The sequence below is a fragment of the Bacillus sp. FJAT-42376 genome, assembly GCF_003816055.1.
Classification (GTDB): Bacteria; Bacillota; Bacilli; order Bacillales; family Bacillaceae; genus Metabacillus_B.
On record NZ_CP033906.1, the window covers coordinates 3552539 to 3609676 of the forward strand.

A 57138-nucleotide genomic window follows, 5' to 3' on the forward strand; every position below is an offset into this window, starting at 1 on the left:
AAAAGGAGGGATCCTGATGTATGGCTGGATTATGGGAATCTGCATCGCAATCGTGTTTGCGGTTTTAGCTTTATCGCTTGTTACGACAAAAAAAGCGTACAAGTTTGAGCATACGATCGATCCAGAGGAAGAAAATAAATCCGCGCCTCCAATGGATGAATCAAACTCTGCTGAAAAGTAGGGTTTTTTATTTTGAATGTTTTTAAGAGGTTTTAATTAAAGAGAATCGGGGAATCTTACCTATACAAACACACCAGGATCGAAAAGGAGAATGCACCATGCTTTGGACGATTATTTGGATTTTGCTGATTGTATGGCTAATTGGATTGGTATTTAAAATAGCCGGGGCAGCGATTAACCTCATACTGATTGTGGTAGTTGCACTGATAGTTGTTAAATTCGTTAAACGGAAACGGTTATAGATGCCCCTGAAATGGACACTTATTCAACTGGCGCAGCTTCGGGGCTGCAAGGGTGTATGAGAGGCAGGGCTTACACTGTATAGGTGTTCCATAAAACATAAACGAACGTTTATCTGACAGAACCGAATGACTCGGTTCTTTTATTTATGAGGAGATGTCTAAAAAGTTCTCAAATAAAGCGAAAACCCCCAGGTAAGGCACCGGGGGTTTTCTTTGTAATCGTATATTTAACGCGGAAGGCGACTGAGTAGTCAGCTGTCAGCTATTTGTCGAGCTCAATGTTTCTGTGAGAATTGGAACGATTTGTTTCTTGCGGGAAACAACGCCTTTAAGCAGCGCTCTGCTGTCTTCAATTTTCACTTGATAAGCGCGCTCAACCGCTTCAACATCACGGCCTGAAGCCAGTGCAATTGAATCACTCTCAAGAATGTCTGTCACAACGAATAAGAATAAATCCAGGCCTTTTTCAGCAACTGCTTTTTCAATTGCCGCTTCGATTTCTCTTTGGCGCACTAAAATATCTTCGGGATCTACCGCATTCACCTGTGCAATTTCAACACGGTGTGTTCCCATTTGAAATTCTTTCGCATCAAGGGAAATTAATTCTTCGACTGTTTTACTGCTAAGATCCGCTCCGGCTTTTAGCATTTCCAAGCCATAGCTCTCCAAATCAACTTCAGCAATTTCTGCAAGTTCCTTCGCTGCTGCAATATCCTGATCTTTGCATGTTGGGGATTTAAAAAGCAAAGAATCAGAGATAATGGCGGAAAGCATTAGGCCGGCAGTATTCTTCTCAATCTTCACTCCGTTTTCTTTGTACATTTTATTCAAAATGGTTGTTGTGCAGCCTACTGGCTCAGCTCGATAATACAATGGATCGCTAGTTTCGAAATTGGCAATCCTGTGATGATCAATTACTTCAAGGACAGTAACCTCTGTAATATCATCCGCACTCTGCTGACGCTCATTGTGGTCGACTAGAATGACTTGGCTGACTTCCGAAGAAACCTTCTCCACTAAACGGGGAGCCTGCGTGCTGAATGTATCAAGCGCGTATTGAGTTTCTCCGTTAATTGCTCCTAAACGAACAGGCTCCGCATTCATGCCAAGCTTATTTTTAAGCTCTGCATAAGCAATGCTTGAACAAATTGTATCTGTATCTGGATTTTTATGACCGAAAACCAATACTTTTTCCATCGTATCCTGCTCCTTGCTATAGATAGAATAATTTGCAGTGTTAGCGTGTTAACCCTGCTTCCGCCCTCTATTCTATCACATTTGTTCAGATTTTTCGGCAACGTATTTTTAGGATTAAGCTCTGTTTAACTTGGCTGTTGTTTTCCATTGCAGGCGCTCGCTTTGCGCGGGGCCGGCGGTTAGCCTCTTCACCGCCTTGCGCCTTCGGGGTCTCACCTGTCCCGCTGCTCCCGCAGGAAGCCCGCACCCTCCACTTCAATCAACAGCTGTTAAAAATCAACACCATGCTTTAGCAAAATCTAGGATTTAGGACGGGTGTCAATTTAAAAAAATCATGAAAAACACAGGTATCCGTCTATGTAAAAGCAGAAGGAGAGCTTACAGGATACAAAAGAACTGGAGCTGACCTGACTCCCGGTTTTCAGTAAAATCAATCCATTTGTAGCGGTCAAGTTTTTGATCTAACTGAGCAGTTATTTCATCCTCAATGCCATTCATTAATATCCACGTCTCTTCCAGCGATAAATGAAATTTCTCAGCAGCTTGCTGATAGGGCGAGCAGATCGTGAGCAGGGACATAAACTGCTCCTTCGAATGGCATTGACGGGCCAGCTCATCTTCAGCACGGACAATAAACCTATATAGCTCCTTTTTCTGATCCGGAAGAGTGGAGACAATATCCCGGACCAGCACTTCCATCAATTTTTCATTCAACTGCCCATGCCTCCTTTTCTTACCAGCTTGATTTTTTTACACCCGGTAACTGTCCTTTGTATGCCAGCTCGCGAAATGCGATACGGGACATATCAAATTGACGAATATAGCCCCTCGGTCTTCCTGTCAGCCCGCACCGGTTGTGAAGTCTAGTTGGTGAAGAATCTCTTGGGAGTTTCCTTAAAGCCTCCCAGTCCCCTTTTTCTTTTAATTCGCGCCTGCGCTCAGCATATTTAATCACTGCTGCTTCACGCTGTTTTTCTTTTACAATCTTTGATTTTTTAGCCATGTATCGTCCTTCCTTTCCTACTATAATTGACGGGAGCTGGAGTGAAGATTCGGACAGCATCCCGGGAACTCCTTTTTTAAATTAATAAACCGTAACGGTTACGATTTATTAATTAAACCATACTCTTTCATTCGATTCAAGAACAAAAAAAACTCCGCAGCACGGAGTTTAATGATGATGCCCTGATTCAGCATCCTTCTCTTTCTTTTCAGGCTCAAGCTCTTTAGCCTGTCCAACTGTAAGCCTGACTTTAGGCATCACATGCATATCATGAGCGGTTACATGTGTTTGAAGATAATAGATTCCGTCCTCTTTAAAGCTTTTGGAAACGGTATAGATGCCCTTTCCGCTATGTTCAGCTTTTATCATCTCGCTCTGTTCCTTCGACCCCGATTTCCAGATTTCAAATTCAACAGAGTGAGCATCCTGAACGGCTTCTTTTCCCTGCGTAATTTTCACTTTATATTCCTGAGAGACATTTTTCCGGATCTGTGCTGGCAGGATGATTTTGGCTTCTACCATTTCCGGTACATCAGAAGCCTTCGTTTCTGATGTTTGACAGGCTGTTGTCATGACAAAAAAACAGGCAAACATGATGAAGCACATCCATCTGACAAATCTCATAAGCATCCCATCCCATGCACTTATTTCCTTCTATTATAAGAAATAGTGTAAGCGGTTTCTATATATAATAGAAATATTTTCAAAAGCCTGCATACAAGATCTGTTCTGTAAGTCCGTTTTAAATCCCTCTCCACTTTTTTCAGTTCATTGTTTATAGTGATTTCGCACAGCTTTTCCTGCCCGCGGTGCCAGGCATATTTCGCTGGCATAAATCAAACCTTCCACATAGAAAACCCCCGGCATGCGGACCGGGGGTTTTCGAAACCGTTATTTTCTATGAAGAATATTATCCAAATACTTTTTCAAGTTCTTTTTTATCCTGGTCCAGCCAGAATTTCATTAACCGCTTCGCTCCATCCAAATCATGAAGTTTAGCCTGGCCGCATTGCTTCTCGTTGGCAGCCGGAATTTCCTCAACCTCTATGGCAGCCTTAAGAGTATCATCCAGCAGGTCAATAATTTCCGTAACTGTCGGCTCACCGCTTACAACCAGGTAATACCCTGTTTGACAGCCCATAGGAGAAATATCAATGATATCAAAGTGATCGTATTTTTCAACGTGATCACGGATGTTAAATGCTAGCAGATGCTCAAGAGTATGGATGGTATCCGGTTTCATTGCCTGTTTATTCGGCTGGTAGAAACGAATGTCAAATTTATTAACAACACCATCCGAACCGACTTTGTGGACACCGCAATGTCTGACATATGGTGCTTTTACTGCATTATGATCCAGTTCAAAACTTTCAACTGATGGCATACTTTTCACTCCTCATTGGTTTTCCATAATTCCATTGTAACAATTCCGATAAGATCCATCAACTTAATTGGTTATGAACTCAATTACTGCTCTTTGCTTTTTTATTCCCTTTAGCTTAAATTTATAACATACCCAGAGGAGGACCCAGATGAAAACTTTATTTTTAAAACTCATTCGATTCTACCAAAAATTCATTTCTCCCATGACTCCGCCCTCCTGCCGCTTTTATCCTACCTGTTCAAACTACGGGCTGGAAGCTATTCAGAAGCACGGAGCCATTAAAGGCAGCTGGCTTACGGTTCTGCGGATTTTACGCTGCAATCCGATGCATCCCGGGGGATTCGATCCAGTCCCGGAGAAAAAAACCAAAAATCCTTCTACTCATACCCATTAATAACAGAATCCAGTTTGCCTGTTCCCGGATCAATGACCAAACCGTGAATTTTTACATCTGCCGGAAGAAGCGGGTGATTTTTTATCACATTAACGCTATGTATCACACTGTCCTCAACGACATCAAAACCCTGAAGCCATTTATCCAAATCCATACCCGAGTATCTGAGAAGATCGATTTTCTCTTGTGAAATGCCTCTTTCTTTTGTCTTTTCCAAAAAGGAGGCAGCGTTTAACTTACTCATACCGCAGTCATGATGTCCAACTACACAAATCTCCTCGGCACCAAGTTCATAAACCGCAACCAGCAGGCTTCTCATGATACTTCCGAATGGATGAGCAACAATGGCACCCGCACTTTTCACTATTTTTACGTCTCCGTTCCTGAAGTTCATCGCTTGCGGCAGAAGTTCGACAAGTCTTGTATCCATACAGGTCAAGACAACTAATTTTTTATCGGGAAATTTGCTCGTTTGAAATTTCTCGTACTGTTTTGTTTCAACAAAAGATTCATTATGTTCCAAAATTTGGTCAAGCAGTTTCATTGCTCATTCCTCCATTCTTCTTTTTCACCATCAAATATAGCATACACTTTATCGACTGTGCCTATTTCAGGCATGTTAAATTCAACCTTTTAAACGGACACGCTTCATCCTCCGGTTTTCAAATCGTAATCTTTACGATATAATATCAAAGGGTATAATCCAGTTGTTTGTTTGAGAGGAGAACATGATGAAAAAAATCGCATACAGCCTTTGTATTTTCCTGATCGGAGCCTCCATTTTAGCAGGCTGTTCATCCGGAAATGATACGAAAGAGGCAAAGAATGCTAAGATAAAAGTTTATACGACCATCTTTCCGCTGGAAGATTTCACAAAAAAAATCGGCGGTGACCTAGTGGAGGTCGAAAGCGTATATCCCCCGAATGCAGATGCCCATTCATTCGAACCTTCCACAAAAACAATGGTTAAAATTGCGGAAGGCGACGCATTTATCTATACAGGAGCAGGGATTGAAGGGTTTGCGGATAAAGCTGCCGAAACATTAAAAGATGAAGATACAGCGATGGTAAAAGCAGCAAAAGGAATAAAACTTGCAAAAGGGGAAGCCCATATGCATGAAGAGTCTTCGCATACCGAAGGTGAACACAGCCATGATCATGGGGAAGAAGACCCTCACGTATGGCTCGATCCAATCCGCTCGATTCAGATGGCTGAAAATATTAAAAATGCATTAATTAAAGAGCGTCCCGAAGGAAAAGAAACATTTGAGAAGAATTTTTCTAAGCTGAAATCAGATCTGGAAAAACTTGACTCGGAGTATCGGGATACACTTTCCAAAACACCAAAAAAGGAAATCCTTGTTTCTCATGCTGCATACGGTTACTGGAGTGAGCGATACGGAATTGAGCAAATCAGTGTAATGGGATTATCTGCATCTGAAGAACCGTCTCAGAAGCAGATCAGCTCCATTATTAAAGACGCGAAAGCCCATCATATTAAACACGTCATTTTCGAAAAAAACGTAAGCAGTAAACTGTCCAAAATTGTAGAAGAGGAAATAGGCGCCACTCCTCTTACTGTAAGCAATCTTGAATCCATTACAGAAGAAGATTCGAAAAACAATGAGGATTACTTTAGCCTGATGAGAAAAAATTTACGCACACTAAAAACAGCCCTTTCAGAATAAAGGCTAAAACGCGAAGCTCCTGCGGGCTTCGCGTTTTTCTATTGCCTAATATGCCTTTTCTCATCCTTTACGCTCTCCCTGCGACCGTCTGGAGTCATAGAAATCCCCCTCCCATGTCGAGAAAAAACGGTAAGCTTATAGGAATGATAGGTCTATTACCCTTTGAAAAACAGAAGAGAAGATTGACATTTTTTCAATCCTGTCTTTATTACTATATTAGAAAATCGAATCACTTTTGCTTTAAAGCATATAAATGAGAAGGTTTTTCAATAGAAAATCTCCATTCGAACGAGAATTTCCCATAAAATTTTCATATTTCCCTCCATCTTTTTATATTATTTGTTACATTTTCTCACGATTGAATCATAATTCCTATATTTCACAACGACTTATGAGTCCTAGTATTCATTTTGAATTTTTAGAAAACTTTTCATATTTTTTTTCGTCTATTGGTGCTACTATTCTATTTGTAATACACAATTTCATATTTGGAGAGGGGAATTCATTTGAACAAAAAGTTTGCTGCAATAGTTATGGGAACGGCATTAACATTGGGCGCTGCCCTGCCTTCAGCATCTGCCTTAACCGGTTCAAAAGAGGCCAATTTCGAAGCAAAAGCACAGCTTGTTCAGCAGCAGTGGCTGAAAGACAAAGGCAATCCATCGTTCCAGACAGGCATCAAGTCCAAAATGAAAGTTCAAAAAGAAGCGGAAGCGCGAAATTTCCTCAAACAGGATCGCACCGTTAAAATTGATCCTTCCACTGAACTGACTCTCTTAAGTGAAGAAACAGATGAGCTTGGTTTTACACACTACAAATACATTCAATCTTTAAACGGGGTCCCTGTAGATGGTGCTGTCTATTACGTTCACACGGATAAGAACGGAACCGTAACTGCTACAAATGGTGCCTTGCATGAAGATGCAAAAGCACAGGTCAAAAGCACAAAAGCCAAAATCTCCAAATCAAAAGCTGCAGACCTTGCCTGGAAGTCTATAAATCTATCGAAAAAAGATACAGAAGGTGACGAGCAGGCTGTTCCCCAAGGACCCGTTAAGAAAAGCAATGTGAAAAACACGAACGAAAAAGGAGAGCTCCTTCTTTATAAGAAAGACGGAACTTTCTACCTCGCATACAAAGTTCAGCTGCAATTCATTAAACCATACGGTGCCAACTGGCAAATCTACGTTGACGCAAATACGGGAGACATCATCGATTCATACAATGCAGTAGCAGATGCAACCGGCTCCGGGACAGGGGTGCTTGGAGACACGAAATCCCTGAATACTTACTTTTCAAGCAACACGTATTATCTGTACGATGTGAGCAAGCCGAACATGACAGGTGTGATTGAAACATTCACGGCTAAGAATGGCTCCAGCCTTCCGGGTTCTTATTCCGTCGACAGCGATAACATCTTCAATGCTTCTAATCAGCGTGCAGATGTAGATGCTCACTACTACGCAGGAAAAGTATATGACTACTATTACAACACGCACGGACGCAACAGTTTCGATAACAGCGGAAGCACAATCCGTTCTACTGTCCACTATAGCAGCCGCTATAATAATGCATTCTGGAACGGTTCTCAAATGGTATACGGAGACGGTGACGGCACAACTTTTATTGCTCTTTCCGGAGCACTGGATGTAGTAGCGCATGAACTTACACATGCTGTTACTGAAAGAACAGCCAACCTTCAATATCAAAATCAGTCCGGCGCATTAAATGAATCCATGTCCGATGTGTTTGGATACTTCCTTGATCCAAGTGACTATCTAATGGGTGAAGATGTTTATACTCCAGGGCGCTCCGGAGATGCATTAAGAAGTCTTTCCAATCCGGAAGCATACGGCCAGCCAAGCAACTTTGCAAACTATGTGTACACTTCTTCTGATAATGGCGGGGTTCATACGAACAGCGGAATTCCGAATAAAGCATTCTACTACACAAATCAAAGTATTGGAAAAGCGGCAGCAGAGAAAATCTACTATCGTGCATTAACTAGATACCTCACTCCGACAAGCAGCTTCAGCAATGCCCGTGCGGCCCTTCTTCAATCCGCAGCTGATTTATACGGCAGCGGAAGCAGCACTTACAATGCCGTTGCGAATGCTTGGACACAAGTAGGCGTGAACTAAGCCCTAACTTTAAAAAGCCCGCTTCCCTTTACAGGAAGCGGGCTTTTTCCATGCCTGCATTTACACTTCTTTTTGCATATTATATTTTTGCATAAACCGCTCCGCACGGCCGCCTTTATCAGCAAATTTTTGTCTGCCGGTGTAAAACGGGTGGGAATCGGAAGTCGTCTCCATTTTAATTAATGGGTACGTATTGCCATCTTCCCATTTAATCGTTTCATTGGACCCTTTCGTTGATCCGCTCATAAACTTGAATCCGCTATTAACGTCCATATAGACGACTTTTTGATAATTCGGATGAATTTGTGGTTTCATGTTTTATAACCCCTCTCATCTTAAAACGTAATGTTTACGATTTAATAATAACAAAGCATCTAAACTTTGTCAAAGATACGGTTTCTTTTCTATCCATTTAGCTATGGTAAAGCCTCATGTATGTGATTGAATTCAAAGGCGCTATACTTAGAGCGGCGGGAGGAGGCTTACCGTCCGCCCAAGCAAGGAAAACCACCTGCTAACTTCAATCAACAGCCAAGTTTAACAAAGCTATCCATTTTAAAAAAGACGCTTTCTCTTTTAGAAGAAATGCGCCAAAAACAAGGATTTGCTCATCTTTTAACCGTTAAACCAAGCAAGGCTGCAAAACCAATCGCCTGTTCTGGCGAAACTGCACAGCCATCTAAGCTCCCTGCCCCAATATTCAATTGATCAAACGTACACGTGCTGATATCAATGCCTTTTAGAACGGTCCGTGTAAAATCAGCACCATTCAAATCACAGGAATCAAGCTCCACCTTGTTCAATGTGCAATCAAACCAATTTGTGTTCCGCAGTGATGAATGATTAAAAACGACCTGCTTTAAACGGGCATCCGTAAAGTCCGCCATACTAAACATGCACTCTTCAAAAACCGTATGACTTACATAAGCCTCTGAGAAATTCATGCCCATCAGCTTGCATTCTTTAAATACAACCCTGTTTAAATTCCCCTCAGCAAAGCTTGTATTCGATAGATCACAGTTTTCAAAAACCGCATCGGTCAAATCAATCCGCTCAAAGAGAGAGTTCGTAATCTTCACGTTTCTAAAGACCACTTTGGACAGGAGCAAACGGTTGATATTCCCGCTGTCCATTTCCTCGTTTTCCAGTTTGCTGCCGGATAAAAAAGGATCTTCCGTGTCATCTATATCCTGGAATATAGCCTCTTTTAATACCTGCGGAATCTTAGGCCGATCTATTTTAAATATTGCTGTCATCATTCTCTGCCATCTTTCCCTTCATTTTCAAGCCTCTGAGCAGCTACCATACCACAAAGAAAAGCCTGTATATAAGTCTTTATTTTCCGATGAAAGTCTGTACAGCCCTCCATTTTAAAGAGGGATTCAGCATTTTCGGGTTAATGCTCCGTTTAACTTGTCCAGCTGGAGCTGGATGGTAGCCTGCAAATGAACCGCTAAAAAGACATCCTTAACATGGGCTAATCAAAAAAGACGAATAAGGGTTGGTAAAAAGCGGATAATAAGGAAAGGAAATTAGACTGGAAAGGCGGATTTAAATGACTGATTTAGTGTTTGCGCGCTCCCTTTTTGGTACAACAATGGGGTTTCATATTATTTTCGCCACACTTGGTGTGGGAATTCCATTAATGATTTTCTTTGCGGAAATCATGTTTCAGCGCACAAAAGACATTGATTATTCCATCATGGCAAAGCGATGGACGAAAGGCCAGGCTGTCCTTCTTGGCGTCGCCATCCCAACGGGTACGATAGCAGGAACCCAGCTGACTCTATTATGGCCGGGATTTATGGAAGTCATCGGAAAAGTAATGTCGCTGCCATTTCAGATTGAAATTTATGCATTTTTTATTGAAGCGCTGTTTATGTCCATTTATGTTTATGCTTATGACAAAATTGGGCCAAAAACAAGGCTTTTAAGTGTGTTTTTCATTTTCCTCGGTGCTACGGCATCTGCCGTTCTGATTACCAACATCCACGCATTTGAGGGCACACCGGCAGGCTTCCGTATCCAGAATGGAGAGATCACGGATGTTGATCCGTGGGCTGCGTTCTTTAATCCTAGCTTTTTAGTCTCTGCGGCCCATGTAGCTTTCTCGGCATTTATGACTGGTGCGTTTATGATCACAACCATTGCTGCCTTTAAAATGCTGAAAAACCGAAAAAATGACCGCCTTTTCTCCTTTCACCGGAAAGCGTTCATCATGAGTCTGATTATTGGTTTATTTTCCTCCTTCTTGACAGCTATTAACGGACACGAATCGGCACAAATGCTGCATGAGTATCAGCCTGAAAAACTTGCAGCAGCAGAAGGATTATTTGAAACCCAGGACCACGCACCACTTGCCATCGGAGGATTTACGAGTAAGGAAGAAAAAGAAATCAAGTACGCGATTGAAATTCCATGGGCATTGAGCTTCCTTGCCGGTAACAGCTTTGATACAGAGGTCAAAGGACTGAACGACTTCCCAGAGGACTATTGGCCGCCTTTATTTGTCCACACTCTGTTTAACGCTATGGTTTTAATCGGAAGTGCACTGATTGGACTTGCATTATTCGGTCTTGTGTGGAAAAAGTTTATAAAAAGACCGTTTCCAAAATGGTTTTTATGGATCAGTGTTCTCTCAGGTCCGCTTTCCATCCTGTCTACTGAATTTGGCTGGATCTTTGCCTGTACGGGCAGACAGCCATGGGTGATTTACCGATTGCTGAAAACTTCGGAAGTTGTGACCAAATCCGGAAATATCGGCACGCTGTTTTTATGTTTCACCATTGTCTATGCCATTCTGGGAACCGCTGTCCTCCTTGTCCTGATTTTTTACTTTAAACGGAATACCGTTGAAAAAGATCTGGCTGCGGTACAGGGGGATTCATCCAAAGGGAACGGCGTGGATGTTTAGTAAGGCGCCCGTGTTACAACAGCTTTTTTAATCGGCTGTGATTTCCTCTTGCATGGCGCCTTCCAATTAGAAGGTGTGAATGAATCAGCAGCCTGCTTCAACATAGCCATTTTAAAAAGGAGGCAGCATACAAATGGGCGTATCCGCTGATGCTTTATTAGCTATATCTGTTTTATGGGGGTTTGTTTTTATATACGCTGTAATGGGAACGATGGATTTTGGGGCAGGTTTCTGGTCGATGATTTACTTTAATCAAAAAAGAACAAAGGCGACAAATATCGCGAACCGGTATTTAAGTCCGACGTGGGAAGTGACCAATGTATTTATTGTAGCCATTGTGGTCGCCGTCTTCAGCTTTTTTCCGGGTGCTGCTTTTATTCTGGGGACCGTATTATTGATTCCCGGGAGTATGATTCTTTTGCTTCTCGCTATTCGGAGCGGTTTCCTCGTATTTTCCCATGTAGCAAAGGATTATGAACGGGCACTCACTTATATTTCGGGAATTTCCGGCTTCATCATCCCGGCCCTGCTTATTTCGATTTTGCCAATAACTCACGGCAAATATATCAAAGTGGTTGACGGAGTCCATCAGCTTCAGCTCGGAACCCTGCTCTCAAGTCCTAACGTATGGGCCTTTATCGGATTTGCTGTCAGCAGTACCTTATTTCTATCCTCTCTCCTTCTTGCTGATTATTCAAGGAACCTGGCAGGTGAGGAAAAAGCCTATGAGGTTTACCGGCGGGATGCACTCATAACGGGTCCGGTTTCCATCATTATGGCCTTCTTGATCATGCTGACGCTCAAAACAGAGGCTAGATGGATTTATGACAATATGATGGAACATTTACCGGCCCTCATCGGCTCAGTGGTGATGTTCCTCATCGCCGGAGCAGCATTATTTATACCGTCCAGAAACAGAAACACACTTGGCAGACCCAGAATCGCGATGGTCGCTGTTCTTTTGCAGTATTTTCTTGCGAGCTATGCATATGGGCGCTCCCACCTGCCATATATGATTTATCCGGATATTACACTGGACGCGGGATTTACAGATCCAAACACATTCCATGCCTTGTTTATCAGTTACATTGTGGGTTTTGCTATTCTCTTCCCGGGCTTTATCTTTTTTTGGAACCTATTCATGAAAAATCCTAAAACAGCTGAGGAAAATGAATCCTAAAACATACTGTGTATGGACTGTGCTTTGAGGTTCAAAATAATAAAAAACGGAAGGAGGAATGGAAAATGGCCAAGCAAAAAGTTCAATGTGAAGTAAACAACTGTACGTATTGGGGACAAGGAAACAATTGTACCGCTGATGCCATCTACGTCGTGAGCCATACAGGAGAACACGCGAGCCGCAGCGAGGAAACGGATTGCAAGACGTTTAAACCTCAAGACCTGTAATTAAGCCTGGAAAATCATGGAGTGGAGTCTCATTCACTTAAAACAGGGACACGCATTCTAAGCGTTTCCCTGTTTTCGTTTGAAGTTTGAGTCATGCTGATGGAAGCGGCAAACCGAGACTCCGAGCTGAGAGCTGCGGGACAGGTGAGACCACGCAGTTGCTTAAGCTAGAGAAGGCTCACCGCCCGCCCAAGGAAAGAAAAGCGCCTGCTAGCTGCAATCAACAGCCAAGTTTAACAGAGCCTAAACAAAAAACACCGGCTGGATCCGCCGGTGAAAATGGATGAGCGCTATGAGGAAATGTAGTGGTTATTGGGTGGAAGTGTTTTGTTTTTGAAGCAAGTCATGCATTTCAAGCTTAGAAAGCTTTGTCAGCTCCTGAACCGTTTCCGGGGAAACTTCACGTTTAAGCAGCAGCGTGGCAATGAAAATCTTTCGATCAATCGGCTCCTTTTCATCTTGTCCGGTGCAAATATTCATGAGCGGGAGATCCCTCCTTTCTTTGTCAGTATAGCGCTGGTCAGGAAGGAGCGCAAAATCCCACTTTTTTCTTCTTGCCTTTAAATAGTACATTTCCATAAACAAAAAAAGATAACCCCCGGGACGGAGGTTATTTTGCGTAGACAAAACTCTTTTTTGTATATTTTTTCAGTTTTCCCCGATCTACTTCAAAACCAAGGCCAGGACCATCCGGAACCTGTACCGTTCCGTTTTTAACCTTCACCTCAGGTAAAATCAAATCCTCTTCCCAGTATCGCGAAGAGGCAGAAATGTCACCAGGGATTGTAAAGTTTTTAAGCGATGCGGCCGCAATGTTATGGGCTCTCGAAATCCCTGTTTCCAGCATTCCCCCGCACCATACAGGAATTCCGGCCTCTTCGCAGAGATCATGGATTTTTCTCGCTTCGGCAAGTCCTCCTACCCGTCCAGGTTTTATATTAATGATTTGGCAGCTCCCGAGCTGAATGGCTTTTCTGGCATCTTCTGCGGATTCAATGCTTTCATCTAAGCAAATGGGTGTCCGGAGCATTTTTTGAAGAATGGAATGATCGATAATATCATCTGCCGCCAGAGGCTGCTCAATCATCAGCAAATTAAATTCATCCAGTTTCTTCAAATGTTCGGCCTGTTCCAGGGAATAAGCTGAATTGGCATCCGCCATTAATGGAATATCAGGATACGCCCTTCTGATTTCCCGAATCAGATCCATATCTTTCCCCGGCTTTATTTTTACTTTTAATCGTTTATAGCCCGCCTGCAATGCACGCTCTACTGAGTTCAGCATTTCCTGTATCGGAGCGAGTCCGATGACAACTCCGGCTTCTATATTTGTTCTGGTTCCGCCGAGGAGTTTGGAAAGGGACCGGTTGTTTTGCTTTCCGTACAGATCCCAGTATGCCATTTCCAAGGCGGCTTTCGCCATCCTGTTTCGCTTCAGTACAGAGAAAGAGGAGCTTACCTCAACCGGGTGGCTGTATTCATTTGCAAAGGCGATCGGAATTAAGAAATCCTCCAGCATATGAAGACTCGTTTTCACCGTTTCCTCTGTATACCAAGGAGAGGAAAAAGCAACACCTTCTCCCCAGCCGGCTGCACCGTGTTCATCTTCCACTTCAACAATGATGCTCTCCCGGTTTTCCACTCTCTCCAAACTTGACTCAAATGGCTCAACAAGTTTCATTTCGGTCAGATGCAGGGTGATTTTTTTTATCTTCGTCATTGTTTCAGCTCTTTCAATAAATGCCGCTGGAGTTTTCGAGATGCATTCCTTGGCAGTTCATGAACGAAAGCAAATCCTTTGGGCACTTTATATTTAGCTAGTTTTCCTGTACTGTAGCGGATCAGTTCCTCTTCTGAAACCGGCTCAGCTTCCACAATAAATCCGTATGGAACCTGTCCCCATTTTTCATCCGGAATTCCTGCCACTCCCGCTTCTTTCACAGCAGGATGCTCCAATAGAATTGATTCAATTTCAGCCGGATAAATATTTTCCCCGCCTGAAATGATGAGATCCGACCGGCGGTCCAGCACATAAAGGAATCCCTCTTCATCCATACGGCCAATATCTCCAGTATGGAGCCAGCCGTCTTTCAGAACTTTGTTTGTTTCCTCCTCTTTATTCCAATATCCTTTCATGACGTTGGGCCCTTTAACGGTAATTTCACCAGGAGTTCCGGTGTCCGTTTCTGTTCCGTCTTCCCCGATAATTTTAATCTGGCATGGAAAAAGAGGTTTACCGGCCGAACCCAATTTTTTAAAAGCGTCTTCTGTGGAAAGTGTGGCAAATTGGGAGGAAGTTTCGGTCATTCCATATGTTTGAAACACTGGAATCCCCTTATCTCTGCATCCATTCAGAAGCGGCGCGGGAGCAGGACCACCGCCTAAAAGCATACAGCGGAAGGTGTTCGGATATTGCCGGCCTTCCAATTCATCAAGCATCGAAGCAAGCATTGTGCCCACCACGGAAATAATACTGATCCGGTCCTCCATAATCGATTGATTAATGACTTCAGCATCGAAGCGCTGATGAAGCTGTATCGTCATTCCATAAATCACACTTCTAAATAAGATGGATAGCCCGCTGATATGAAACAGGGGGACAGCTGCAAGCCATTTATCCTCTGAATGCAGTCCTAAATTAAGCGCTGATCCTGCAGCACTCCAGTAATGATTGCCGAATGTTTGCATGACCCCTTTTGGTTTTCCGGTTGTACCCGACGTATACATAATCACAGCTGTATCGTTCAAATCGAATTCCTGTAAATAAGATGCCGGTTTTTCTCCCTGCATAAAGACATCGCCGGCTGTCCATTTTTGACTCTTCTCCACCAAGAGTTTATCAAAGTAAGCGTGATCAGCAATCGTCATGATTGAACGTGAATCTTGAATCTGGTAAAGCCATTCTTCTTTTGAGAGACGTGTATTAAGCAATACAGCGGTTGCTCCAGTGTAAAAAATCGCGTGGAGCATTTTCACCATTTCTATACTGTTTCCCATTAAAACAGCAATATGATCCCCTTTTGAAACTCCGAGCTTCTTTAATCCCCCGGCTCTGTACAGCGCTTCGTGATGGAGATTTTTAAAAGAAATAGACTCTTCCTTTGTCTCAACAGCCGTTCTGTCCGGTGTTAAATAAGCACGCTGCATAAGCCAGTTTGGCATCATCACTTGTTCAGGCATGATCGAGTTCAGCCTCCTTTCTGATTATATACAAAACAGGCAGCCGCTGATGGGCTGCCTGCAAAGCTTCTGTTTAAGGGAAACGCGGGAACTGTTTGAAGTCAGGATTGCGTTTTTCTTTAAACGCATCTCTTCCTTCTTTCGCTTCATCCGTTGTGTAATACAGTAGAGTCGCATCTCCGGCAAATTGCTGGATGCCTGCAAGACCGTCTGTATCTGCGTTGAAAGCTGCTTTAAGGAAACGGATGGCCGTTGGGCTTTTCTCCAAGATTTCCTCACACCATTGAACCGTTTCTTTTTCCAGCTGCTCCAGAGGAACAACTGTGTTGACAAGCCCCATGTCCAGTGCTTCCTGTGCACCATACTGACGGCACAGGAACCAAATTTCACGTGCCTTTTTATGGCCGACGATGCGTGCCAGATAACCTGAACCATAGCCTGCATCAAAGCTTCCAACTTTAGGGCCAGTTTGTCCAAACACAGCATTTTCAGCTGCAATTGTAAGGTCGCAGACGATATGAAGAACATGTCCGCCTCCGATGGCGTATCCGGCCACCATCGCAATGACGGGTTTCGGAATCACACGGATGAGTCTTTGCAGATCCAGTACATTTAAACGTGGAATTTGGTCTTCTCCCACATAGCCTCCATGGCCGCGGACCTTCTGATCTCCGCCAGAGCAAAATGCTTTTTCTCCGGCTCCGGTAAGAATAATGACCCCAACATTCGAGTCGTCTCTTGCATAAGCAAAAGCATCAATCAACTCCATAACCGTTTTGGGACGGAATGCATTATGTACCTCAGGACGATTAATTGTGATTTTTGCAATACCATTGTACGTTTCATAAAGAATATCTTCATATTTACGTTCTGCTACCCATTCAAATGACATTGATAAAACCTCCTTATTGTTTTAGAAACCCATTTACTATTGTACCAAATAATCGCGGCTGTTCCACGTGGATTGCATGTCCGGCTTCTTTTACTTCTATATATTGGCTGTATTTGAACCGCTCATTCATATCTTTGCCGATTTTGCAGAACTTTGAATCCAGTTCTCCCGCCATAATAAGAACCTGCAGCTCACTTTTCCCCAGCTCATCCCACAAATTTGGCTGACTTCCTGTTCCCATTCCTTTTAGACTGTTTGAAAGCCCCTCCGGACGGTTGGCCAGACGCTGAGCGCGGATGAAGGCCTTTTTTTCCTCACTTAACTTCTCCTGGCTGGCAAACAAAGGCTGCTTTTCCCAATGGCCTATGAAAGAAGCCACCCCTTCTGAAAGGATCCGCTCCGCTAAGAGAACATCGCTTTCCCTTCTTGCTTCTCTTTCTTTTGCTGTTTTCAGCCCGGGAGAAGCACTTTCTAAAATGAGCCGCTCGACTCGTTCGGGATAAGCAGCAGCAAAACATAAAGCAGTCCTTCCGCCCATAGAATACCCTGCTAAAGAAATTTTCGGCAATTCAAGTTCATCCAGCAATCTGGCTAAATCTTTGCACACTTCTTGCATGGTGTAACGCGCGTCATTTTCAGGAGCTTCCGTTTTCCCGTGTCCAATCAAATCGATGCGGATGAGTGTATATCCTTGAAGCAAAGGAAGCATTTCATCCCAATCGTTTAAAGAACCGGTAAATCCGTGAAGAAGAAGAAGCGGCGCTCCCTCACCGTGAATGTCAATATGGTAGCTGACCCCTCTGATGCTTTTAATCATTTTTCATTTCTTTCATTATTTCCTGGGAAACAAATTGCAGCAAATCACGATGGATTTTGACACGCGTATGGCGGTTTGTCGGAACTTCAATCAGGCGGATTCCACTTCCCCCAACTGACTGTTTAAAGGTCTCCCTGAACTGTTCCCAGCTCGCCACTTTTGAATAAGAAGCATTGTAAAGATCAGCTGCTTTTCTGTAATCAAGCCCTATAGGTGTGCCGAATAAGGATTCAAAATGTTTTTCCTCGGATGATTGGGGAAGGAAGGAGAAAATTCCCCCTCCATCATTGTTTAAAAGAATGATGGTCATCGAAATGTCATTCAATTTCGCTCCGAGAAGGCCATTTAAATCATGATAAAGGGATAAATCACCAATAACGAGTACAGTTGGAGTTTTTGAAGCAGCTGCCACACCGAGGCTGCTTGAAACTACTCCGTCGATTCCATTTGCCCCTCTGTTCGCGTAAACCGTTATGTTTTGATCCGTGATTCCCAGATATGTATCCGCGTCACGAATCGGCATGCTGTTTCCGACAAACAGCTGAGAATCATCCGGCATGAGATTCATTAGCTCAAGGAACGTTCTTCCTTCAAAAAGATCGGAACCTTCTTCCGCATGGGAAATATACTGGCGGAACTTGTTATTCGCCGTCTTCCATTTGGAGGTGTATTCCTCATTTTCCCCTGCTTGCAATCCTCCTGCCAGCTGCCGGCAAAAGTCCGCCTCGTTTACAGAAAACAATTCCGCTGCTGAGAGGGTAGGGTCTCTCCAATTTCCGTTTTGATCAGCGACAATCTGATAAATTTCAGGTGAATCTCTGAGCATAAGAAACAGCGGTTTGGAAACCGGCATCGCCCCTAATCGAATCACGAGCTCCGGTTTTAGGCGTTCTCTTAGATTTTCATCTTTAAGAATGGAATCATAATGTTCGATCACCAGCTCTTTAGAATGAGAACCTGACCGGATGTTGGAGAGCGGATCCGCAAGAATCGGGAAACCTGCTGCTGCTGCCAAAGCGGCGGCTGCCTCTTTATATTCAGGATCTTGTATTTCCCCGCAGACAATTACACCTTTCTTTGTTCCATTCACCAGCTGCTGCAGTCTGCTGATTTCACCGGTTTTAATCTTCATATCTGCCTGGCCCTTTACAACATGCTTCTCTCTTGTTGCTTCATCACGCCACAAAAAAGGAAGTTCAAGGTTTGGAACAAGCGGTTCACGGAAAGGAAAGTTCAAATGAACGGGACCCATTGGCTTTGCCGCAGACTGCCCATAAGCTCTTCCGGCAAGCGTTCTGGCATACCGGTGCATAAAGGGATGATCCTCAGGAACCGCTGCGTCCACAAACCATTTCACATATTTCCCGTACATATCATTTTGGTTAATGGCCTGCGGTGCTCCAACGTCTCTAAGTTCATGAGGCCGATCGGCAGTCAATACGATCAGCGGAACATTGGCATAATGTGCTTCCACGACAGCTGGAAAATAATTCGCCGCTGCCGTACCGGATGTACAAAGAAGGACAATGGGCCGCTGCAATCGCTTCGCCATTCCAAGGGCATAGAATGCAGCCGACCGTTCATCAATTTGAAGATGCGTTTTTACTTCCGGATGTTCGGAAAATAAAATCGCAAAAGGAGTCGATCTTGAACCCGGACTGATTACTGCATCGGTTATTCCCTGTGCGGCCAGTTCATCAATGAATCCCGCTGCATACTTGGTTAAGGAATCACGTTCTGTCATATTTAAGGCCTCCCAGAGCTGAAAGCATTGGTCTCAACTTCATTTTCGTCTCTTCATATTCCATTTGAGGATCTGAATCCTTTACAATGCCGCATCCTGCATATAAAGCCGCTGAATGTTCATTGATCAGGCTCGAACGGATGGCAACAGCAAATTCGCCATTCCCGTCTGAATCAATCCATCCAATTGGGGCAGCATACCATCCCCGGTTCATTGGTTCAATATCTCTGATCATCTTCATCGCCTTATCCTGCGGAAGACCCCCAAGTGCCGGGGTTGGATGAAGATGCTTAACAATTTCAAAGAGGGATGATCCATTTTTTATATTCCCCTCAATCGGCGTGTATAAGTGCTGAACATTTTTTGTTTTGTAAATGCCCGGGCCATCTGGACATAGAATTTCAGAACAATGGACTTGAAGGGCTTCTTTGATCATTTTCACAACATAAGCGTGCTCTTCAAGGTTTTTTTGATCTGCAAGCAGCTCCCTTTCAAGAAGCTGGTCTTCTTTATTAGAAGAACCGCGTTTAATGGTACCTGCCAGACATGCTGATCGGACATGATGGTCTTTCATTTTCACCAGTCTTTCGGGAGTAGCCCCCATAAAACTTGCCCTTCCGTTTTCAAAGACGAAGCGGAAGGAGGACTGCTGATCCTCTGCCAGTGTTTTTAGCACAGCAGGCACATCAATCGGCTTCTCTGAGGTCAGCGTAACTTCCCTCGCCAGTACCACTTTGTCTAGTTCACCCTTACGGATGGATTCCGTCGCCTTTGTAATAGAAGAAAGCCACTCTCCGGTATCGTGCTCCTTCAGCTCAAATGGCGCAGGAGTGCCCGGCCGAACAATTTTTCCCCGGCTTAGCTTTTTTATATAAAGCGTCTTATCATTAAAATCAGCTTCAGCCTCTTCCAGTGTTTCATTCGGCTGAATGACTTTGCTGATCGTGACTTCAGGCTTCTGCCCTTTTTTCCAAGTGCACATGAACCTCGGCAGGACAAAACGGCCTTCTTTAAACGGCTTCCAGAGGGGGCTTGAGTTTTTCAATGGATCAAAAGAAAAACCGCCCATAAGAATCGGACCCTGCTTCCGTTCAGAATCTGAGCAGTCTATATATTTTTTAAAGCGCTTCCATTCCGTTTCAATCTCCGTAAATCTTTCCGCAGACTGTTCAGCTGTCTCAATAATCCATTCATTTCCTGCTCCAACGATTGTTTCATCTGAATGAGGCGACATCCAAAAGGTCCGTTCGCCCGCATAAAGGTCTTCCGCTGCGGCATAAAAATGAAGGGGGGTTATATGAGTAACAGGAATGGTCCGGCTGACTATTACCTGCAGTCCTTGATGTGCTTCTTGAACCGCTAAGGCTAAAGTCTCCCTGAATGTTTTGCGCATTGTGGTAATCACGTTGCATACCCCCGTAATCCGTAAAAATCGCTTTTTCTAACATACACCCGCTTACCAGGTGTGTCAATAGAATGAAACAGGCAGATTCTGCTTCTTATCCTTATTATAATATGTTTTCCTATACGAATAAATCGGAAACCCTTGACGGACCTTCTCGAGTACCGTCTCATTGACAGTAAGTGTCTATTTAACTACACTTAGAGTTGAAGAAGATTGTCTTCTATTGTGAACTAAAGGAGAGAAAAGAAATGCATCCTGACACACACACGCATTCAGCTCCTTCCATAGAACCTGATAAAAACTGGCGGATCTGGTGGACGCTCATGCGGCCCCACACCTTAACAGCTGCCTTTATTCCGGTTGCGATTGGCACTGTCTTGGCCATGAAGGAAGGATCATTTAATGTTTGGCTGCTGTTGGCTATGCTGATAGCGTCCGTGCTCATCCAGGCGGCTACAAACATGTTTAATGAGTACTTTGATTTCAAAAGAGGCTTGGATAACGAGAACTCTGTTGGAATCGGAGGAGCAATTGTAAGAAACGGGGTAAAACCGCAAACCGTTCTTGCATTAGCGTTCACCTTTTTTGGAATTTCAACTCTGCTCGGCATTTATATTTGCATCGAGTCCAGCTGGTGGATTGCTGCGATCGGTACGCTCTGCATGGTTGCCGCTTATTTTTATTCAGGTGGACCACTGCCTATTGCCTATACTCCATTTGGTGAGTTAACAGCCGGTCTTTTTATGGGAGTCGTCATTATTTTAATTTCGTTTTATATTCAAACCGGGACCGTCAATCTAACGGCATTTTTAATTTCCCTGCCGGTCTCACTCTTGATTGGCGCCATCAACCTTTCCAATAATATCCGGGACCTGGACGGCGACAAGGAAAACGGACGGAGAACACTGGCTATTCTGATTGGCCGTAAAAAGGCCATTGATTTTCTTGCCTTTACCTTTATTTGCTCTTATCTTTTCATTATCGGCTTTATTATCGCAGGCATTGCCCCTTTATGGAGCCTCCTTGTATTTTTGAGTGTTCCAAAATCTCTCTTTGCCGTCAAATCATTTAGAGGAAAAAGTCTTCCAATCGAAATGATGCCGGCAATGATTGCTACCGCCCAGACAAATACACAGTTCGGTTTTCTTCTGGCAGCCGGCCTGTTTATCAGCTATCTTTTCTGACACGGTCATCGGCCGTGTTTTTTTTTGTACTTTGCTTATACTAAGATGAGTCTAGCCAAGAGGATAGGGAACTGCAGTCCGCCCATTAAAACGGACTTTTTCAGCAAAAACAGAAAGGAGACTTGCTATGCTAACAGATCAGCAGCTGAATGTCTTCCGGAAACAACTGCAAACTAAAAAAGAAGAACTGGAAAAAAGATTTGCGGAGAACGGACATTTCGGACTTGAAAGCGGACATCCGCACGACTCTGCAGGAGAACTGTCAAGTTATGATAATCATCCTGGAGATGAAGCAACAGAGTTATTTGAGCGGGAAAAGGATATAGCCTTAAATGAGCACGCCGAAGAAGAGCTGCGTGATATTAAACGCGCGCTAATGGCGATTGAAAACAAAACGTACGGGAAATGTGAAGTTTGCGGCGAGGATATTCCGTCAGAACGGTTGGAAGCCATCCCTTCTGCCACAACATGTAAAGCTCACTCCCCTAATCAATCTGTTTCATCAGACAGGCCGATTGAGGAGCAGGTACTGGCTCCTCCATTTGGGAGGTTTACTTTTGATAATCGCGATGTGGAAGCCTTTGACGCCGAGGATACTTATCAGGAGACAGCACGCTATGGCTCCTCTGAATCCCCATCCGATTTTGAATATCCTATGGAGGATTACAATGATGCCTATACAGAGTCAGATGACCGCATTGGATATGTAGAAGACTTTGAGAACTTTGCCGGCACAGATATGGAAGGGAAGAATGTGACGATTTTTCCAAATAAACAGCATGAAAAGTATGAAGATGAACTGGATGCAGAAGGCATTATGACCTCTTTTGGAGACTTGCCTTCTTCTGAAAAAGAACCATATACGGATCATTGAGCCAGGACCATTATCCTGGCTTTTTATCTTTGCCTATCAGCAGGTTTCAATGAAACCACTTAAGTGAAAAGATAGAAATAAACGATAAGGAGGATGACATATGCTTCGATCCATTTTCATTTTCATTATTACATACGCGTTGTTTTCAATAAGCGGGTTTCTGTTTCAGATTGACCAAACCTGGTATAATGCCCTGATTAAACCGGAGTGGACACCCGGCGGAGGAACGATCGGACTCATTTGGGCTGTCTTGTTTGCATGCATTGCTGCATCCATTACAATCATTGATCGAAAACTGAAAGGTCTTGCCAAGGCAGCGCCTCTCTTTTGGGTCATTCTTATCCTGAATTATGTATCCAACCAGTTGTTCAGTTTTTTTCAATTCACCCAGAAAAATCTTGGACTTGCCTCAATCGATTGTGCCATTGTGGCAATTACCGCCCTTATTTTAGCTGTATTAGCTTTTCGAATACAAAAATTTTCCGGTCTGCTGCTTATTCCATACGTGCTTTGGACCTTCTTTGCCACGTATTTGTCCTTTACCTTTTATTCGATGAATGGATAACTCGTAAAACAGGAACCGCCCTGCTAAAAAGAGCTGATATGAAAGTTGATACTTTCACATCAGCTCCTCTTTTTATTTTTCTTCCCACTGTGTTAAGTATGGATAAGGATTAATGGCTTTAAAGGAGGAATCGTACAAACCGAAATGAAGATGAGAAACAAACTTTCCTGTCGTCCCCTCAGGCCCGTAACCGCTGTTTCCTGCGTACCCGATTAATTGGCCTTTCTTAATGCTGCCTCCAGGTTCCAAACCATCTGCATATTTTGAGAGATGGGCATAATAAACATTAAATCCGTCTGGTGTGTTCACCGTTAGCCTCCATCCTCCCAGTTCATTCCACCCTTTCCGTGAAATGCTTCCATCCGTTGCGGCATAAACCGGAGTCCCCTCCTCAGTCATAATATCGGTTCCTTCATGAACACGGGCCCCTCCGTATTCTCTTGATTTTCCCCATGTATCATCAAAAGGATCATATGTACCTTTTTTTAATGGAAATTGACCGCTGTCAAGAGATGATGGTGCCTCATCAGCTTGAACTTCCAGCCTCTGTCCTGCATAGATCACATCGGTTTGAAGTCCATTCAGGCTTTTAAGACTGGCGGTGCTCATCTTATATTCCATCGCAATTCCGCTAAGTGTCTCCCCGTTTTGAACGGTATGGATTGACGCGCCTTTTACTCGATTTCCGTCCGCATCCGTCTTCAGGATTTGTCCGGAATAAATAAGGTCTGAAGTCAGCCCATTCAGCTGCTTGATTTCTTGAAGAGACATATGATAGCTGTCTGCCAGCTGAGAGAGAGTATCTCCTTCTTGAATGGTTACCGTTTCTGCCGCTGCCGGAAGGGTAATAGAAACTGCTGAAAATGCTGCTGCCAGCATAACTGGCACGTACGTTCGCTTCATGTTGCCGCATTCCTCCTAATCATAGTCAGATAGACATCTATCCCTGAAAGGATTCGAAGAGGAAGCGCTCTTTACTGCGCATCTTGAAAAAATCAAACTCATTTTCCTATAAAGTAGGGAATTTTTACAGATTCAGGTGCAGTTAGACTCTTGATGGGAATTCTCCGATTTGCCTAGAACCTCACTTTTCGCCTTCTTCTGCATATGTTAAAGCAAATGGCACAGGAGGAAAGTGAATGAACCTTGCAGTGAAACCTGACAGAAAGACAGCTGTCCTGCTCGCAGACTGCTGCCTCCTCGCGTACGACCAAGTAAAAAACGGAGGGGACTTTAAGGTTCCGGACGGATTTGTAAAAGTGGCTGCTTTAAAGGGGAATGTACTTGGCCAAAGCGAATGGATTGGCTTTATCATTGAATCTGATCAGCATATCATTACCGCTTTTAGAGGGAGTCAATCTGATCCGGACTGGGCAGCTACAGGGGACATTGAACAGGCTCCTTATCCCTATTCTTCTGCAGGATTCGTTCATGATGGATTTCTTGGAATCTATCGCTCATTTCGGAATGAATTCTACAGCCTGATTAAAAACCCGGCTCCACGCAAAAGTCTGTACTTCACGGGACACAGCCTGGGAGCTGCATTAGCGGGACTCGCTTCTCTTGATGCGGCTGAAAACACAAAGCATTCCGCCATTACCATGTACAATTTCGGGAGTCCTAAAATTGGAAACCGCCGTTTCGTATCCTCTTATGGCAAATCTGGGATCCGCTATTGCCGATTTGTAAACAAAGAAGATCTCATCCCATTTCTTCCGCCAGCTAAAATTACGGATTTCAGTGCAGGGAAAAATTATTACTATGCGCACTTACCGAATCAATGTGTATTCTCTCTGCAAACCGGTACAATTGCAGGAAACCATAGTATGAAAATTTACCGCAGGGCAGCTGAAAAACTTGCCGATTGAATAGAAGCTGTCCAAAAAGTATCGTACATCTCTCACTTGCTATATAACTTAGATTAGGGAAGGAGCCTCCTCATCCTGGGAGCGTGCGGTGAGCATCAAAGGCCTAATCGCCTCCGGGGTCTCACCTTTCCCGCTGCTCCCGCCGAAGTATCTTCCTTCCGCTTCAATCAGCATGGATTTAAAACGAAAACAGGGAAACGCTCGGAATGCGTCTCCCTGTTTTTAGTAATGGGAAGTCTCAGACCAGTTTCTTATATCGGTTTAATTCCCCAAATATCATCCGCATATTCTTTAATGGTGCGGTCACTTGAAAAGGTTCCGGAATGGGCAATGTTAATGAGCGATTTTTCTTGCCATTCTTTCTTATTAATAAAAGTTTTCTCGACTTTCTGCTGCGCTTCTGCATAGGAGGAAAAATCCTTGAGAACAAAATATTGATCATTGTGTGCCAGGAGGGAATCGTAAATCGCCTCAAATTCGCCCTCTGTCTCATGGAAGAATCCATTGATCAGCTGATCGGCAGCCTGGCGGATCCGAACATCGTGATGATAATATTCAGTGGAATGGTATCCTCCGTTTTCATAATAATCAAGAACTTGCTCTGCAGTAAGGCCAAAGGTAAAGATATTAGCCGGTCCAACAGACTCAAGAATTTCCACATTTGCACCGTCAAGTGTTCCGAGAGTCAGCGCACCATTCATCATAAATTTCATATTTCCGGTTCCGGATGCTTCCTTCGAGGCAGTCGAAATCTGCTCACTTATGTCGGCGGCCGGAAAAATCGATTCAGCCAGGGATACACGGTAGTTCTCCATAAAAACAACTTTGATCATTTTGGACACCTTAGGGTCTGAATTAACTTTTTCGGCAAGAGAATTAATGAGTTTAATCACTTTCTTGGCGTAATAATACCCCGGAGAAGCTTTTGCGCCGAAAATAAACGTACGCGGGTAAACAGAAAAATTAGAATCTTCCCTGATTCGATTATACAGATACATAATATGGAGCACATTCAGCAGCTGACGCTTGTAGGCATGAAGGCGTTTTACCTGAACATCAAAAATGGAGGAAGGATCAATCTTCATGGAAGACTGTTCAAAAATTCTCCGGGCGAGCAATTCCTTTCGGCGCTGCTTTATTTCTCCGGACTTTTCTTTCATTCCTTCATCATAAATAAACCGCTTCAGCTGGATCAGCTGATCAGGATCCTTCACCCATGAATCGCCTATTGCTTCGGTTATAAGATGGGCAAGTTCCGGATTGGCTTTAAGCAGCCATCTTCTGTGAGCAATTCCATTTGTTTTATTGTTGAATTTCTCAGGTTCAAATTCATAAAAAAGCTTCATTTCACGCATTTTGAGGATATCTGAATGAATCTTGGCCACACCATTTACACTATGGCTTCCGGCAATCGCAAGGTGGGCCATTTTAACAAGTCCGTGAGCGAGAATCGCCATTTGCTCGATTCGGTTCCAATCTCCCGGATACCGATCCCAAAGTGCCTGACAATAACGTTCGTTAATTTCTTCGACGATCATATAAATACGGGGGAGGAGCGGCTTAAATAGATAAATCGGCCATTTTTCCAGCGCTTCTGACAATGTGGTGTGATTCGTGTAGGAGATGGTTTTTGTCGTAATGTGCCAAGCCTCATCCCACTCCATTTTTTCCTCATCCAATAAAATTCTCATCAGTTCAGGAATGGCTAGCACTGGGTGGGTATCGTTTATATGAATAGCAATTCTTTCATGAAAATCGTGAAGGCTGCCGTTCTTTTTCCTGTAGGAACGAATAATGCTCTGCAAACTTGAAGAGACCAGGAAATACTGCTGCTTCAACCGCAGAATTTTGCCTTCATCATGGGTATCATCGGGGTATAGAAATTCTGAAACAGCTTCTGTTTCCCGCTTATAGGTAAGCAGATCCCTGTTAAGCGGCGGATGATGCGCGGGTTCGGCACTCCACAGCCGCAGCGTATTAACGGTATTTGTCTGATAGCCAATCATTGGCATATCGTAAGGGACGGCCACAACGGTTTCAGGAGCAATATGCTGAAATTCAAGTCTTCCGTCTGCCTCCCTGCTTTCAACAGAGCCCCAGAACGAAATATCCACGGCCTGATCGGGTTTTCTTACTTCCCAAACATTTCCGTGGCGCAGCCACTGCTCGGGATACTCAACTTGATACCCATCTGCAATTTTCTGATCAAACAGACCATGCTTATACCGGATTCCGCAGCCATGTCCAGGCAGATCAAGGGAAGCAAGCGAATCAAGAAAGCAAGCAGCAAGGCGGCCAAGACCGCCATTGCCCAGACCCGCGTCCGATTCGGATTCCTCTATCGCCGTTAAACTGATTCCCAGCTCTTCAAGACCCCGTTCTACTACGTCCCTGATTCCTAAATTCAAAAGATTTTGACCCATAAGCGTGCCAAGTAAAAATTCAATTGAAAAGTAGTATACCTGCTTGTTATTGGCAGACCGGTGCTTCTCATTTGTCTGTATCCAGTTCGTGCTGATGTATTCCCTTACCATATGTCCTAGAGTGTTGTATTGATCCCTGCTGGTAGACTCTCTGAATGTTTTTCCATATGTCATTTCCAGCCTTTTAAGAAAGCTTTTCTGAAAAGATTCTTTACTTGAGAACAATACTCCCACTTCCCATCAAATCAGTATAGAGCTGATTATATTTGCTGGCAGACTGAGACCAGCTGTAATCCTGGCTCATGGCATTCGTGACAAGTCCGTTCCATAATTCTTTATCTTCTCTGTAAATAGACAGCGCACGTCTGATTGTGTGCATCATATCATGCGCATTAAAATTTTTAAAAGAAAAACCGTTTCCATCGCCTGTGGCTTCATTGTAGGAATGAACGGTATCATTTAATCCTCCCGTTTCCCTCACAATGGGAATGGATCCATATCTCAGTGCTATTAATTGTCCGAGGCCGCATGGTTCAAACCTTGAAGGCATCAGAAATAAGTCAGATCCGGCATACACTCTGTGTGCTAACGGCTCATCAAAGCCTATGTACGCTTTTACACTCTCAGGATACTTATGCTCCATATGACGGAAGTAATTCTCAAATTCAGCTTCACCCGTACCGAGAATAATCCATTGAGTATCCCCATCTATCAATTCTTCCATGACATGCCGCACAAGGTCCAGCCCTTTTTGTTTCGTCAGCCTTGTCACCATTGAAATGACAGGTACGTCCGGTCTCTCGGGAAGACCAAACATTTTTTGCAAAGCCGCTTTATTTTCCTGTTTTTTCTCAAGACTCGCAACATCATACGGAGCCTTTAAAAAAGGGTCCTTCGCAGGATTATAGATTGTGTCATCGATTCCATTCAGGATTCCGCTTAATGATGCCCCTTTCGCTCTCAGCAAGCCGTCCATTCTCTCCCCATAATAAGGAGTTTGGATTTCCTGCATATAAGTCGGACTTACCGTTGTAATCGCGGAGGAAGACACGATGGCTGCCTTCATAAAATTTACACATTGATAAAATTCCAGTTTATCGGGTGTAAAATCCTCATGTCCAAGGTTCAGGAGATCATAAATGATCTCCTGAGGAAAAATCCCCTGGAACTCCAGATTATGAATCGTAAATACAGTTTTAATCTCAGAGTAAAATGGATCCGCGGCATACACCTCATTGAGGAAATAGGCAACCATACCTGTATGCCAGTCATGACTGTGAATAATATCAGGCTGGAAATCTATCTCTTTCATGGCCTCAAGAACAGCTCTGGAAAAAAAGGAGAACCTTTCACCATCGTCGTAATGCCCATAAAGAGAGTCACGTTTAAAATAATATTCATTATCCAGGAAATAATACGTGACCCCATCCATTTCGAATTCTTCAATGCCGCAATATTGAGATCGCCATCCGACAGCCACTTCAATCTCCCGCACTTTTTTCATTTTTTTTCTATATTTTTCGGGAATCTGTCCGTACTTTGGCATCATCACCCTCACATCAGAACCCATGCGTGCCAGTTCTTTAGGCAGGGCTCCCGCTACGTCCGCCAATCCGCCTGATTTGACGAACGGAACACATTCGGATACAGCAAAGAGAATTTTCACGACTTGATCAGCACTCCTTGCACGGACCCTTTTCGAAGAACGATCGGATGCTCCATCGTTCCTTTCAGAACTTCATGGCTTCCTACTCTGACATCCTTATCTAAAATTACATTTTCAAGGACACAATTTTCACCAACCGAGGATTTCTGCATGACAATTCCGTTCTTAATCACCGTATCTTTTCCTACATGGACAGCTCTGAAAAGAATCGAATTCTCTACATGGCCCTCAATAACACACCCGTTTGCAATCATGGAATTGCGGACATAAGAAGATTTCAAATATTTAGTCGGCGGTTCATCTTTCACCTTTGTATAAACAGGTGAAGACTTAGGGAACAGCTCTTTCCAAACTTCAGGCTTTAATAAATCAAGGCTGTATCGGAAATAGGACTGGATGGTATCAATAGCGGCAACATATCCCTTAAAGGCATATTCACAGATGTTAAGCTGGGATCTGCCTTCGTTCACAACTTGGTTTAGCGTTTTGAAGCCGCGCTCATCATAAGAGGAAATTAAATCCTTTAGAAGAGAAGTTTTCAGAACGTACATTTGAAGAGAGGCGCCATCTTTGCAAATCTCAGTTACATCACATCCCATTTCAATATGATGCTTAAGCACTTTGCAGAAGTCGATATTGCAGACAGTATGGCTATTAGCAATGACCGTATATTCCTGACGGCTTCTATTGAAATAATCATAATGATCCTTAAACTGACGGAATGAACCAAATTCGTCGTATTCGTCATGAAGGTGCGGAGAAGGGAAAAAGAAAAGGCCATCGCGCTTCCGGTTCAAATCCCATTCCTTTCCTGATCCAAGATGATCCATTAATGAACGGTATTGATATTTTGGGAAAATAGCCACGCTATCCACCCCGGAGTTCACCATATTTGAAAGGACAAAGTCGATTAACCGGTACCTTCCTCCGAAAGGAATTGCAGCCATTGACCGGTTTTGAATCAAATCATCGATATCCAGACTATGTGCTGTCGCATCAATTATTCCAAGCATGCTCATATTCATGCTCTGCCACCTCTTTCTTATCTACTGGTTTATTTATATTTTCTATTCAGTGACTTTCGCATCCCGCGCAACTGCTTGCTGCTGTCGAATATAGTCCGGAGTTACAAGCAGGACTTCTTCCAGTTCTGCATTGGAACGGATGACCGTACCGTCTTCAATGGTCACTCCGCCCGGGACAATGGCATTTTCAATATATACGTTGTTCCCGATTACGGCATCAGGCATGACGACACATTTTTTCACATAAGAATCTTTGCCGACCGTTACTCCCTGGAACAGCACCGAATGGTGAACGGTTCCATATACTACACAGCCTTCATTAACGAGAGAATCTGTTACTTCTGCTTCGGCAGAGATAAATTGAGGCGGCTGATTCGGATTGACGGAATAAATTCTCCAATCCTGACTGAACAAATTAAGCTCCGGATCATCTGCCAGTAAATCCATATTGGCTTCCCAAAGGCTTTTAACTGTCCCCACATCTTTCCAGTATCCTTTAAATGGATAAGCGACGAGTTTTTTCTTTTCTTCAATTAACAAAGGAATAACATCTTTTCCAAAGTCGTTGCTTGAATACGGATTCCGTTCATCCATCTCCAGATATTCCTGAAGCACCGACCACTTAAAGATATAAACACCCATTGATGCCAGATTGTTTTTAGGATTTTGAGGTTTCTCATCAAATTCTGTGACTTCCAGCTGGTCATTTGTATTCATAATTCCGAACCTGTTTGCCTCTTCCCAAGGAACTTCAATGACTGAAATAGATACGTCAGCGTTTCTTTCAATATGATAGTCTAGCATCTTAGAGTAATCCATTTTGTAAATATGGTCTCCTGACAGAATCAGAACATATTCAGGATCATACTGCTCTAAGTAGTTTAAATTTTGATAGATGGCGCTGGCTGTTCCTTTGTACCATTTTACCTCTGATGATTCTGCATACGGAGGAAGAACCGTTACCCCTCCATTTTTACGGTCCAGATCCCATGCACTGCCGATTCCAATGTAGGAGTGAAGAACCAGCGGCTGATATTGAGTCAATACCCCTACCGTGTCGATTCCTGAGTTTGTACAGTTACTTAAAGGAAAGTCTATTATTCTGTATTTCCCTCCGAATGGAACGGCCGGTTTTGCCAAATTTTTCGTTAACGAACTAAGACGGCTGCCTTTTCCCCCTGCCAGAAGCATTGCTACGCATTTCTTTTTCATTGTTGTTCTCCTTCCTCTTTTTAATTGCTCTCAGCAAGCTAAAACCAAATGGCGGAACCGTCATACTAATGCTGTACGGCTGGCCATGTAGTTCCTCATTTTCCGCTTTCAGCTCTTTATGATTGATTTGTCCGGAACCACCGAACTTTACGTCATCACTGTTCAATATTTCAACATACCGTGTATCAGCAGGTACCCCGATTTTATAATCATGGTACACGTCGCTTCGGAAGTTGCATACGGCAATTAGCAGTTCTCCATCCTTTAATCCTTTTCTCATAAAAGAATAGATGCTCTGCTCCGCATTATCTGCATCAATCCACTCGAATCCTTCTGGCGAATGATCCAGTTCAAATAGAGGACGCTGCTTTTTATACACATTAAGCAGCTCTTTAAAATAGACTCTGGTTTTACTGTGAAGCTCAAACTCTTCCAAAAACCAGTCAAGCTGTTCAAGGTCCTTCCACTCATCAAACTGTCCAAATTCCGCTCCCATAAACAGCAATTTTTTGCCGGGATGTGCAAGCATATATCCCATTAAAAGTCTCAGCTGTGCAAACTTTTGCCAATAGTCGCCCGGCATCTTATTCAGCAATGACTTTTTGCCGTAGACGACTTCATCATGAGAGAAAGGCAGAATAAAATTCTCATTAAAAGCGTACATGAATGAAAACGTCATTTTGTGATGAATGTGCCTGCGTTCGTGCTGATCCGTTTCCATGTATTCCAGGACATCGTTCATCCATCCCATATTCCATTTATAGTTAAAGCCCAGTCCTCCATCAGATACTGGTGCTGTTACAAGCGGCCAGTCTGTTGAATCTTCAGCAATCATGAGCACCTGCGGATCGTAGGCAAAAACCGTTTCGTTTAGTTTTTTCAAAAAGCTTACTGCATATGGATTTTCAAAAGCGGAATCCGTATTGGGCCAATAAAGCATATTCGCTACTGCATCAACCCTGAAACCATCAATATGATATTTCTCCAGCCAAAAAAGGGCATTAGAGATCAAGAAACTATGTACTTCCGGTTTGCCCAAGTCGAAATTGGCTGTACCCCAAACCTCATTCTCCCGGTCTTTATAATTTTCATATTCGTAAACCGGCTCACCGTCAAACATATAAAGCCCATGCGCATCCTTGCAAAAATGACCTGGAACCCAATCCATAATTACCCCGAGATCATTTTGGTGAAAGAGATCAATAAATGCCATAAACTCTTGCGGTGTTCCATATCTGCTCGTTGCAGCAAAGTAGCCGGTTCCCTGATAGCCCCAAGATCTGTCGTAAGGATGTTCTATGACGGGCATCAGTTCAATATGGGTAAAACCATGTTCCAAAACATAGGGTATAAGTTCTTCAGCAAGCTCTTTATACGTATATAAACTTCCATCCTCTTTCTTTTTCCAGGATGCCAGGTTCAGCTCGTAAATGAAAAATGGTTTTTGATATATATTTTTGGCCTTTTTCTTTTTCAGCCACTTCTGATCGTTCCATTTGTATCCGTTCAAATCCGCCACAACCGAAGCGGTATTTGGTTTCACCTCCGCATAAAAGGCAAACGGGTCCGCTTTAAGAAGCCTGGAACCATTTTTGGTGATTAGCTCATATTTATAAACATCTCCAAGCTTAATATCCGAAAAAAACCCAGACCAGATTCCCTGGCTGCTTATTTTTTCAAGGGCATGTCCTGTACCTTTCCACTCATTAAAATCCCCCGCAATTCTTACTTGTCTCGCATGCGGTGCCCAAACGGTGAATTGAACTCCTTTTACTCCATCAATGGTTTTTAAATGAGCGCCAAATTGATCAAAGCTCTTGAACAAATTTCCTTCATGAAACAAATGAACTTCGAATTCTGTAGGACTAGCAATCATCCAGAACGAACCCTCCCCGCTTTTTAGGGTGTATCCCAATCTATATACCCCTATTTATACTTTTTAATTCACTTTTTCAAAAAAAAAACCTTTTATGCAAGCGTTTTTATATTTAGACATAATCCAACAAAAAAAAATGCATGTGAATAAATTGTTATTTCTATAAATAAATGTACAAGAAGAATAAAATAAATTGAGAAAAAACCTTTATTAAATAAAGGTTTAGGAATAACCAGAAAATATATCCATTATTCTAAGAACATAGTATACTGAAAAATTTGTCGAATGTTTTTTTTAAAAGTTCCCGTGCAAAATGAGATTTCATGGAGAAGAAAGAAGGAATGTCCTCCTTCTATTAAATACATAAGGAGAATTTTGTCAGTAAATTGATTCGTTCATCATAGATTGAATCGGTAAAGATGAATGACAGAAAAAGACTTCTTCTGAAAAATGGTTGCCCACAGCATCTGTATGTTATATATTTTCAAAAACAGCATGAGGAGGTTTTCATTTGCTTTCATTGGAAGAACCGAATATGAAATATAGAGATGCATATATGGATTTTTACAAGGAGTGGAAAGAATCCGGAGAAAAAATTGTCCCTTGGATAGCGGCGAGAGACCCAGTCAATTTTTCAGCATATCTTCAATATATGGAATCGGAAAAAATCGAAGGAAACATTTCGCCTCATTTTGTACCTCACTCCACGTACTGGCTTATTGATGAAGCAGGGAAAGTTGTAGGTTCAGTGAATGTAAGGCATAGATTAAACGATTCTTTATTACAGCGCGGCGGGCATATCGGCTATGGAATCAGGCCCTCAGAAAGAGAAAAAGGATATGCTGCTGCTATTTTAACTTACGCTCTGGAAAAGACGAGGGAATTGGGGATTACGGAAGTACTAGTGACATGTGACCAAAAAAATATCGCCTCTGAGAAAACCATTATTAAAAACGGCGGACAGTTCGATTCATTATTTACAGACGAAGATGGCAGCATTGTAAAACGGTTTTGGATTAAAAATGAATAGTTTACACGGGAAAACAAACAGATTGTAAAACCATATGTCACTCTCACCCCAGTCAAAAGGTAAATAGGAATAGGCAGACGATACTGTCAGAGCTTTTCGTCAAGAGAAAACCATAGAAAAAAACGCTGCGATAACGCAGCGTTTTTATTATGACCCGTACGGGATTCGAACCCGTGTTACCGCCGTGAAAGGGCGGTGTCTTAACCGCTTGACCAACGGGCCATTATGAATGGCGGAGAAGGAGGGATTTGAACCCTCGCGCCGCTTACGCGACCTACACCCTTAGCAGGGGCGCCTCTTCAGCCACTTGAGTACTTCCCCGTATATAAATAGATGATCTGTGAAGGAATTCTCACAAATCTGCCTGAATCTATAAATTTAAATGGCTCCGCAGGCAGGACTCGAACCTGCGACCGATCGGTTAACAGCCGATAGCTCTACCACTGAGCTACTGCGGAATAAAATGGGCCTGAATGGACTCGAACCATCGACCTCACGCTTATCAGGCGTGCGCTCTAACCAGCTGAGCTACAGGCCCATATTCAAATTGAAATGGAGCGGGTGATGGGAATCGAACCCACTACATCAGCTTGGAAGGCTGAGGTTTTACCAGTAAACTACACCCGCAAATATGGGGCGACTGATGGGAATCGAACCCACGAATGTCGGAACCACAATCCGATGCGTTAACCACTTCGCCACAATCGCCAATATACAATAATAAATGGTGGCTTGGGACGGAATCGAACCGCCGACACATGGATTTTCAGTCCATTGCTCTACCGACTGAGCTACCAAGCCATTATGTTATGTATCACTTGCACCATCGAATAAATCTCAGAATCATTATTCATTCTTATATGCTCCGGTGCTTATGAGCTGCTTAAGCCCCTTGCTTTTAATTAAGGTATCATATGTATCATCTAAAAACAAATGGCGGTCCGGACGGGACTCGAACCCGCGACCTCCTGCGTGACAGGCAGGCATTCTAACCAACTGAACTACCGGACCATTTTGGTTGCGGGGACAGGATTTGAACCTGCGACCTTCGGGTTATGAGCCCGACGAGCTACCAGACTGCTCCACCCCGCGACAATAAGAAATATAAAGTTTATTCATGCTCCCAGACAGCTGACTGTCCTCGCTTCAGGAAGTAGAATTTTAAAAATGGAGGAGGAAGAGGGATTCGAACCCCCGCGGGGTTTGACCCCCCTGTCGGTTTTCAAGACCGATCCCTTCAGCCAGACTTGGGTATTCCTCCGGGTAATAGAAATGGTGGACCTTGTAGGACTCGAACCTACGACCGGACGGTTATGAGCCGTCTGCTCTAACCAGCTGAGCTAAAGGTCCTATATGGTAGCGGCGGAGGGGATCGAACCCACGACCTCACGGGTATGAACCGTACGCTCTAGCCAGCTGAGCTACGCCGCCATATAGATGATTAAATAAATATTGGTGGAGCCTAGCGGGATCGAACCGCTGACCTCCTGCGTGCAAGGCAGGCGCTCTCCCAGCTGAGCTAAGGCCCCAATATGTATGGATGGTCGGGAAGACAGGATTCGAACCTGCGACCCCTTGGTCCCAAACCAAGTGCTCTACCAAGCTGAGCTACTTCCCGATAAATGGCGCGCCCGAGAGGAGTCGAACCCCTAACCTTTTGATCCGTAGTCAAACGCTCTATCCAATTGAGCTACGGGCGCATTATAATTAAAGTGCCGAGGACCGGGATCGAACCGGTACGGTAGTCACCTACCGCAGGATTTTAAGTCCTGTGCGTCTGCCAATTCCGCCACCCCGGCATTATGGGATTGGAGCGGAAGACGGGATTCGAACCCGCGACCCCCACCTTGGCAAGGTGGTGTTCTACCACTGAACTACTTCCGCAAAATCAAGATGCGGGTGAAGGGAGTCGAACCCCCACGCCCGAAGGCGCTAGATCCTAAGTCTAGTGCGTCTGCCAGTTCCGCCACACCCGCATATTAAATTAAATGGTGAGCCATGAAGGACTCGAACCTTCGACCCTCTGATTAAAAGTCAGATGCTCTACCGACTGAGCTAATGGCTCCTTGGTTTGCCTACACTCTGAAGTTTGCAGGACGCCCAAATCTCAGAAAGCTTATTCAAGCAGCGGCTCCATTTGGGCGCTGGTGTTTCGCTTCGAAGATTATTCGAACGTGCTCTGCCGACTGAGCTAATTGAGCATACGGCCAAAGAAAATGGTGCCGGCAAGAGGACTTGAACCCCCAACCTACTGATTACAAGTCAGTTGCTCTACCAATTGAGCTACACCGGCAAGTGGTGGAGGATGACGGGATCGAACCGCCGACCCTCTGCTTGTAAGGCAGATGCTCTCCCAGCTGAGCTAATCCTCCGAAGTTAAAGCCGTCAAAGCTTTAACACATATGTATATGCCTGGCGGCGTCCTACTCTCACAGGGGGAAACCCCCAACTACCATCGGCGCTAAAGAGCTTAACTTCCGTGTTCGGTATGGGAACGGGTGTGACCTCTTTGCCATAGTCACCAAACATATTTCTTAAAAAAGCGACAAGATTTATTATATCTCTTTTCAGAAGAAAAACAAGATATTTTTCGATCTTTTTTTGCTCTTTCAAAACTAGATAACGATGTGCTTCACGAGTAGGGAAGCCTTACTTGAATAAAGGTTAAGTCCTCGACCGATTAGTATTCGTCAGCTGCACGTGTCGCCACGCTTCCACCTCGAACCTATCAACCTGATCATCTTTCAGGGGTCTTACTCAAATGATGGGAAATCTCATCTTGAGGGGGGCTTCATGCTTAGATGCTTTCAGCACTTATCCCGTCCGCACATAGCTACCCAGCGATGCCTTTGGCAAGACAACTGGTACACCAGCGGTGCGTCCATCCCGGTCCTCTCGTACTAAGGACAGCTCCTCTCAAATTTCCTGCGCCCGCGACGGATAGGGACCGAACTGTCTCACGACGTTCTGAACCCAGCTCGCGTACCGCTTTAATGGGCGAACAGCCCAACCCTTGGGACCGACTACAGCCCCAGGATGCGATGAGCCGACATCGAGGTGCCAAACCTCCCCGTCGATGTGGACTCTTGGGGGAGATAAGCCTGTTATCCCCGGGGTAGCTTTTATCCGTTGAGCGATGGCCCTTCCATGCGGAACCACCGGATCACTAAGCCCGACTTTCGTCCCTGCTCGACTTGTAGGTCTCGCAGTCAAGCTCCCTTGTGCCTTTACACTCTGCGAATGATTTCCAACCATTCTGAGGGAACCTTTGGGCGCCTCCGTTACATTTTAGGAGGCGACCGCCCCAGTCAAACTGCCCGCCTGACACTGTCTCCCGGCCCGATCAGGGCCGCGGGTTAGAAGTTCAACACAGCCAGGGTAGTATCCCACCGATGCCTCCACCGAAGCTGGCGCTCCGGTTTCCAAGGCTCCTACCTATCCTGTACAAGCTGTGCCAAAATTCAATATCAGGCTGCAGTAAAGCTCCACGGGGTCTTTCCGTCCTGTCGCGGGTAACCTGCATCTTCACAGGTACTATAATTTCACCGAGTCTCTCGTTGAGACAGTGCCCAGATCGTTACGCCTTTCGTGCGGGTCGGAACTTACCCGACAAGGAATTTCGCTACCTTAGGACCGTTATAGTTACGGCCGCCGTTTACTGGGGCTTCAATTCAAAGCTTCGCTTGCGCTAACCTCTCCTCTTAACCTTCCAGCACCGGGCAGGCGTCAGCCCCTATACTTCGCCTTGCGGCTTCGCAGAGACCTGTGTTTTTGCTAAACAGTCGCCTGGGCCTATTCACTGCGGCTCTTCAAGGCTATTCACCCTAAAGAGCACCCCTTCTCCCGAAGTTACGGGGTCATTTTGCCGAGTTCCTTAACGAGAGTTCTCTCGATCACCTTAGGATTCTCTCCTCGCCTACCTGTGTCGGTTTGCGGTACGGGCACCATTTTCCTCGCTAGAAGCTTTTCTAGGCAGTGTGGAATCAGGAACTTCGGTACTTAATTTCCCTCGCCATCACAGCTCAGCCTTAACCAAGGGACGGATTTGCCTATCCCTTGAGCCTACCTGCTTGGACGCGCATATCCAACAGCGCGCTTACCCTATCCTCCTGCGTCCCTCCATTGCTCAAACGGAAAAGAGGTGGTACAGGAATCTCAACCTGTTGTCCATCGCCTACGCCTTTCGGCCTCGGCTTAGGTCCCGACTAACCCTGAGCGGACGAGCCTTCCTCAGGAAACCTTAGGCATTCGGTGGAGGGGATTCTCACCCCTCTTTCGCTACTCATACCGGCATTCTCACTTCTAAGCGCTCCACCAGTCCTTCCGGTCTGGCTTCACAGCCCTTAGAACGCTCTCCTACCACTGTTCTGAAAGAACAGTCCACAGCTTCGGTGATCCGTTTAGCCCCGGTACATTTTCGGCGCAGGGTCACTCGACCAGTGAGCTATTACGCACTCTTTAAATGGTGGCTGCTTCTAAGCCAACATCCTGGTTGTCTAAGCAACCCCACATCCTTTTCCACTTAACGGATACTTGGGGACCTTAGCTGGTGGTCTGGGCTGTTTCCCTTTTGACTACGGATCTTATCACTCGCAGTCTGACTCCCATAGATAAGTCTTTGGCATTCGGAGTTTGACTGAATTCGGTAACCCGATGAGGGCCCCTAGTCCAATCAGTGCTCTACCTCCAAGACTCTTGCTATGAGGCTAGCCCTAAAGCTATTTCGGAGAGAACCAGCTATCTCCAGGTTCGATTGGAATTTCTCCGCTACCCACACCTCATCCCCGCACTTTTCAACGTGCGTGGGTTCGGGCCTCCATTCAGTGTTACCTGAACTTCACCCTGGACATGGGTAGATCACCTGGTTTCGGGTCTACGACCACGTACTCATTCGCCCTATTCAGACTCGCTTTCGCTGCGGCTCCGTCTCTTCAACTTAACCTTGCACGTAATCGTAACTCGCCGGTTCATTCTACAAAAGGCACGCCATCACCCGTTAACGGGCTCTGACTACTTGTAGGCACACGGTTTCAGGATCTGTTTCACTCCCCTTCCGGGGTGCTTTTCACCTTTCCCTCACGGTACTGGTTCACTATCGGTCACTAGGGAGTATTTAGCCTTGGGAGATGGTCCTCCCGGATTCCGACGGGATTTCTCGTGTCCCGCCGTACTCAGGATCCACTCAGGAGGGAACGAAGTTTCGATTACAGGGCTGTTACCTTCTCTGGCGGGCCTTTCCAGACCGCTTCGCCTACCCCGTTCCTTTGTAACTCCGTGTTGAGTGTCCTACAACCCCAGAAGGCAAGCCTTCTGGTTTGGGCTGATCCCGTTTCGCTCGCCGCTACTCAGGGAATCGCATTTGCTTTCTCTTCCTCCGGGTACTTAGATGTTTCAGTTCCCCGGGTATGCCTTCCAGACTCTATGTATTCAAGTCAGGATGCTGCTCCATTACGAGCAGCGGGTTTCCCCATTCGGAAATCTCCGGATCAACGCTTACTTACAGCTCCCCGAAGCATATCGGTGTTCGTACCGTCCTTCATCGGCTCCTAGTGCCAAGGCATCCACCGTGCGCCCTTTCTAACTTAACCTGATAACGGAGTTATCTTCGTTAGAAGCTGAAAACAGATGTCTTCAGACTTTTCATTTCATTCTGCGATAGACGCAGAAGAAAATCGTAAGGTTCTTTCTTACTCGTGTGAATGTTTGACATTCATATCGTTATCTAGTTTTCAAAGAACAAGTTAAGAGAGAATGATCTCTCAAAACTAAACAAATTCGAAGTGCGTCCGTTAATCGCTGCACCGCATGGGTGCTGATAATTCTTCCTTAGAAAGGAGGTGATCCAGCCGCACCTTCCGATACGGCTACCTTGTTACGACTTCACCCCAATCATCTGCCCCACCTTAGGCGGCTGGCTCCCTTACGGGTTACCCCACCGACTTCGGGTGTTGCAAACTCTCGTGGTGTGACGGGCGGTGTGTACAAGGCCCGGGAACGTATTCACCGCGGCATGCTGATCCGCGATTACTAGCGATTCCGGCTTCATGCAGGCGAGTTGCAGCCTGCAATCCGAACTGAGAATGGTTTTATGGGATTCGCTGAACCTCGCGGTTTCGCTGCCCTTTGTACCATCCATTGTAGCACGTGTGTAGCCCAGGTCATAAGGGGCATGATGATTTGACGTCATCCCCACCTTCCTCCGGTTTGTCACCGGCAGTCACCTTAGAGTGCCCAACTGAATGCTGGCAACTAAGATCAAGGGTTGCGCTCGTTGCGGGACTTAACCCAACATCTCACGACACGAGCTGACGACAACCATGCACCACCTGTCACTCTGTCCCCCGAAGGGGAACCTTCTATCTCTAGAAGTGGCAGAGGATGTCAAGACCTGGTAAGGTTCTTCGCGTTGCTTCGAATTAAACCACATGCTCCACCGCTTGTGCGGGCCCCCGTCAATTCCTTTGAGTTTCAGTCTTGCGACCGTACTCCCCAGGCGGAGTGCTTAATGCGTTAGCTGCAGCACTAAAGGGCGGAAACCCTCTAACACTTAGCACTCATCGTTTACGGCGTGGACTACCAGGGTATCTAATCCTGTTCGCTCCCCACGCTTTCGCGCCTCAGCGTCAGTTACAGACCAGAGAGTCGCCTTCGCCACTGGTGTTCCTCCACATCTCTACGCATTTCACCGCTACACGTGGAATTCCACTCTCCTCTTCTGCACTCAAGTCCTCCAGTTTCCAATGACCCTCCCCGGTTGAGCCGGGGGCTTTCACATCAGACTTAAAAGACCGCCTGCGCGCGCTTTACGCCCAATAATTCCGGACAACGCTTGCCACCTACGTATTACCGCGGCTGCTGGCACGTAGTTAGCCGTGGCTTTCTGGTTAGGTACCGTCAAGGCGCGGGCAGTGACTCCCGCACTTGTTCTTCCCTAACAACAGAGCTTTACGATCCGAAAACCTTCATCACTCACGCGGCGTTGCTCCGTCAGACTTTCGTCCATTGCGGAAGATTCCCTACTGCTGCCTCCCGTAGGAGTCTGGGCCGTGTCTCAGTCCCAGTGTGGCCGATCACCCTCTCAGGTCGGCTACGCATCGTCGCCTTGGTGAGCCATTACCTCACCAACTAGCTAATGCGCCGCGGGCCCATCTGTAAGTGACAGCATAACCGTCTTTCAATTCCGAACCATGCGGTTCGAAAGGTTATCCGGTATTAGCTCCGGTTTCCCGGAGTTATCCCAGTCTTACAGGCAGGTTGCCCACGTGTTACTCACCCGTCCGCCGCTGATCTCCGAAGAGATCCGCTCGACTTGCATGTATTAGGCACGCCGCCAGCGTTCGTCCTGAGCCAGGATCAAACTCTCCAAAAAGTAGTTTGACTAGCTCTTGTTTGTTGCTCTAGAATTAACGTTGGCACTTCGATTTGTTTAGTTTTCAAAGATCATTTTGTATCCGCTTCATTAGCGGCTTTAATAATATATCACGCTGTTCCCTATGAGTCAACAACTTTTTAATTTTTTATTTCAAAAGCGTTTCTCTGTTTCAGCGACGTTTATTAATATACCACTATATTTCTAATTGCACAATGTTTTTTTGAAAATTAGTTTTGAATTTTGTACTGGTATTTTTCAAGATCAATTTTCTTTCCATCATTTATAATTACTCCTTCCATAGTAAGAGCTTTTTGCTGCCGCTCCAGTACGTGCTCATCTTTTATGGAAAGTTCTCCTTTTGAGTTAATTACCCGATGCCATGGCAAATTGTGTTTCCTGCTCATGGAATGCAGAATTCTTACAACCTGCCTCGCCGCTCTCGGACTACCTGCTGCAAAAGCAATTTGCCCGTAAGTCATCACCTTTCCTTCAGGAATATTTCTTAAAATGTGAATAACCCGTTCTGTAAATGGCTCCACTTCATTTCCCCCTTTCCATTGACATTCTCCATACTACCAGATAAACAAGAGTTTTTTTCCAAATAATCATTGTCGAATTTTGTTCAGTGGTGTATAGTAAAGACAATTAAATACATCGGTATACGACCACAAGGGGAGCCTTAGGCTGAGAGTGAACGTTCTGTTCTAGACCCTTTGAACCTGTTAGTTAACACTTGCGTAGGGATGTGGCTTGATCGTTTAATTTCGTGATTAAAGCAGTGCGTGGAGGCAAGCAGGTATCCCCGCATTGCTTTTTTATTTTCTCCTTTTGGTCGGTTTCCGTGAAAGAGGAGTCTTTATGAAAAATCAAAAACTGCTATTTTTATCAGAAACTGCTATACTAACCGCTTTAGCCTTATTGCTCGATATGCTTTCCAGCTTTATTATCAAAATGCCTCAGGGCGGCTCTCTGTCGCTTGGAATGATCCCGATTTTTATCATGTCCTTCAGATGGGGATTGAAAGGCGGATTGCTCACAGGCCTGTTAACCGGTATTTTGCAGCCGTTTTTAAGCACTCCATTTATTGTTCATCCGGCGCAGGCTATTTTAGACTATCCGCTTCCATTTATGCTGGCAGGAATGAGCGGTTTATTTTCAAGCTGGGTACACTCCGCATTGAAGCTAAATAAATGGAGCGCTTTGACAGCTATTATGACTGCTACTTTTGCCGGATCTATCCTCCGCCTGGCTTCACACGTTTTATCCGGTGTTGTCTTTTTCGGCTCATACGCTCCAAAAGGAACTCCAGTCTTTACGTACTCCTTTGTCTATAATGCTACTTGGATTATTCCAACATGGATCATTGCAGGCATAGCGGTGTGGCTTGTTGTGATGAACTCACCCGGAATCATTAAAAGTACTCATAAAAAAACCGTAAGCCTCTGAGGCTTACGGTTTTTCTGTTTTTATAAGGTTCGCGATCAGAACATAGCGTTTAGGCGCAGAACCAATGAAGTTAAATGGATAGCAAGTGGATACCGTTAATGTCGCTCTTGGTTTAGGGACAATAACAGTCCGATCATCTGCATCTACGATACGGACTTTTCGGATTTTATAAGTAAACCGGCCCGCCGACGTAGTCACAATCAGATGGTCACTCACCCCAACTTTGCCAAGTTCCCTGAATACTGTATCGCGATGTCCGGATAATACAGAATTGTCCTTTTCCCCCGGGAGCACGGAATCTGCAAAATGCCCGACCCCTTTTTCAAGTTCGTCTTCATCCGTCCCATGATAGATGGGCAGAGAAGCCTGGAGTTTTGGTATGAAAAGTTCTCCCAGTTCCTCACCTGCTGCAGGTCTTTTCTTATATAAAGGAGCAGGTGTTTTTAGGGCAATATTTTTTGAACTGGAGGGCACCGCCTTTGCAGTGGATTCCTGGTCTTTATGATGTTCATAAAAAAAGTATGCTTTGGCGAATTTAAATGCATTGGTACTCGTCACATATAGTCCTGCTGAAAAAAGAATCACGGCAATAAAAAGAAGAAGCAAATGCTTCTTCTTACTTAATAGAAGGAAATGCTTCATCAGAATGACTTACTGACCTTTCTCCCAATCAGGAAAGCTGCACCCATCAAAGCTGCGCCTGCCAGCATCCAGTCGGCATGATATCCGGCTGTTTTTGGCATCTTTGCACCTCTAATTGTCGCTTCCGGTTTGGAAGTGCGGTTCTTAACGGCAGAGACTGCTTCAGACGTTTCTTTCATATCCTGTCCTGTTTGCTTGATTAATTCAGATCCAATCATTTCAGATGTAAGGGTCATATCCAAAATCAGTTTATTGTCCAGATCATAAAGTTCAATAAACAGGTCGGCCCCATCTACATCCTTTAGGCTCATCATGGTTTGAAGCGTCAGTTCTTTCTTAATGCCATCCTTAACCAGATAATACTTTGCCTGCAGTTCCAGAAGATCCATCATATCTCCATATATCGAGATCATCTCTTGTATATCTTTTTCAGACAGCTCATCTACACTTTCAAAGTCACTGATGGCCATCATTCGGTCTCCAAGCTGCATAAGCTGTGATTCAAGGTATGGATTATTTTGATACACTTTTTCAAAATGAGCAGCAAGGCGTTCAAATTCTTCTTGAGTCAAACCAAGACCATTGAAAATATCCTCAAACTGCCCCTCCATATCCGGGAGCTCCATTGAGTTATAAATATCCTCATCTAATTCTTCTATTGACTGATAATCTTCCAGTGAAAGATTATGCTCTTTCATAAATTGATCAAATTCTTCCCGTGAAGCAAAATCGTAGCTCTCCCATAATTCCTGAAGAGTTTCATCGTTGATTTCGGTAGGATAATCCCCTGCGATTTGGATGGTTTCCAGCAGGAAATTCTCAAAGTAAAAAATATCCTGGATTTTTTCGCCTTCGTACAAATCCCCGTTTTCCATTAGAAGATCTGTCAATTGTTCTTCAGTAAGTTCATATTTTGCAAGAATTTCTGCAAGAACATCATCGGTTACTCTTCTTCCTAGATGATTTCTTAACTCTTCTACACTATTAAATTCATCAAACATTTTGTAATCAAAATTTTCCAAGTATGTCTCAAGCTGAGTATGGGTCAGGTTTATCTCTTTTAAATAGTCTTTGTAATGGCTGCTATTTACGTCAATCTTGCCTGCGGCCAGTGCTGTATGCGCGATTAACAGCTGAAGCAGAACAAGACATGCCGCGAAATATTTTTTCAACGCGGTATCCCCCTGTAATATTTGTAATCTAGAAAATTATATACTGAAATTTTTGTAATGTATAGCACAATATTTTCTGCCGCTTCTAAGAAATGGTTCTATTTTTACTTGCAGAAGAATGTAATAGAGTAGAAGGAATTACCTGCGGGAGGCTATAAAATGATGGCAGCTTATTATTTTATGCTTGGAAGTATGCTTCTTTCTGTTTTTCATTTTCTTTACAGTTATAAAGAAGCAATCAGGGTCAGCAATGAGGAAGGTCCTGTTTTCGGATGGGGATTGGTATTCAATGTGCCGCTTGCATTTCTCTTTGCTATTTTAGCAAATTTGTTTTATCAGCAGCTATAACAAAAGGGGCTCCATTGAGGAGGCCCCTTTTCTTCTTAAACTCTATTCCCCTGAAGCAGCATCGATTTGAGCCGTTCTATATCTTTCCAGCCAAATGCGTATTCAATATGGCTGCCTTTTCCGATTGTAAATGTTTCTTCTGCAATCAGCTCCGGAAAATAGGACTCATAAAAACCTCTTGAAGGATTCTCACTGATTACCCACACCATTACAGATTGGCAGCCCTTTTCTATCAGATCGTCGACGGAATTTAGAAACAGCGCGCTTCCAAGTCCTTTGCGCTGTACCTCTTCCAAAAGATAAATGGCATAAATTTCGCCATCAAATCCATACTTTTCTGTCCGCTCATTTCCAAAGCTTGAAAAACCGACAATTCTGTCCTCTTCATCTTCTGCGAGAAACAGCTGATCCAAATCAGCATTTGCCCATTGATTCTCTTTTTGTTCATATGTAAGGGCATTTAGATATTCAGCATCCACAATATTGCGATAGGTTGTTCTCCAGCTTGTAACATGAACCTCTGCAATCCCTTTTATATCTTCTTTAACTGCCTTCCTTATCTTGAACAATTCGGTTCCCCCTATTTCTCTCCATAGTATTAGTATTCTCTATACCCGAATTCTTTCCTGAATCATCCATTTTTTTAGATAGAGCAGATTCTTTTTTTATATCTCCGGCTATAAAGAGCAAAACGCCTGCAAATATTACAGCACTTCCGGCTGCCTGTGTCAGCATGATTTTCTCTTCTAATACATAATAAGCAAGCAGAATGGCACCGACAGGCTCAAATAAAATGGCCACTGAAATCGTATTTGTACTAATCCATCTCAATGCCCAGTTAAATAAGGAATGCCCGAGCAGATTCGGAAAAACAGCCAGCATGAGAAGCCAGATTAAATTTTCACCGCTGCCTGGATTTAAATTATAGGAAAACAATAGACAGTACAAAAGCAATGTTATAGCACTAATCGCATAAACAAGTGTTGTCTGCAATATGAGAGAATGCCTCTTCCTTACCTCTTGACCGAACAATAAGTACGCGGTCACCATAAAGCATGCCGTTAGTGCTAAAAAATCTCCCGCCAGTGCCCATCCGCTGATTTGAAAGTCACCCCAGCTAATAATCAGGCTCCCAACGATGGCAAGCCCGGCACTCCAAACGGCCTGTCTCGTAACTCTCTCGCCAAAAAAGAGAAAAGTTCCTATGAATGCAAATAGAGGCTGCAGCGTCACAAGGACAACAGAGCTTGCTACAGAAGTTAATGCAAGAGATTCAAACCATAGAATGAAATGAAAGGCGAGAAAAACCCCGGCAAGGGTCAGATACAGCCAATCCTTGCGGGACATTCTTTTTATTCCTGCCCCTTTTGCGATGAAAAAGAACGGCAGCATAAGGATGGCAGAAAAAAACATTCGATAAAAGGCCGTAACCGGCGCCGGAGTCGAGGTCATCTTAACCAGGACGGCTGATGCCGAGACCGAGAGCACCCCGATTAATAAAGCGAAGTATGCATAAGATTTTTGTTTATTCACGCTGATCTCCTTGCCTCTTACAAGTTCTCCGGTAAGGCGAGATTTGTAGAAGGATAGTTTTTAAAATATTCTGTTAATATTGTATAATGAAAGCGTTAACTCGACTGATTGAAGGAGGCTCTTAATGAATTCATTAAAACAAATGACCATCGGGAAAATGTTTCAAGAAACGGCAATGAAGTTTGGACAGCGGGAAGCCATTGTTTATTCAAAAGAAGAGATTCGCTATACTTATCAAGAATTTTACGAGGAAACAGCCAAAATAGCAAAAGCTCTTATTGGTTTAGGGATAAAAAAAGGAGACCATATCGCGGTTTGGGCGACCAATGTTCCGGAATGGCTGCTTCTTCAGTTCGCAACCGCAAGAATGGGGGCGGTTTTAGTAACCGTTAATACGAGCTATCAAGTCCATGAATTGGAATATTTACTCCATCAATCGGATTCTTCCGCTCTATTTTTAATCGGCGGGTTTAAAGGGAGCTCTTACACCGATATGATTCAATCGATTATGAACCGGCCGGACCACCCGCTGACCATGCTCAAGCACCAAGTATACATAGGAAAAGGACCAACACCAAATGGCATGGCCTCCTGGAATGAATTCCTTTTGCATGGAGCTTCTGTATCAGACGATGAGCTGGAGAGAATAGAAAAAGAGCTTGACCAGCACGACGTCATAAATATGCAGTATACCTCTGGCACAACAGGATTTCCGAAGGGTGTTATGCTCACCCATCATAACATTGTCAATAATGGGTTTTTAGTAGCCAGTGCGATGAAGCTGACAGAAGAGGACCGGCTGTGCATCCCTGTTCCCTTCTTTCATTGCTTCGGCTGTGTATTAAGCACAATGGCAGCCGTAACCGTAGGTGCTGCAATGGTTCCTATCGTTGAATTCAGCCCGGACCTTGTGCTCGAAACCGTTGAAAAAGAACGATGCACTGGATTGCAGGGTGTTCCTACTATGTTCATTGCAGAACTATCCCTGGACTCTTTTTCTTCCTATGACCTCACTTCATTAAGGACAGGAATTATGGCAGGTTCCACATGCCCCATTGAGGTCATGAAAAAAGTGATCAATCAGATGGGGATGAACGAAATCACCATCTGCTATGGACAAACAGAATCCTCGCCCGTTATTACTCAAACCACGGTCAATGACCCCATTGAGAAAAAAGTCGAAACCGTGGGGAAACCGCATCCCCATGTAGAAGTAAAAATCATGAATCCCGCTACAGGAAAAGAAGCAGCTATAAACGAACAGGGGGAGCTGTGTACAAGAGGTTACTTGGTGATGAAAGGGTATTACAAAATGCCGGACGCAACGAGTGAAGCAATCGATGGGGAAGGCTGGCTGCATACAGGCGACCTTGCCGCTATAGATGAAGAAGGATATGTGAAAATAACAGGCAGGCTGAAGGATATGATCATAAGAGGCGGGGAAAATATTTATCCTCGTGAAATCGAAGAATTCCTTTATCGTCATCCAGATATAGTCGATGTTCAAGTCATCGGCGTACCGGATGAAAAGTACGGGGAGAGAACCGCGGCATGTATCCGGGTAAGAGAAGGAGCCACTATTACAAAAGAGGAGATTCAATCCTATTGCAAAGGGCAAATTGCCTTTTATAAGATTCCCGAATATTGCTTTTTTATGGACGAATACCCTATGACGGCTTCAGGGAAAATCCAAAAATTCAAACTTCGCGAGCAGGCAATGGACTGGATAAAAGAGAGAGTTTAAACAAGGTATATGAAGCGACACTCAGGAACGGGTTTGGTATGATAAACAGGAAGAGGAGGAATCGGCCATGTTTGAACATATGCAAAAAGTCAGAGAAGAATTGCTAAACACTGTTAATACAGTATCTGAGGAGAAGTTTAATGAAAAGCCGGCTCAAGATGAATGGAGCATCGCACAGGTTGTCGATCACCTGCAGAAAATAGAGAATGTTCTCCTTGAAAGCCTGAAAAAATCCATTCACCAGGCGGAGAACAAAACGGTTGAGGAAAAACAGCTTGAGGCAGTAACGGACAGGACAAGAAAGGTGCCTGCACCTGAACATGTCTCACCCGGACCTGTTCCGATTGACCGTACAGAGACTATAACGGCACTGGAAGAAGCACGCCGCGACTTAAACAACTTCACAGAACTGCTCTCTAAGGATTTTGATCTTAAGACACGATCTTTAAGACATCCTGTATTAGGGGAAGTTTCAATTAAACAGTGGATTGAATTTGTGGGCTACCACGAAGAACGCCACCTTCTGCAAATTAAAGAGGTTAAAGAAAAAATCAGTGCCTGATTCGCACGGCAGCCGGATTTTCATCATCCGGCTGCTTTTTTACTTTTGGAACAGCCGCTTTACATCGCCCGTCACACGGTCGACCGAGTAATTTACAGCTTCATCTCCGGACGTTGTATTGCTGTCCATCCAAGTGGCGCGGCATATGAATTCATCAGTCGTTTCAAGTAAGAATGCAGCACCGGCTTCTTTTTTTCCGCTCCGTTCAAGAAAGTCTACCACAAGCAGAAGCGCCTCGTCTTTCGAAACTTCATGATCCGCCAAAACCTCTTGCTGTATGGGTGATTTAAACCCTGCTGCATTAATCAGCTCATCTCCAAAAAACTCATAGAGCATAAACAGAGCCAGTCCTGCCACAAGCACTGTCTGCAAAACTTTCATGCCTTTTGCCTCCCGCCTTTATATCTAATGATATTATCGGTGCATATGCTCTTTGTATAAAGTGCATTTATGTAAATTCATTGTAAAATTTGGGTCCTTTTGCACATCTTTAACGCTTTCTTACATCCCGGCAATCAATATCCGGCAGACATATGCCGAATCCGGTTAATAATGATGGCTTTAACATAGCCATTTTAAAAAAATACACAAAACAGTCTTGACTTTTCAGGAAAATGGTTTATGATTTATATTATGCGTTAAACAAATAAAATATTACGGGGGCTTAGCTCAGCTGGGAGAGCGTTTGGCTGGCAGCCAAAAGGTCAGCGGTTCGATCCCGCTAGTCTCCATCTAAAAAAACACCCTTGCGGATGCAAGGGTGTTTTTTTGTTCTCTTTTCGTAAAGCTTTTCAGTTGCCGTCCATGTCCTTACTTCAAAATGGCTTTTTTCGTTGCCGGTCCCACTATTCCATCTGCTGTGAGGAGATTGGCTTTCTGAAATGCGATGACTGCTTTTTCGGTGTTTGGACCAAATACCCCGTCCGTTCCATTTGTATTATATCCCCGAGCAGAGAGCTTTTGCTGCAGTTCTTTTACTGCAGGGCCTTTACTCCCTTTTTTCAATGTTCCGCTGTTCGCTAGCGAAGATCCGGGCTGCGGTGCACTTGATCCATTTAATGCATTCCATGTGTTAGTGCCGGCGATTCCATCTGCCGTAAGTCCCCTGCTTTTCTGGAAAGCACGAACCGCTCTGTCTGTAGCGGGACCAAAAATACCATCAACGCCTCCTGTATTGAATCCAAGCTTGGTTAATTTGCGCTGAAGATCTGTCACTGCCTCTCCCCTGCTTCCTGCCTTGACCGTGTCTCCGCTTGAACCGGTATTCCCGCCTGGCTTTACGTTATATCCGTAAGATTTGGCTATTGCATCAAATGATTTACCTGAGCTTGTTATCATTACGGTAGTATTGACTGGGACTTGATTATAAAGCCATTCCACTTCATTATCATACATCCTGACACAACCGCTGCTGACATACCCGCCAATTGAGCTTGGATTATTGTTCCCGTGGATACCATATGTTGAACCGGATGTTCCCCGGGCATTTAACCCCATCCACCTGTTGCCGAGCGGGTTTCTCGGATCGCCTCCTGGAATATGTCCTTTATAATAAGGTCTGTTTACGATTTTTTGAACAATCTTGAATTTCCCCTCAGGTGTAAGCGACTGGCTTCTCCCTGTTCCTACCTTAAACACACGTTTCAGCCTGCTGTTTTCATAAAAGGCAAGCTTGTTTGACGACTTATTAATGATGATAAACTTGGTTGATGCTGCAGATGCATCCCGTATGCCTGCAAAAGAGAACAGAAGAAATGCACTGCAAAACACAATAAGCCATTTCTTTAGCAAAATCTCAACCCCCGGTTTAATTTTTTCAAACAGTTATATCTATGCATGGGGTGAGCAGAGAAGTTCCATTTTTACCAATTTAGTCTGAGAAATGGTAAAAAACAGATCAATCGGGGAATATCCTGTCGTTATTTCTATAATCCTGATTTTCCACATGAGATTTTGCTGATAATTGAAGATAAATTTTTGCAGGAAAACAGAAGGTTTTCTCAAAATAATAAGAAACAGCTTTTATATTTATAAAAGCGCGAAACTGTGCTGAAAAAAGCGGCGCAAGGTAATCAGACAAGCAGAGTTAAGCAGCGCAAAAACTTAAAAAAGGTGGTTAAAGAAATGGTTCAGGAATTTTCTTTACAGCAAATAGCAGAAGGGTTGCCTAAATCTGTATTAAATGCCTCAGATAGAGATTTAGAAGGGTTTCAGAAAATTATTGAAGAAACGATTAAATTAAGAGAGGGACATAAAAATCTGCAAAAAATGATAAAGAGCTATTCAACTTCTGTAATTCAGCGTTCTTAATATCTTAATGAGCCTTTTCTGAAGGCTTTTTTCTTTTTCTTTGGCTATCTTAAAGCATGTTGTTGATTTTTAACCCCTGTGGAAGGCGAGAGACTCCTGCTTAGAGCAGCTGGACAGCTGGCGAAGCCAGGAGGAGGCTCACCGCCTGCCCAAGGATAAGCGAACGGCTGCCAGCTGCAATCAACACCCAAGTTTAACAGCGCTTTTTCTTTAAGTTTGCTAAGGATTTTTTACTGAATTTTCTATTATTACAGAAAATACTTCGTGCTAACCCTCCCTGTTTGCTATATAAATAAATTATAGATAGACCAAAAAAAGGGGGCATTGAATTTGCAGACAAATATTCCATTGGAGATTAAGAAAAAGCGTCCGGTAAGAAAGTGGCTCTTGATAAGCCTTTCAGTAGTTGCGCTTATTCTTATTTCAGCCGGTATTTTTGTAAACGTTTACACAGAGAGGAGCCTGCCTAAGATATCCGGTGAAACAGCCATTTCAGGAATTATGAAAGAAACGACCGTTGTGAGAGATCAGGAGGGTGTACCGCACATAAAAGCCGGAAGCGAAAAAGACTTATATATGGCCCAAGGCTATGTACAGGCCCAGGACCGGCTCTTTCAAATGGATTTAAGCCGGAGACAAGCTTCCGGAATGCTGAGTGAAGCAGTTGGCGAGGCCACCATTGACCGGGATAAATTTTTTAGGACCCTTGGATTAAGGAGAGCTGCAAAAGCATCCCTATCTGCCTATGATCCAAAGTCTCTTCAAGTTCTCCAGTGGTTTGCAGATGGAGTCAATGCTTATATAAAAGAGGCAAAAAAAGAAGGCAAACTCCCGGTGGAATTCACACTTTTAGGATATGAGCCTTCCAAGTGGACGCCTCTTGACTCTCTGACCATCGGGAAATACATGGCATTTGATTTAGGGGGACACTGGCAGGGACAGGCGTTTCGTTATTGGGCAATGGAACAGCTTACAAAAGAAGAGGCCATGGAACTTTTTCCGAGTTATCCAAAAGATGCTCCTGCTATCCTTTCCAGCTATAAAGACGTAAAGCTCGATATCCGGAATACGTTTGCAAGTGCGGTTATTCCCCGTGAATTTAATGGAAGCAATAACTGGGTAGTAAGCGGGAAGAAAACCGTATCAGGCAAACCTCTGCTGGCTGACGATCCCCACCTCGGCCTGGCTACCCCGTCGATTTGGTACCAGATGCATCTCACCTCTCCTTCCCAGAATGTAAGCGGGGTAATTTTTGCAGGTGTTCCAGGAATTATTTTGGGCCATAATGCAAAAATTGCCTGGGGAGTGACGAATACAGGGCCCGATGTACAGGATCTTTATATTGAAAAGCGCAATCCTCAGGATGAGTCAAAGTTCCTTCATAACGGAAAATGGGAACAGGCAAAGGTAATAAAGGAACCTATTAAGGTTAAAGGCAAAGAAACAATCCCCTACAAGGTGACGGAAACGAGGCATGGACCTGTCATCTCAGAGTTTGCATTGGATAAGAAAAAAGATACGGTTCTTGCCTTGAAATGGACGGCCTTGATGCCAAGCACCGAGCTGCAGGCAGTTCTCAACATGAACCGCGCCCAAAATTGGAATGATTTCGAAAAGGCATTGGAAGGATTCCACGTCCCGACTCAAAACTTTGTTTTTGCGGGAGAGGATGGAACGATTGCCTACAAAGCAAACGGAAAAATACCTATCCGCAAAAAAGGAGACGGCCTCCTTCCTGTCCCGGGGTGGACAGATGAGTATGAATGGGCGGGATTCATTCCGTGGGATCAGCTGCCCCGCAGTGTGAATCCTGAAAAAAGATTCCTGGCAACCGCCAACAATAAAGTCATTGATGACCGGTACCCTTACCACATCAGCAATCACTGGGCCCAGCCTTACCGGTATATGAGGATCGAGGAGGTTTTAGCCGGAAAGGAAAAACTGTCCGCAAAGGATATGATGAAGCTGCAGATGGATCAGAAAAATCTCTATGCGCAGGAATTTGTTCCCTCCTTTCTTAATGTACTAAAAGGACAAAACCTCACAGCCCAGGAGAAAAAAGCTCTTTCTCTTCTTAAAAATTGGAATTACGAAGACAATGCGGAAGCCGGGGCTCCCCTTGTATTCCACCTTTGGATGAAAGAGCTCCCAAAGGTACTATTCGCGGAGAAGGTTCCAAAGGACATGGATGAACTTTTTGAAGGAAAACAGCAGGCAGTGGATGAATTGCTCCGTAAAGCCCTTAAAGGGGAAAAATCCGTTTGGATTGAGGGCAAAGGCGGCATTGAAAAAGTTTTGCATTCTGCTCTGAAAAACGTCCTTGCTGATATTGAAGATCAATACGGCAAAGACCCGTCAGCATGGAAATGGGGAGATTATCATCAGGTTTATTTTGCCCACCCGCTTTCAGCTGCTTCACCTGTTCTCGAATGGGTTTTCAACCGGGAAAAGCCCCTCCCAGTCGGCGGCAGCCAGGTGACAGTGCAGGCTGCTGCCTATGAAGAGGACGGAGTCGTTGATCATGGTGCTCCATGGCGTTTCGTAGCTGACCTGTCCGACTTGTCAAAAGCTTATCATAATAACAGTCCTGGGCAATCGGGGCATTTCCGGAGCCGCTGGTATAGCAATCAGCTGAAAAACTGGGTGGAAGGAACGTATCATGAAACCTCCCTCACCCATAACGGCAAAAAGAACGATGTCCTTAAATTGAAGCCAGCTGAATAATGGAATTGGGGGTATGCATCTGAATAGAATGCATACCCCTTTTGTCCCAAACAGGATGAAACTATTTTCCCGATACTGTATTGACATTGATATTAATTCTCATTATCATATAAATGAGAATGAATTTCATTATAGGTTAAGGGGATGGAATAGATGTGGTCTAGTTTATTTCTTGCATTACGCGAGGGGCTTGAAGCAGCACTAATTATAGGAATTATTTTAATACATACCACGAAAATAAACCGGAACGACCTTAAATCGTCCGTATACTTCGGAGCGGGATTTGGGTTGATCGTCAGTGTAATTGGCGGATTTATCGGGTTTTCCGGCGCACAGGAGATGGAAGGCGCATCTGAAGAATGGTTTGAAGGCATTATGATGCTCGCGGCGTCCGGACTCATTGCTTACTTTATTTTATGGCTGCACCGGAACAGCGATGTTTCAAATTCTGTTGCGTCAAAGGTTTCTTCCAATACATCTCGAATCAGTTTATTCGTTTTGGCTTTTCTCTCCGTATTTAGAGAGGGACTTGAGCTGATGATCTTTAATCTTACGCAAATTTCGCAGCACGCCGGATTGGTTGCTGCTGGAAATATTCTTGGAATTATCCTGGCAGTGGCCATAACCGTTGTACTATTCAAAACAGCAGTTAAGCTGAACTTATCTGTTCTATTCAAAGTACTCGGCGTCGTTCTGATTTTCCTTGGAGCCGAAATGTTTGGAGAAAGCCTGTTGAAATTTTATGAGGACGGCGGAGAATTACTGGAGAAAGCAGGCTTCGCATTATTCATGCTTCCTTCCCTTTACATTCTTTTGAAGAACGATTTAAGAAGAATGAGAGTGACGCGAAAACAGGCGGACGTGTAAATTACACTTGACTGCTGATCTGCTGCAGACGTTAAAAAATCAGCATCATTCTTTAACATCGCCAATAAAAACTAAACAGAGATAACCAGTTAAAACAGCCGGGCCTGCCCCCGGCTGTTTTCTTCTCGTTCAGCAATTGGCAATCATGATTACATTTCCGTCAGGATCCTGTATATTGAACCAGGCCGTTTCGCCCGCCCATTCCAGTTCCCTCACAATCTTTATTCCTTTATTTTGTACGTATACATAAGCCTCCTCTATGTCAGAAGTATAGAGATTAAAAATTGGATTATGGCTTATGCTTGCTGTGAACTACCCACCACTTACCACCCTTACAGGTTGCTTGAAGTGGGGGCTTCTTGGGTAATCGCCACTTTTACCAGCTGACGAAATGGACCAAGCTAACCCTCTTGTTCCAAGAGTTTATATTTATGACTAGGCAATCGCTAATAAGTGAATGCCTTCTTTTTTGATATTGATTGCCGCGTTGACATCTCTGTCAAGATGAAGCCCGCATGAACATGTATATGTTCGAAGGTTCATTGGCATTGATTGCGTGTTTCCGCAACCCGAACAAGTCTTGGTAGATGGAAACCACTTGTCGATTTTGACAAGTTTCTTCCCTTGTTCGTTTAGTTTGTATTTCAAGAAAGAAGTGAACATCCCCCACCCGTTATCCGCAACACTTTTGCCAAACTTCAAGGCTTGCGACATTCCTTTCATATCCAAGTCTTCAATAATGACGGCATCATAAGTTTTCACCATTTCTTTTGACTTATGGTGAAGAAAGTTCTTGCGTTGATTGGCGACTTTTTCTTGAATTTTGGCAACTCGAACACGTTGTTTATTCCAATTCGAAGAGCCTTTCTTCTTGCGAGAAAGTATACGCTGTTCTTGGGCTAATTTATCAAGCATTTGACGATAGAACTTCGGATAATTGGCTTTCTTACCCTCGCTATCGACATACAATCCATCCATCGCAAAATCCAACCCAACGACGTTTTCAATTTTTTTAATTTCAATTTGCTTCTCGTACTCTGTGAGGATGGAAATGTAGTATTTTTCTGATGCAGTCATTGATAGGGTACAAGATTTGATGACATACTCCGCAGGAATAGCTCGATGTTGTTTGATTTTGACCTTTTTGAGTTTCGGCAATTTGATATGACCATCCAACAGTTGAATGTTTCCATTCACGACATTGGTTGTATAGCTTTGTTTGTGTCGTTTGTTTTTGAACTTCGGAAACTTGGCGTTTCCTTTGAAAAAGGCTTTATACGCTTTATCCAAGTTTAGTTGAGCGTTCGCTAACGATAACGAGTCTACTTCTTTCAGCCACTCGAACTCACTCTTGTACTTAGCTGGAGTCGGATGTTTTACTTTTTTCAATGCTTCTTTGTCCTCTTTCAACCGTTCATAAGTCGCTTTTCGTTCCGCTAACATTTTGTTGTACACAAAACGAACACAACCGAAGGTTTTACGGATAACCAGTACCTGTTCTTCTGTTGGGTACAAGCGGAATTTATACGCTTTGTTTTGTTTAGCCATATCAAATCACCTCATTTCATCCCTTGATTTTCGATATATTTCTTCACGATTTCAAGAGGAGAACCGCCAGTCGTCAACAAACAGAAACTTCTTGACCAGAACATCTCTTTCCACAACTTTTTTCGGACAAGAGGGAACTCTTTTTTTATAAGCCTTGAACTGGCACTTTTGTATGCGTTGATAAACTTAGATAATTCCGTGTTTGGGTGAGCTTTGAACAAGATATGAACGTGGTCGATGTCGTGATTCCACTCGACCAATGTAATATTGTAGTTTTCACCCAATGAGACAAATTTATCTTTGGCATAGTCTGAAATAGTGTCGTCAATGACATTTCTTCTATATTTCACAACTAAGACAAGATGGTAATGCATCAAGAATACTGAATGGTTATTACTATCTAATTTCATTGATAAATGAGTCCTTATTTGTTATAAGACTGATTATACCAAATGGCAAAAACAAAAGCCTTTGGGCTGTCGCCCAACCAAAATTCATCTCCCCCTTACCGTTGGTGCTGTCTCACCTTCACACGCTTGAAGAGGGAGACTTCTTTCGA

Annotated in this window: 52 protein-coding genes, 22 tRNA genes, 3 rRNA genes and 1 riboswitch (1 of these 78 running past the window's edge); of the genes, 21 read left to right on the forward strand and 56 right to left on the reverse strand. The window is 44.1% G+C overall.

All coding sequences use genetic code 11. The features are described from left to right. Positions 1-16 precede the first annotated feature (16 nt). Together ytzI and CEF21_RS17795 are read left to right on the forward strand one after the other, a co-directional pair. Positions 17-181 (forward strand): YtzI protein, encoded by a 165-nt coding sequence (gene ytzI / locus CEF21_RS17790; RefSeq protein ID WP_123918711.1) that lies wholly within the window; start codon positions 17-19, stop codon positions 179-181. Between the two features lie 97 nt (positions 182-278). After that, positions 279-422, forward strand: coding sequence for a lmo0937 family membrane protein (locus CEF21_RS17795; protein ID WP_123918713.1), 144 nt, complete (start codon positions 279-281; stop codon positions 420-422). A gap of 258 nt (positions 423-680) precedes the next feature. Here CEF21_RS17795 and CEF21_RS17800 read toward each other — a convergent pair whose 3' ends face one another. The 5 genes from CEF21_RS17800 to CEF21_RS17820 all read right to left on the reverse strand — a co-directional run bounded on the left by CEF21_RS17800 (position 681) and on the right by CEF21_RS17820 (position 4006). Then, positions 681-1619, reverse strand: a complete 939-nt coding sequence (locus CEF21_RS17800) for a manganese-dependent inorganic pyrophosphatase (RefSeq protein ID WP_123918715.1) — start codon at positions 1617-1619, stop codon at positions 681-683. A 378-nt stretch (positions 1620-1997) separates the two neighbouring features. Continuing rightward, positions 1998-2333 (reverse strand): hypothetical protein, encoded by a 336-nt coding sequence (locus CEF21_RS17805; protein ID WP_123918717.1) that lies wholly within the window; start codon positions 2331-2333, stop codon positions 1998-2000. Between the two features lie 19 nt (positions 2334-2352). Then, positions 2353-2622 (reverse strand): 30S ribosomal protein S14, encoded by a 270-nt coding sequence (gene rpsN, locus CEF21_RS17810; RefSeq protein ID WP_123918719.1) that lies wholly within the window; start codon positions 2620-2622, stop codon positions 2353-2355. Positions 2623-2790: 168 nt separating this feature from the next. Continuing rightward, on the reverse strand, positions 2791-3246 hold the full coding sequence (locus CEF21_RS17815) for a FixH family protein (protein ID WP_164462238.1): 456 nt from the start codon (positions 3244-3246) through the stop codon (positions 2791-2793). A 286-nt stretch (positions 3247-3532) separates the two neighbouring features. After that, complete coding sequence (locus CEF21_RS17820) at positions 3533-4006, reverse strand: S-ribosylhomocysteine lyase (RefSeq protein ID WP_123918723.1); 474 nt, start codon at positions 4004-4006, stop codon at positions 3533-3535. Between the two features lie 148 nt (positions 4007-4154). Here CEF21_RS17820 and yidD point away from each other — a divergent pair, with 148 nt between their 5' ends. After that, positions 4155-4400 carry a membrane protein insertion efficiency factor YidD gene (gene yidD / locus CEF21_RS17825; protein WP_123918725.1) on the forward strand — a complete coding sequence of 82 codons (246 nt, stop codon included), beginning with the start codon at positions 4155-4157 and terminating at the stop codon, positions 4398-4400. Here yidD and CEF21_RS17830 read toward each other — a convergent pair. Next, positions 4384-4944 (reverse strand): beta-class carbonic anhydrase, encoded by a 561-nt coding sequence (locus CEF21_RS17830; RefSeq protein ID WP_123918727.1) that lies wholly within the window; start codon positions 4942-4944, stop codon positions 4384-4386. The genes yidD and CEF21_RS17830 overlap by 17 nt on opposite strands. A gap of 187 nt (positions 4945-5131) precedes the next feature. Between CEF21_RS17830 and CEF21_RS17835 the strand changes: the two genes are divergently transcribed. Both CEF21_RS17835 and CEF21_RS17840 read left to right on the forward strand, forming a co-directional pair. Then, complete coding sequence (locus CEF21_RS17835; protein ID WP_123920367.1) at positions 5132-6088, forward strand: metal ABC transporter substrate-binding protein; 957 nt, start codon at positions 5132-5134, stop codon at positions 6086-6088. A gap of 533 nt (positions 6089-6621) precedes the next feature. Next, positions 6622-8229 carry a M4 family metallopeptidase gene (locus CEF21_RS17840; protein ID WP_123920369.1) on the forward strand — a complete coding sequence of 536 codons (1608 nt, stop codon included), beginning with the start codon at positions 6622-6624 and terminating at the stop codon, positions 8227-8229. Between the two features lie 60 nt (positions 8230-8289). On the opposite strand, the gene CEF21_RS17845 is transcribed toward CEF21_RS17840, so the two are convergent. Both CEF21_RS17845 and CEF21_RS17850 read right to left on the reverse strand, forming a co-directional pair. Next, positions 8290-8544, reverse strand: a complete 255-nt coding sequence (locus CEF21_RS17845) for a type B 50S ribosomal protein L31 (protein WP_123918729.1) — start codon at positions 8542-8544, stop codon at positions 8290-8292. Between the two features lie 293 nt (positions 8545-8837). After that, complete coding sequence (locus CEF21_RS17850; RefSeq protein ID WP_241156705.1) at positions 8838-9488, reverse strand: pentapeptide repeat-containing protein; 651 nt, start codon at positions 9486-9488, stop codon at positions 8838-8840. 296 nt (positions 9489-9784) lie between these two features. Between CEF21_RS17850 and CEF21_RS17855 the strand changes: the two genes are divergently transcribed. The 3 genes from CEF21_RS17855 (at position 9785) to CEF21_RS17865 (ending at position 12550) form a co-directional block, all read left to right on the forward strand. Beyond that, on the forward strand, positions 9785-11143 hold the full coding sequence (locus CEF21_RS17855) for a cytochrome ubiquinol oxidase subunit I (protein ID WP_123918731.1): 1359 nt from the start codon (positions 9785-9787) through the stop codon (positions 11141-11143). 133 nt (positions 11144-11276) lie between these two features. After that, positions 11277-12323 carry a cytochrome d ubiquinol oxidase subunit II gene (locus CEF21_RS17860; protein ID WP_123918733.1) on the forward strand — a complete coding sequence of 349 codons (1047 nt, stop codon included), beginning with the start codon at positions 11277-11279 and terminating at the stop codon, positions 12321-12323. A gap of 65 nt (positions 12324-12388) precedes the next feature. Continuing rightward, positions 12389-12550 carry a DUF1540 domain-containing protein gene (locus CEF21_RS17865; RefSeq protein WP_123918735.1) on the forward strand — a complete coding sequence of 54 codons (162 nt, stop codon included), beginning with the start codon at positions 12389-12391 and terminating at the stop codon, positions 12548-12550. Between the two features lie 309 nt (positions 12551-12859). Here the strand turns inward: CEF21_RS17865 and CEF21_RS17870 are convergent, their stop codons facing one another. The 7 genes from CEF21_RS17870 to CEF21_RS17900 all read right to left on the reverse strand — a co-directional run bounded on the left by CEF21_RS17870 (position 12860) and on the right by CEF21_RS17900 (position 20588). After that, positions 12860-13135 (reverse strand): hypothetical protein, encoded by a 276-nt coding sequence (locus CEF21_RS17870; RefSeq protein ID WP_123918737.1) that lies wholly within the window; start codon positions 13133-13135, stop codon positions 12860-12862. A gap of 25 nt (positions 13136-13160) precedes the next feature. Next, on the reverse strand, positions 13161-14270 hold the full coding sequence (gene menC / locus CEF21_RS17875) for an o-succinylbenzoate synthase (RefSeq protein WP_123918739.1): 1110 nt from the start codon (positions 14268-14270) through the stop codon (positions 13161-13163). Beyond that, positions 14267-15730 carry an o-succinylbenzoate--CoA ligase gene (locus CEF21_RS17880; protein WP_123918741.1) on the reverse strand — a complete coding sequence of 488 codons (1464 nt, stop codon included), beginning with the start codon at positions 15728-15730 and terminating at the stop codon, positions 14267-14269. Before CEF21_RS17880 ends, menC begins: the two co-directional genes overlap by 4 nt. Before the next feature lie 73 nt (positions 15731-15803). Then, a complete protein-coding gene (gene menB / locus CEF21_RS17885) occupies positions 15804-16622 on the reverse strand; it encodes a 1,4-dihydroxy-2-naphthoyl-CoA synthase (RefSeq protein WP_123918743.1) in 819 nt (272 codons plus the stop codon). Between the two features lie 13 nt (positions 16623-16635). Continuing rightward, complete coding sequence (gene menH, locus CEF21_RS17890) at positions 16636-17439, reverse strand: 2-succinyl-6-hydroxy-2,4-cyclohexadiene-1-carboxylate synthase (protein ID WP_123918745.1); 804 nt, start codon at positions 17437-17439, stop codon at positions 16636-16638. Beyond that, positions 17432-19183 (reverse strand): 2-succinyl-5-enolpyruvyl-6-hydroxy-3-cyclohexene-1-carboxylic-acid synthase, encoded by a 1752-nt coding sequence (gene menD / locus CEF21_RS17895; protein ID WP_123918747.1) that lies wholly within the window; start codon positions 19181-19183, stop codon positions 17432-17434. The genes menH and menD overlap by 8 nt, the downstream gene beginning before the upstream one ends. Next, positions 19170-20588 (reverse strand): isochorismate synthase, encoded by a 1419-nt coding sequence (locus CEF21_RS17900; protein WP_123918749.1) that lies wholly within the window; start codon positions 20586-20588, stop codon positions 19170-19172. The genes menD and CEF21_RS17900 overlap by 14 nt, the downstream gene beginning before the upstream one ends. Before the next feature lie 248 nt (positions 20589-20836). Here CEF21_RS17900 and CEF21_RS17905 point away from each other — a divergent pair, with 248 nt between their 5' ends. The 3 genes from CEF21_RS17905 to CEF21_RS17915 all read left to right on the forward strand — a co-directional run bounded on the left by CEF21_RS17905 (position 20837) and on the right by CEF21_RS17915 (position 23211). Next, positions 20837-21772, forward strand: a complete 936-nt coding sequence (locus CEF21_RS17905) for a 1,4-dihydroxy-2-naphthoate polyprenyltransferase (protein WP_123918751.1) — start codon at positions 20837-20839, stop codon at positions 21770-21772. 127 nt (positions 21773-21899) lie between these two features. After that, complete coding sequence (locus CEF21_RS17910; RefSeq protein WP_123918753.1) at positions 21900-22646, forward strand: yteA family sporulation protein; 747 nt, start codon at positions 21900-21902, stop codon at positions 22644-22646. 100 nt (positions 22647-22746) lie between these two features. Next, entirely contained in the window at positions 22747-23211 is a 465-nt protein-coding gene (locus CEF21_RS17915; RefSeq protein WP_123918755.1) for a TspO/MBR family protein, read from the forward strand. Between the two features lie 72 nt (positions 23212-23283). Here the strand turns inward: CEF21_RS17915 and CEF21_RS17920 are convergent, their stop codons facing one another. Then, positions 23284-24114, reverse strand: coding sequence for a LysM peptidoglycan-binding domain-containing protein (locus CEF21_RS17920; protein ID WP_123918757.1), 831 nt, complete (start codon positions 24112-24114; stop codon positions 23284-23286). A 236-nt stretch (positions 24115-24350) separates the two neighbouring features. Here CEF21_RS17920 and CEF21_RS17925 point away from each other — a divergent pair, with 236 nt between their 5' ends. Then, positions 24351-25079, forward strand: coding sequence for a lipase family protein (locus tag CEF21_RS17925; protein ID WP_123918759.1), 729 nt, complete (start codon positions 24351-24353; stop codon positions 25077-25079). Positions 25080-25330: 251 nt separating this feature from the next. On the opposite strand, the gene CEF21_RS17930 is transcribed toward CEF21_RS17925, so the two are convergent. The 5 genes from CEF21_RS17930 to glgB are packed head-to-tail and all read right to left on the reverse strand — an operon-like array spanning position 25331 to position 33281. Beyond that, the gene (locus tag CEF21_RS17930; protein ID WP_123918761.1) at positions 25331-27727 is read right to left on the reverse strand and encodes a glycogen/starch/alpha-glucan phosphorylase; all 2397 of its coding nucleotides are present in this window, start codon (positions 27725-27727) and stop codon (positions 25331-25333) included. Then, a complete protein-coding gene (gene glgA / locus CEF21_RS17935; protein ID WP_123918763.1) occupies positions 27714-29168 on the reverse strand; it encodes a glycogen synthase GlgA in 1455 nt (484 codons plus the stop codon). Before glgA ends, CEF21_RS17930 begins: the two co-directional genes overlap by 14 nt. Then, positions 29165-30193 (reverse strand): GlgC family sugar phosphate nucleotidyltransferase, encoded by a 1029-nt coding sequence (locus CEF21_RS17940; protein ID WP_123918765.1) that lies wholly within the window; start codon positions 30191-30193, stop codon positions 29165-29167. Before CEF21_RS17940 ends, glgA begins: the two co-directional genes overlap by 4 nt. A 42-nt stretch (positions 30194-30235) precedes the next feature. Next, a complete protein-coding gene (locus CEF21_RS17945; protein WP_123918767.1) occupies positions 30236-31405 on the reverse strand; it encodes a glucose-1-phosphate adenylyltransferase in 1170 nt (389 codons plus the stop codon). Further along, positions 31350-33281 (reverse strand): 1,4-alpha-glucan branching enzyme, encoded by a 1932-nt coding sequence (gene glgB, locus CEF21_RS17950; RefSeq protein WP_123918769.1) that lies wholly within the window; start codon positions 33279-33281, stop codon positions 31350-31352. Before glgB ends, CEF21_RS17945 begins: the two co-directional genes overlap by 56 nt. A gap of 535 nt (positions 33282-33816) precedes the next feature. Between glgB and CEF21_RS17955 the strand changes: the two genes are divergently transcribed. Then, positions 33817-34311 carry a GNAT family N-acetyltransferase gene (locus tag CEF21_RS17955; RefSeq protein ID WP_123920373.1) on the forward strand — a complete coding sequence of 165 codons (495 nt, stop codon included), beginning with the start codon at positions 33817-33819 and terminating at the stop codon, positions 34309-34311. 150 nt (positions 34312-34461) lie between these two features. On the opposite strand, the gene CEF21_RS17960 is transcribed toward CEF21_RS17955, so the two are convergent. The 25 genes from CEF21_RS17960 to CEF21_RS18080 all read right to left on the reverse strand — a co-directional run bounded on the left by CEF21_RS17960 (position 34462) and on the right by CEF21_RS18080 (position 42222). Further along, a tRNA-Glu gene (locus CEF21_RS17960) sits at positions 34462-34533 on the reverse strand. Between the two features lie 8 nt (positions 34534-34541). Then, positions 34542-34632, reverse strand: a tRNA-Ser gene (locus tag CEF21_RS17965). Positions 34633-34694: 62 nt separating this feature from the next. Continuing rightward, positions 34695-34769, reverse strand: a tRNA-Asn gene (locus CEF21_RS17970). A gap of 6 nt (positions 34770-34775) precedes the next feature. Continuing rightward, positions 34776-34849: transfer RNA gene (locus CEF21_RS17975), tRNA-Ile, on the reverse strand. A gap of 15 nt (positions 34850-34864) precedes the next feature. Next, positions 34865-34938 (reverse strand) — tRNA-Gly (locus tag CEF21_RS17980). A 5-nt stretch (positions 34939-34943) separates the two neighbouring features. Further along, positions 34944-35019: transfer RNA gene (locus CEF21_RS17985), tRNA-His, on the reverse strand. Between the two features lie 17 nt (positions 35020-35036). Continuing rightward, positions 35037-35112, reverse strand: a tRNA-Phe gene (locus tag CEF21_RS17990). A gap of 133 nt (positions 35113-35245) precedes the next feature. Further along, positions 35246-35322, reverse strand: a tRNA-Asp gene (locus CEF21_RS17995). 4 nt (positions 35323-35326) lie between these two features. Beyond that, positions 35327-35403: transfer RNA gene (locus CEF21_RS18000), tRNA-Met, on the reverse strand. 76 nt (positions 35404-35479) lie between these two features. After that, positions 35480-35572 (reverse strand) — tRNA-Ser (locus CEF21_RS18005). A gap of 12 nt (positions 35573-35584) precedes the next feature. Further along, a tRNA-Ile gene (locus CEF21_RS18010) sits at positions 35585-35661 on the reverse strand. A 4-nt stretch (positions 35662-35665) separates the two neighbouring features. Next, positions 35666-35742: transfer RNA gene (locus CEF21_RS18015), tRNA-Met, on the reverse strand. 22 nt (positions 35743-35764) lie between these two features. Further along, a tRNA-Ala gene (locus tag CEF21_RS18020) sits at positions 35765-35840 on the reverse strand. 12 nt (positions 35841-35852) lie between these two features. Then, positions 35853-35929: transfer RNA gene (locus CEF21_RS18025), tRNA-Pro, on the reverse strand. 5 nt (positions 35930-35934) lie between these two features. Beyond that, positions 35935-36011, reverse strand: a tRNA-Arg gene (locus tag CEF21_RS18030). Between the two features lie 13 nt (positions 36012-36024). Further along, a tRNA-Leu gene (locus tag CEF21_RS18035) sits at positions 36025-36110 on the reverse strand. 10 nt (positions 36111-36120) lie between these two features. Further along, positions 36121-36195, reverse strand: a tRNA-Gly gene (locus CEF21_RS18040). A gap of 10 nt (positions 36196-36205) precedes the next feature. Then, positions 36206-36287 (reverse strand) — tRNA-Leu (locus CEF21_RS18045). Positions 36288-36300: 13 nt separating this feature from the next. After that, positions 36301-36376 (reverse strand) — tRNA-Lys (locus tag CEF21_RS18050). Between the two features lie 152 nt (positions 36377-36528). Next, positions 36529-36604 (reverse strand) — tRNA-Thr (locus CEF21_RS18055). A gap of 3 nt (positions 36605-36607) precedes the next feature. Beyond that, positions 36608-36683 (reverse strand) — tRNA-Val (locus tag CEF21_RS18060). A gap of 38 nt (positions 36684-36721) precedes the next feature. Beyond that, positions 36722-36837: ribosomal RNA gene (rrf, locus tag CEF21_RS18065) — 5S ribosomal RNA — on the reverse strand. Positions 36838-36971: 134 nt separating this feature from the next. Beyond that, positions 36972-39899: ribosomal RNA gene (locus CEF21_RS18070) — 23S ribosomal RNA — on the reverse strand. Positions 39900-40141: 242 nt separating this feature from the next. Further along, positions 40142-41680: ribosomal RNA gene (locus tag CEF21_RS18075) — 16S ribosomal RNA — on the reverse strand. Together the 16S, 23S and 5S rRNA genes with 21 tRNA genes alongside form the textbook arrangement of a ribosomal RNA operon. A 230-nt stretch (positions 41681-41910) precedes the next feature. After that, the gene (locus CEF21_RS18080; RefSeq protein ID WP_123918771.1) at positions 41911-42222 is read right to left on the reverse strand and encodes an MGMT family protein; all 312 of its coding nucleotides are present in this window, start codon (positions 42220-42222) and stop codon (positions 41911-41913) included. Between the two features lie 121 nt (positions 42223-42343). After that, a riboswitch (TPP riboswitch) is annotated at positions 42344-42444 on the forward strand. 97 nt (positions 42445-42541) lie between these two features. Between CEF21_RS18080 and thiT the strand changes: the two genes are divergently transcribed. Further along, complete coding sequence (gene thiT, locus CEF21_RS18085; RefSeq protein ID WP_123918773.1) at positions 42542-43129, forward strand: energy-coupled thiamine transporter ThiT; 588 nt, start codon at positions 42542-42544, stop codon at positions 43127-43129. Positions 43130-43132: 3 nt separating this feature from the next. Here the strand turns inward: thiT and CEF21_RS18090 are convergent, their stop codons facing one another. Next, positions 43133-43771, reverse strand: a complete 639-nt coding sequence (locus CEF21_RS18090) for a class D sortase (RefSeq protein WP_123918775.1) — start codon at positions 43769-43771, stop codon at positions 43133-43135. Then, positions 43771-44943, reverse strand: a complete 1173-nt coding sequence (locus CEF21_RS18095) for a processed acidic surface protein (protein WP_123918777.1) — start codon at positions 44941-44943, stop codon at positions 43771-43773. The genes CEF21_RS18090 and CEF21_RS18095 overlap by 1 nt, the downstream gene beginning before the upstream one ends. A 159-nt stretch (positions 44944-45102) precedes the next feature. Between CEF21_RS18095 and CEF21_RS18100 the strand changes: the two genes are divergently transcribed. Next, positions 45103-45291 (forward strand): hypothetical protein, encoded by a 189-nt coding sequence (locus tag CEF21_RS18100; RefSeq protein ID WP_123918779.1) that lies wholly within the window; start codon positions 45103-45105, stop codon positions 45289-45291. Between the two features lie 35 nt (positions 45292-45326). Here the strand turns inward: CEF21_RS18100 and CEF21_RS18105 are convergent, their stop codons facing one another. Both CEF21_RS18105 and CEF21_RS18110 read right to left on the reverse strand, forming a co-directional pair. Next, the gene (locus CEF21_RS18105) at positions 45327-45860 is read right to left on the reverse strand and encodes a GNAT family N-acetyltransferase (RefSeq protein ID WP_123918781.1); all 534 of its coding nucleotides are present in this window, start codon (positions 45858-45860) and stop codon (positions 45327-45329) included. Further along, positions 45835-46824 (reverse strand): DMT family transporter, encoded by a 990-nt coding sequence (locus CEF21_RS18110; RefSeq protein ID WP_123918783.1) that lies wholly within the window; start codon positions 46822-46824, stop codon positions 45835-45837. Before CEF21_RS18110 ends, CEF21_RS18105 begins: the two co-directional genes overlap by 26 nt. Positions 46825-46948: 124 nt before the next feature. On the opposite strand from CEF21_RS18110, the gene CEF21_RS18115 reads away from it, so the two are divergent. Continuing rightward, complete coding sequence (locus CEF21_RS18115; RefSeq protein WP_123918785.1) at positions 46949-48568, forward strand: AMP-binding protein; 1620 nt, start codon at positions 46949-46951, stop codon at positions 48566-48568. Between the two features lie 67 nt (positions 48569-48635). Then, positions 48636-49130, forward strand: a complete 495-nt coding sequence (locus tag CEF21_RS18120; RefSeq protein WP_123918787.1) for a DinB family protein — start codon at positions 48636-48638, stop codon at positions 49128-49130. A 39-nt stretch (positions 49131-49169) separates the two neighbouring features. Here the strand turns inward: CEF21_RS18120 and CEF21_RS18125 are convergent, their stop codons facing one another. Beyond that, positions 49170-49511: a hypothetical protein gene (locus CEF21_RS18125; protein WP_123918789.1), complete on the reverse strand. Its 342-nt coding sequence runs from the start codon at positions 49509-49511 to the stop codon at positions 49170-49172. Between the two features lie 277 nt (positions 49512-49788). Here CEF21_RS18125 and CEF21_RS18130 point away from each other — a divergent pair. Then, a tRNA-Ala gene (locus CEF21_RS18130) sits at positions 49789-49861 on the forward strand. Between the two features lie 79 nt (positions 49862-49940). On the opposite strand, the gene CEF21_RS18135 is transcribed toward CEF21_RS18130, so the two are convergent. Beyond that, positions 49941-50921, reverse strand: a complete 981-nt coding sequence (locus tag CEF21_RS18135) for a L,D-transpeptidase family protein (protein ID WP_277423914.1) — start codon at positions 50919-50921, stop codon at positions 49941-49943. Between the two features lie 255 nt (positions 50922-51176). On the opposite strand from CEF21_RS18135, the gene CEF21_RS18140 reads away from it, so the two are divergent. The 3 genes from CEF21_RS18140 (at position 51177) to CEF21_RS18150 (ending at position 55031) form a co-directional block, all read left to right on the forward strand. Next, on the forward strand, positions 51177-51440 hold the full coding sequence (locus tag CEF21_RS18140) for a hypothetical protein (RefSeq protein ID WP_123918791.1): 264 nt from the start codon (positions 51177-51179) through the stop codon (positions 51438-51440). Between the two features lie 342 nt (positions 51441-51782). Beyond that, positions 51783-54164 carry a penicillin acylase family protein gene (locus CEF21_RS18145; RefSeq protein WP_123920377.1) on the forward strand — a complete coding sequence of 794 codons (2382 nt, stop codon included), beginning with the start codon at positions 51783-51785 and terminating at the stop codon, positions 54162-54164. A gap of 153 nt (positions 54165-54317) precedes the next feature. Further along, a complete protein-coding gene (locus CEF21_RS18150; RefSeq protein WP_123918793.1) occupies positions 54318-55031 on the forward strand; it encodes an FTR1 family iron permease in 714 nt (237 codons plus the stop codon). Positions 55032-55160: 129 nt separating this feature from the next. Here CEF21_RS18150 and CEF21_RS21790 read toward each other — a convergent pair whose 3' ends face one another. From CEF21_RS21790 to CEF21_RS18165, 4 genes are all read right to left on the reverse strand, one after another. Continuing rightward, positions 55161-55331 (reverse strand): VOC family protein, encoded by a 171-nt coding sequence (locus CEF21_RS21790; protein WP_346773375.1) that lies wholly within the window; start codon positions 55329-55331, stop codon positions 55161-55163. A 135-nt stretch (positions 55332-55466) separates the two neighbouring features. Further along, positions 55467-56579: an RNA-guided endonuclease TnpB family protein gene (locus tag CEF21_RS18155; RefSeq protein WP_123918795.1), complete on the reverse strand. Its 1113-nt coding sequence runs from the start codon at positions 56577-56579 to the stop codon at positions 55467-55469. Positions 56580-56590: 11 nt separating this feature from the next. After that, a complete protein-coding gene (gene tnpA / locus CEF21_RS18160; protein ID WP_123913036.1) occupies positions 56591-56989 on the reverse strand; it encodes an IS200/IS605 family transposase in 399 nt (132 codons plus the stop codon). A gap of 95 nt (positions 56990-57084) precedes the next feature. Beyond that, a protein-coding gene (locus CEF21_RS18165) for a hypothetical protein (protein WP_206427783.1) crosses the window boundary here: on the reverse strand, positions 57085-57138 show its end. Its footprint extends 213 nt past the window's final position; the window shows 54 of its 267 coding nt (coding positions 214-267); the start codon falls outside the window, past its right edge; it ends in the stop codon at positions 57085-57087.

Bases quoted from the DNA above. Each gene is read 5' to 3' on its own strand.
- ytzI (WP_123918711.1), top strand. From the start codon at position 17: ATGTATGGCTGGATTATGGGAATCTGCATCGCAATCGTGTTTGCGGTT.
- CEF21_RS17795 (WP_123918713.1), top strand. From the start codon at position 279: ATGCTTTGGACGATTATTTGGATTTTGCTGATTGTATGGCTAATTGGA.
- CEF21_RS17800 (WP_123918715.1), bottom strand. From the start codon at position 1,619: ATGGAAAAAGTATTGGTTTTCGGTCATAAAAATCCAGATACAGATACA.
- rpsN (WP_123918719.1), bottom strand. From the start codon at position 2,622: ATGGCTAAAAAATCAAAGATTGTAAAAGAAAAACAGCGTGAAGCAGCA.
- CEF21_RS17815 (WP_164462238.1), bottom strand. From the start codon at position 3,246: ATGAGATTTGTCAGATGGATGTGCTTCATCATGTTTGCCTGTTTTTTT.
- CEF21_RS17820 (WP_123918723.1), bottom strand. From the start codon at position 4,006: ATGCCATCAGTTGAAAGTTTTGAACTGGATCATAATGCAGTAAAAGCA.
- yidD (WP_123918725.1), top strand. From the start codon at position 4,155: ATGAAAACTTTATTTTTAAAACTCATTCGATTCTACCAAAAATTCATT.
- CEF21_RS17830 (WP_123918727.1), bottom strand. From the start codon at position 4,944: ATGAAACTGCTTGACCAAATTTTGGAACATAATGAATCTTTTGTTGAA.
- CEF21_RS17835 (WP_123920367.1), top strand. From the start codon at position 5,132: ATGAAAAAAATCGCATACAGCCTTTGTATTTTCCTGATCGGAGCCTCC.
- CEF21_RS17840 (WP_123920369.1), top strand. From the start codon at position 6,622: ATGGGAACGGCATTAACATTGGGCGCTGCCCTGCCTTCAGCATCTGCC.
- CEF21_RS17845 (WP_123918729.1), bottom strand. From the start codon at position 8,544: ATGAAACCACAAATTCATCCGAATTATCAAAAAGTCGTCTATATGGAC.
- CEF21_RS17850 (WP_241156705.1), bottom strand. From the start codon at position 9,488: ATGATGACAGCAATATTTAAAATAGATCGGCCTAAGATTCCGCAGGTA.
- CEF21_RS17855 (WP_123918731.1), top strand. From the start codon at position 9,785: ATGACTGATTTAGTGTTTGCGCGCTCCCTTTTTGGTACAACAATGGGG.
- CEF21_RS17860 (WP_123918733.1), top strand. From the start codon at position 11,277: ATGGGCGTATCCGCTGATGCTTTATTAGCTATATCTGTTTTATGGGGG.
- CEF21_RS17865 (WP_123918735.1), top strand. From the start codon at position 12,389: ATGGCCAAGCAAAAAGTTCAATGTGAAGTAAACAACTGTACGTATTGG.
- menC (WP_123918739.1), bottom strand. From the start codon at position 14,270: ATGACGAAGATAAAAAAAATCACCCTGCATCTGACCGAAATGAAACTT.
- CEF21_RS17880 (WP_123918741.1), bottom strand. From the start codon at position 15,730: ATGCCTGAACAAGTGATGATGCCAAACTGGCTTATGCAGCGTGCTTAT.
- menB (WP_123918743.1), bottom strand. From the start codon at position 16,622: ATGTCATTTGAATGGGTAGCAGAACGTAAATATGAAGATATTCTTTAT.
- menH (WP_123918745.1), bottom strand. From the start codon at position 17,439: ATGATTAAAAGCATCAGAGGGGTCAGCTACCATATTGACATTCACGGT.
- menD (WP_123918747.1), bottom strand. From the start codon at position 19,183: ATGACAGAACGTGATTCCTTAACCAAGTATGCAGCGGGATTCATTGAT.
- CEF21_RS17905 (WP_123918751.1), top strand. From the start codon at position 20,837: ATGCATCCTGACACACACACGCATTCAGCTCCTTCCATAGAACCTGAT.
- CEF21_RS17910 (WP_123918753.1), top strand. From the start codon at position 21,900: ATGCTAACAGATCAGCAGCTGAATGTCTTCCGGAAACAACTGCAAACT.
- CEF21_RS17915 (WP_123918755.1), top strand. From the start codon at position 22,747: ATGCTTCGATCCATTTTCATTTTCATTATTACATACGCGTTGTTTTCA.
- CEF21_RS17920 (WP_123918757.1), bottom strand. From the start codon at position 24,114: ATGAAGCGAACGTACGTGCCAGTTATGCTGGCAGCAGCATTTTCAGCA.
- CEF21_RS17925 (WP_123918759.1), top strand. From the start codon at position 24,351: ATGAACCTTGCAGTGAAACCTGACAGAAAGACAGCTGTCCTGCTCGCA.
- CEF21_RS17940 (WP_123918765.1), bottom strand. From the start codon at position 30,193: ATGAATATGAGCATGCTTGGAATAATTGATGCGACAGCACATAGTCTG.
- CEF21_RS17945 (WP_123918767.1), bottom strand. From the start codon at position 31,405: ATGAAAAAGAAATGCGTAGCAATGCTTCTGGCAGGGGGAAAAGGCAGC.
- glgB (WP_123918769.1), bottom strand. From the start codon at position 33,281: ATGATTGCTAGTCCTACAGAATTCGAAGTTCATTTGTTTCATGAAGGA.
- CEF21_RS17955 (WP_123920373.1), top strand. From the start codon at position 33,817: ATGAAATATAGAGATGCATATATGGATTTTTACAAGGAGTGGAAAGAA.
- thiT (WP_123918773.1), top strand. From the start codon at position 42,542: ATGAAAAATCAAAAACTGCTATTTTTATCAGAAACTGCTATACTAACC.
- CEF21_RS18090 (WP_123918775.1), bottom strand. From the start codon at position 43,771: ATGAAGCATTTCCTTCTATTAAGTAAGAAGAAGCATTTGCTTCTTCTT.
- CEF21_RS18100 (WP_123918779.1), top strand. From the start codon at position 45,103: ATGATGGCAGCTTATTATTTTATGCTTGGAAGTATGCTTCTTTCTGTT.
- CEF21_RS18115 (WP_123918785.1), top strand. From the start codon at position 46,949: ATGAATTCATTAAAACAAATGACCATCGGGAAAATGTTTCAAGAAACG.
- CEF21_RS18120 (WP_123918787.1), top strand. From the start codon at position 48,636: ATGTTTGAACATATGCAAAAAGTCAGAGAAGAATTGCTAAACACTGTT.
- CEF21_RS18125 (WP_123918789.1), bottom strand. From the start codon at position 49,511: ATGAAAGTTTTGCAGACAGTGCTTGTGGCAGGACTGGCTCTGTTTATG.
- CEF21_RS18150 (WP_123918793.1), top strand. From the start codon at position 54,318: ATGTGGTCTAGTTTATTTCTTGCATTACGCGAGGGGCTTGAAGCAGCA.
- CEF21_RS18155 (WP_123918795.1), bottom strand. From the start codon at position 56,579: ATGGCTAAACAAAACAAAGCGTATAAATTCCGCTTGTACCCAACAGAA.
- tnpA (WP_123913036.1), bottom strand. From the start codon at position 56,989: ATGAAATTAGATAGTAATAACCATTCAGTATTCTTGATGCATTACCAT.